The sequence below is a fragment of the Pseudomonas sp. genome (assembly GCF_049590575.1).
Lineage (GTDB): Bacteria > Pseudomonadota > Gammaproteobacteria > Pseudomonadales > Pseudomonadaceae > Aquipseudomonas.
On sequence record NZ_JBAWDE010000230.1, the window covers coordinates 1 to 54,992 of the forward strand.

The 54,992-nt window shown below is 60.4% G+C and carries 55 protein-coding genes (1 of these 55 running past the window's edge); 27 read left to right on the plus strand and 28 right to left on the minus strand.

Annotation, left to right across the window (positions count from 1 at the left end):
- The 3 genes from WBR57_RS15730 to WBR57_RS15740 all read right to left on the minus strand — a co-directional run.
- On the minus strand, positions 1-1,768 hold a 1,768-nt coding region (locus tag WBR57_RS15730), incomplete at its 3' end, for a DUF6531 domain-containing protein (protein WP_424084615.1).
- A gap of 198 nt (positions 1,769-1,966) precedes the next feature.
- Positions 1,967-3,448 (minus strand): methyl-accepting chemotaxis protein, encoded by a 1,482-nt coding sequence (locus tag WBR57_RS15735; protein WP_424084616.1) that lies wholly within the window; start codon positions 3,446-3,448, stop codon positions 1,967-1,969.
- A gap of 96 nt (positions 3,449-3,544) precedes the next feature.
- Positions 3,545-4,351: a TatD family hydrolase gene (locus WBR57_RS15740; RefSeq protein WP_424084617.1), complete on the minus strand. Its 807-nt coding sequence runs from the start codon at positions 4,349-4,351 to the stop codon at positions 3,545-3,547.
- Between the two features lie 236 nt (positions 4,352-4,587).
- On the opposite strand from WBR57_RS15740, the gene WBR57_RS15745 reads away from it, so the two are divergent.
- From WBR57_RS15745 to WBR57_RS15755, 3 genes are all read left to right on the plus strand, one after another.
- On the plus strand, positions 4,588-6,009 hold the full coding sequence (locus tag WBR57_RS15745; RefSeq protein ID WP_424084618.1) for a transglycosylase SLT domain-containing protein: 1,422 nt from the start codon (positions 4,588-4,590) through the stop codon (positions 6,007-6,009).
- A 103-nt stretch (positions 6,010-6,112) separates the two neighbouring features.
- Positions 6,113-6,547 (plus strand): DoxX family protein, encoded by a 435-nt coding sequence (locus WBR57_RS15750; protein ID WP_424084619.1) that lies wholly within the window; start codon positions 6,113-6,115, stop codon positions 6,545-6,547.
- Between the two features lie 263 nt (positions 6,548-6,810).
- Positions 6,811-7,119 (plus strand): class I SAM-dependent methyltransferase, encoded by a 309-nt coding sequence (locus WBR57_RS15755; RefSeq protein ID WP_424084620.1) that lies wholly within the window; start codon positions 6,811-6,813, stop codon positions 7,117-7,119.
- Positions 7,120-7,123: 4 nt separating this feature from the next.
- On the opposite strand, the gene WBR57_RS15760 is transcribed toward WBR57_RS15755, so the two are convergent.
- Genes WBR57_RS15760 through WBR57_RS15770 form a run of 3 tightly spaced genes read right to left on the minus strand, consistent with a single transcriptional unit; the run spans position 7,124 to position 10,520 of the window.
- The gene (locus WBR57_RS15760) at positions 7,124-8,857 is read right to left on the minus strand and encodes a Gldg family protein (RefSeq protein WP_424084621.1); all 1,734 of its coding nucleotides are present in this window, start codon (positions 8,855-8,857) and stop codon (positions 7,124-7,126) included.
- A 14-nt stretch (positions 8,858-8,871) separates the two neighbouring features.
- The gene (locus tag WBR57_RS15765) at positions 8,872-9,597 is read right to left on the minus strand and encodes an ABC transporter permease (protein ID WP_424084622.1); all 726 of its coding nucleotides are present in this window, start codon (positions 9,595-9,597) and stop codon (positions 8,872-8,874) included.
- Positions 9,594-10,520 carry an ABC transporter ATP-binding protein gene (locus WBR57_RS15770; protein WP_424084623.1) on the minus strand — a complete coding sequence of 309 codons (927 nt, stop codon included), beginning with the start codon at positions 10,518-10,520 and terminating at the stop codon, positions 9,594-9,596. The genes WBR57_RS15765 and WBR57_RS15770 overlap by 4 nt, the downstream gene beginning before the upstream one ends.
- A 185-nt stretch (positions 10,521-10,705) precedes the next feature.
- On the opposite strand from WBR57_RS15770, the gene WBR57_RS15775 reads away from it, so the two are divergent.
- Both WBR57_RS15775 and greB read left to right on the plus strand, forming a co-directional pair.
- On the plus strand, positions 10,706-11,707 hold the full coding sequence (locus tag WBR57_RS15775; RefSeq protein WP_424084624.1) for a hypothetical protein: 1,002 nt from the start codon (positions 10,706-10,708) through the stop codon (positions 11,705-11,707).
- Between the two features lie 113 nt (positions 11,708-11,820).
- Complete coding sequence (greB, locus tag WBR57_RS15780; RefSeq protein ID WP_424084625.1) at positions 11,821-12,294, plus strand: transcription elongation factor GreB; 474 nt, start codon at positions 11,821-11,823, stop codon at positions 12,292-12,294.
- 39 nt (positions 12,295-12,333) lie between these two features.
- Here the strand turns inward: greB and WBR57_RS15785 are convergent, their stop codons facing one another.
- Both WBR57_RS15785 and WBR57_RS15790 read right to left on the minus strand, forming a co-directional pair.
- On the minus strand, positions 12,334-14,844 hold the full coding sequence (locus WBR57_RS15785) for an ABC transporter permease (RefSeq protein WP_424084626.1): 2,511 nt from the start codon (positions 14,842-14,844) through the stop codon (positions 12,334-12,336).
- Complete coding sequence (locus WBR57_RS15790; RefSeq protein ID WP_122718983.1) at positions 14,844-15,527, minus strand: ABC transporter ATP-binding protein; 684 nt, start codon at positions 15,525-15,527, stop codon at positions 14,844-14,846. The genes WBR57_RS15785 and WBR57_RS15790 overlap by 1 nt, the downstream gene beginning before the upstream one ends.
- A 10-nt stretch (positions 15,528-15,537) precedes the next feature.
- Between WBR57_RS15790 and WBR57_RS15795 the strand changes: the two genes are divergently transcribed.
- The 3 genes from WBR57_RS15795 to WBR57_RS15805 all read left to right on the plus strand — a co-directional run bounded on the left by WBR57_RS15795 (position 15,538) and on the right by WBR57_RS15805 (position 17,550).
- The gene (locus tag WBR57_RS15795; protein WP_424084627.1) at positions 15,538-16,143 is read left to right on the plus strand and encodes an arylesterase; all 606 of its coding nucleotides are present in this window, start codon (positions 15,538-15,540) and stop codon (positions 16,141-16,143) included.
- Positions 16,144-16,201: 58 nt separating this feature from the next.
- Entirely contained in the window at positions 16,202-16,495 is a 294-nt protein-coding gene (locus tag WBR57_RS15800) for a hypothetical protein (RefSeq protein ID WP_025859175.1), read from the plus strand.
- 86 nt (positions 16,496-16,581) lie between these two features.
- Complete coding sequence (locus WBR57_RS15805) at positions 16,582-17,550, plus strand: L,D-transpeptidase family protein (protein ID WP_424084628.1); 969 nt, start codon at positions 16,582-16,584, stop codon at positions 17,548-17,550.
- 123 nt (positions 17,551-17,673) lie between these two features.
- Here WBR57_RS15805 and oprI read toward each other — a convergent pair whose 3' ends face one another.
- On the minus strand, positions 17,674-17,925 hold the full coding sequence (oprI, locus tag WBR57_RS15810) for an outer membrane lipoprotei OprI (protein WP_003172710.1): 252 nt from the start codon (positions 17,923-17,925) through the stop codon (positions 17,674-17,676).
- Positions 17,926-18,538: 613 nt separating this feature from the next.
- On the opposite strand from oprI, the gene WBR57_RS15815 reads away from it, so the two are divergent.
- Complete coding sequence (locus tag WBR57_RS15815; protein WP_003189869.1) at positions 18,539-18,820, plus strand: GNAT family N-acetyltransferase; 282 nt, start codon at positions 18,539-18,541, stop codon at positions 18,818-18,820.
- Positions 18,821-18,879: 59 nt separating this feature from the next.
- On the opposite strand, the gene WBR57_RS15820 is transcribed toward WBR57_RS15815, so the two are convergent.
- Complete coding sequence (locus tag WBR57_RS15820) at positions 18,880-19,956, minus strand: 3-deoxy-7-phosphoheptulonate synthase (protein WP_010211874.1); 1,077 nt, start codon at positions 19,954-19,956, stop codon at positions 18,880-18,882.
- A gap of 130 nt (positions 19,957-20,086) precedes the next feature.
- Positions 20,087-20,521 carry a PilZ domain-containing protein gene (locus tag WBR57_RS15825; RefSeq protein WP_424084629.1) on the minus strand — a complete coding sequence of 145 codons (435 nt, stop codon included), beginning with the start codon at positions 20,519-20,521 and terminating at the stop codon, positions 20,087-20,089.
- On the opposite strand from WBR57_RS15825, the gene WBR57_RS15830 reads away from it, so the two are divergent.
- From WBR57_RS15830 to cysB, 5 genes are all read left to right on the plus strand, one after another.
- Positions 20,520-20,906 carry a thioredoxin gene (locus tag WBR57_RS15830; RefSeq protein ID WP_424084630.1) on the plus strand — a complete coding sequence of 129 codons (387 nt, stop codon included), beginning with the start codon at positions 20,520-20,522 and terminating at the stop codon, positions 20,904-20,906. The genes WBR57_RS15825 and WBR57_RS15830 overlap by 2 nt on opposite strands.
- A complete protein-coding gene (locus tag WBR57_RS15835) occupies positions 20,903-21,856 on the plus strand; it encodes a putative 2-dehydropantoate 2-reductase (protein WP_424084631.1) in 954 nt (317 codons plus the stop codon). The genes WBR57_RS15830 and WBR57_RS15835 overlap by 4 nt, the downstream gene beginning before the upstream one ends.
- 15 nt (positions 21,857-21,871) lie before the next feature.
- On the plus strand, positions 21,872-22,777 hold the full coding sequence (locus WBR57_RS15840) for a 5'-nucleotidase (RefSeq protein WP_424084632.1): 906 nt from the start codon (positions 21,872-21,874) through the stop codon (positions 22,775-22,777).
- 70 nt (positions 22,778-22,847) lie between these two features.
- On the plus strand, positions 22,848-23,348 hold the full coding sequence (locus WBR57_RS15845; RefSeq protein WP_424084633.1) for a universal stress protein: 501 nt from the start codon (positions 22,848-22,850) through the stop codon (positions 23,346-23,348).
- 104 nt (positions 23,349-23,452) lie between these two features.
- Positions 23,453-24,427, plus strand: a complete 975-nt coding sequence (gene cysB / locus WBR57_RS15850; RefSeq protein ID WP_012722988.1) for an HTH-type transcriptional regulator CysB — start codon at positions 23,453-23,455, stop codon at positions 24,425-24,427.
- Between the two features lie 5 nt (positions 24,428-24,432).
- Here cysB and WBR57_RS15855 read toward each other — a convergent pair whose 3' ends face one another.
- Together WBR57_RS15855 and WBR57_RS15860 are read right to left on the minus strand one after the other, a co-directional pair.
- The gene (locus WBR57_RS15855; RefSeq protein ID WP_424084634.1) at positions 24,433-24,915 is read right to left on the minus strand and encodes a GreA/GreB family elongation factor; all 483 of its coding nucleotides are present in this window, start codon (positions 24,913-24,915) and stop codon (positions 24,433-24,435) included.
- Between the two features lie 12 nt (positions 24,916-24,927).
- Positions 24,928-25,296, minus strand: coding sequence for a hypothetical protein (locus WBR57_RS15860; protein ID WP_424084635.1), 369 nt, complete (start codon positions 25,294-25,296; stop codon positions 24,928-24,930).
- 132 nt (positions 25,297-25,428) lie between these two features.
- On the opposite strand from WBR57_RS15860, the gene earP reads away from it, so the two are divergent.
- Both earP and WBR57_RS15870 read left to right on the plus strand, forming a co-directional pair.
- Complete coding sequence (earP, locus tag WBR57_RS15865) at positions 25,429-26,562, plus strand: elongation factor P maturation arginine rhamnosyltransferase EarP (RefSeq protein WP_424084636.1); 1,134 nt, start codon at positions 25,429-25,431, stop codon at positions 26,560-26,562.
- Between the two features lie 49 nt (positions 26,563-26,611).
- A complete protein-coding gene (locus WBR57_RS15870) occupies positions 26,612-27,184 on the plus strand; it encodes an elongation factor P (protein WP_003172723.1) in 573 nt (190 codons plus the stop codon).
- Positions 27,185-27,262: 78 nt separating this feature from the next.
- Here WBR57_RS15870 and WBR57_RS15875 read toward each other — a convergent pair whose 3' ends face one another.
- The 4 genes from WBR57_RS15875 to WBR57_RS15890 form a co-directional block, all read right to left on the minus strand.
- Entirely contained in the window at positions 27,263-28,279 is a 1,017-nt protein-coding gene (locus tag WBR57_RS15875; RefSeq protein WP_424084637.1) for an alpha/beta hydrolase, read from the minus strand.
- Positions 28,280-28,307: 28 nt separating this feature from the next.
- On the minus strand, positions 28,308-28,727 hold the full coding sequence (locus tag WBR57_RS15880) for an organic hydroperoxide resistance protein (protein WP_424084638.1): 420 nt from the start codon (positions 28,725-28,727) through the stop codon (positions 28,308-28,310).
- A 253-nt stretch (positions 28,728-28,980) separates the two neighbouring features.
- Positions 28,981-29,433 carry a MarR family winged helix-turn-helix transcriptional regulator gene (locus WBR57_RS15885; protein ID WP_424084639.1) on the minus strand — a complete coding sequence of 151 codons (453 nt, stop codon included), beginning with the start codon at positions 29,431-29,433 and terminating at the stop codon, positions 28,981-28,983.
- Positions 29,434-29,514: 81 nt separating this feature from the next.
- Complete coding sequence (locus tag WBR57_RS15890; RefSeq protein WP_424084640.1) at positions 29,515-30,465, minus strand: LysR family transcriptional regulator; 951 nt, start codon at positions 30,463-30,465, stop codon at positions 29,515-29,517.
- A 108-nt stretch (positions 30,466-30,573) separates the two neighbouring features.
- On the opposite strand from WBR57_RS15890, the gene WBR57_RS15895 reads away from it, so the two are divergent.
- Positions 30,574-31,323: a sulfite exporter TauE/SafE family protein gene (locus WBR57_RS15895; protein ID WP_424084641.1), complete on the plus strand. Its 750-nt coding sequence runs from the start codon at positions 30,574-30,576 to the stop codon at positions 31,321-31,323.
- On the opposite strand, the gene WBR57_RS15900 is transcribed toward WBR57_RS15895, so the two are convergent.
- The gene (locus tag WBR57_RS15900) at positions 31,313-32,167 is read right to left on the minus strand and encodes a LysR family transcriptional regulator (RefSeq protein ID WP_424084666.1); all 855 of its coding nucleotides are present in this window, start codon (positions 32,165-32,167) and stop codon (positions 31,313-31,315) included. The two genes, WBR57_RS15895 and WBR57_RS15900, sit on opposite strands and share 11 nt — an antisense overlap.
- Positions 32,168-32,264: 97 nt before the next feature.
- On the opposite strand from WBR57_RS15900, the gene WBR57_RS15905 reads away from it, so the two are divergent.
- Together WBR57_RS15905 and WBR57_RS15910 are read left to right on the plus strand one after the other, a co-directional pair.
- Positions 32,265-32,471 carry a DUF1127 domain-containing protein gene (locus tag WBR57_RS15905; protein ID WP_424084642.1) on the plus strand — a complete coding sequence of 69 codons (207 nt, stop codon included), beginning with the start codon at positions 32,265-32,267 and terminating at the stop codon, positions 32,469-32,471.
- 45 nt (positions 32,472-32,516) lie between these two features.
- Positions 32,517-33,734, plus strand: a complete 1,218-nt coding sequence (locus WBR57_RS15910) for a winged helix-turn-helix domain-containing protein (protein WP_424084643.1) — start codon at positions 32,517-32,519, stop codon at positions 33,732-33,734.
- Between the two features lie 37 nt (positions 33,735-33,771).
- Here the strand turns inward: WBR57_RS15910 and WBR57_RS15915 are convergent, their stop codons facing one another.
- Positions 33,772-35,118 (minus strand): class II 3-deoxy-7-phosphoheptulonate synthase, encoded by a 1,347-nt coding sequence (locus WBR57_RS15915; protein ID WP_424084644.1) that lies wholly within the window; start codon positions 35,116-35,118, stop codon positions 33,772-33,774.
- A 124-nt stretch (positions 35,119-35,242) separates the two neighbouring features.
- On the opposite strand from WBR57_RS15915, the gene WBR57_RS15920 reads away from it, so the two are divergent.
- On the plus strand, positions 35,243-35,998 hold the full coding sequence (locus WBR57_RS15920) for a spermidine synthase (protein ID WP_424084645.1): 756 nt from the start codon (positions 35,243-35,245) through the stop codon (positions 35,996-35,998).
- Positions 35,999-36,114: 116 nt separating this feature from the next.
- Here the strand turns inward: WBR57_RS15920 and WBR57_RS15925 are convergent, their stop codons facing one another.
- The gene (locus tag WBR57_RS15925) at positions 36,115-36,906 is read right to left on the minus strand and encodes a crotonase/enoyl-CoA hydratase family protein (RefSeq protein ID WP_424084646.1); all 792 of its coding nucleotides are present in this window, start codon (positions 36,904-36,906) and stop codon (positions 36,115-36,117) included.
- A 424-nt stretch (positions 36,907-37,330) separates the two neighbouring features.
- Between WBR57_RS15925 and WBR57_RS15930 the strand changes: the two genes are divergently transcribed.
- A complete protein-coding gene (locus tag WBR57_RS15930) occupies positions 37,331-39,004 on the plus strand; it encodes a DEAD/DEAH box helicase (protein ID WP_027606997.1) in 1,674 nt (557 codons plus the stop codon).
- An 85-nt stretch (positions 39,005-39,089) separates the two neighbouring features.
- Here WBR57_RS15930 and WBR57_RS15935 read toward each other — a convergent pair whose 3' ends face one another.
- Positions 39,090-39,857: a DODA-type extradiol aromatic ring-opening family dioxygenase gene (locus WBR57_RS15935; RefSeq protein WP_424084647.1), complete on the minus strand. Its 768-nt coding sequence runs from the start codon at positions 39,855-39,857 to the stop codon at positions 39,090-39,092.
- A gap of 103 nt (positions 39,858-39,960) precedes the next feature.
- On the opposite strand from WBR57_RS15935, the gene WBR57_RS15940 reads away from it, so the two are divergent.
- The gene (locus WBR57_RS15940) at positions 39,961-40,617 is read left to right on the plus strand and encodes a thiopurine S-methyltransferase (protein ID WP_424084648.1); all 657 of its coding nucleotides are present in this window, start codon (positions 39,961-39,963) and stop codon (positions 40,615-40,617) included.
- Positions 40,618-40,692: 75 nt separating this feature from the next.
- Here WBR57_RS15940 and htpX read toward each other — a convergent pair whose 3' ends face one another.
- Together htpX and WBR57_RS15950 are read right to left on the minus strand one after the other, a co-directional pair.
- Positions 40,693-41,580, minus strand: coding sequence for a protease HtpX (htpX, locus tag WBR57_RS15945; RefSeq protein WP_071496291.1), 888 nt, complete (start codon positions 41,578-41,580; stop codon positions 40,693-40,695).
- 303 nt (positions 41,581-41,883) lie between these two features.
- Entirely contained in the window at positions 41,884-43,095 is a 1,212-nt protein-coding gene (locus WBR57_RS15950; RefSeq protein WP_016978462.1) for a pyridoxal phosphate-dependent aminotransferase, read from the minus strand.
- A gap of 202 nt (positions 43,096-43,297) precedes the next feature.
- On the opposite strand from WBR57_RS15950, the gene msrB reads away from it, so the two are divergent.
- From msrB to WBR57_RS15965, 3 genes are all read left to right on the plus strand, one after another.
- Complete coding sequence (gene msrB, locus WBR57_RS15955) at positions 43,298-43,690, plus strand: peptide-methionine (R)-S-oxide reductase MsrB (RefSeq protein WP_424084649.1); 393 nt, start codon at positions 43,298-43,300, stop codon at positions 43,688-43,690.
- Positions 43,691-43,830: 140 nt separating this feature from the next.
- On the plus strand, positions 43,831-44,316 hold the full coding sequence (locus WBR57_RS15960; RefSeq protein WP_424084650.1) for a glutathione peroxidase: 486 nt from the start codon (positions 43,831-43,833) through the stop codon (positions 44,314-44,316).
- Positions 44,313-44,777 carry a MarR family winged helix-turn-helix transcriptional regulator gene (locus tag WBR57_RS15965; protein WP_424084651.1) on the plus strand — a complete coding sequence of 155 codons (465 nt, stop codon included), beginning with the start codon at positions 44,313-44,315 and terminating at the stop codon, positions 44,775-44,777. Before WBR57_RS15960 ends, WBR57_RS15965 begins: the two co-directional genes overlap by 4 nt.
- Here WBR57_RS15965 and WBR57_RS15970 read toward each other — a convergent pair.
- The gene (locus tag WBR57_RS15970; RefSeq protein ID WP_424084652.1) at positions 44,758-47,067 is read right to left on the minus strand and encodes a response regulator; all 2,310 of its coding nucleotides are present in this window, start codon (positions 47,065-47,067) and stop codon (positions 44,758-44,760) included. The genes WBR57_RS15965 and WBR57_RS15970 overlap by 20 nt on opposite strands.
- Positions 47,068-47,230: 163 nt before the next feature.
- Here WBR57_RS15970 and WBR57_RS15975 point away from each other — a divergent pair, with 163 nt between their 5' ends.
- Together WBR57_RS15975 and WBR57_RS15980 are read left to right on the plus strand one after the other, a co-directional pair.
- A complete protein-coding gene (locus tag WBR57_RS15975; RefSeq protein WP_424084653.1) occupies positions 47,231-48,121 on the plus strand; it encodes an ATP-binding protein in 891 nt (296 codons plus the stop codon).
- On the plus strand, positions 48,118-48,600 hold the full coding sequence (locus tag WBR57_RS15980) for a GAF domain-containing protein (protein ID WP_424084654.1): 483 nt from the start codon (positions 48,118-48,120) through the stop codon (positions 48,598-48,600). The genes WBR57_RS15975 and WBR57_RS15980 overlap by 4 nt, the downstream gene beginning before the upstream one ends.
- 28 nt (positions 48,601-48,628) lie before the next feature.
- Here the strand turns inward: WBR57_RS15980 and WBR57_RS15985 are convergent, their stop codons facing one another.
- The 4 genes from WBR57_RS15985 to WBR57_RS16000 all read right to left on the minus strand — a co-directional run.
- The gene (locus WBR57_RS15985) at positions 48,629-52,270 is read right to left on the minus strand and encodes a transporter substrate-binding domain-containing protein (RefSeq protein WP_424084655.1); all 3,642 of its coding nucleotides are present in this window, start codon (positions 52,268-52,270) and stop codon (positions 48,629-48,631) included.
- 8 nt (positions 52,271-52,278) lie between these two features.
- Positions 52,279-52,905: a response regulator gene (locus WBR57_RS15990; RefSeq protein ID WP_424084656.1), complete on the minus strand. Its 627-nt coding sequence runs from the start codon at positions 52,903-52,905 to the stop codon at positions 52,279-52,281.
- Positions 52,906-53,160: 255 nt separating this feature from the next.
- On the minus strand, positions 53,161-53,556 hold the full coding sequence (locus WBR57_RS15995; protein WP_424084657.1) for a response regulator: 396 nt from the start codon (positions 53,554-53,556) through the stop codon (positions 53,161-53,163).
- Between the two features lie 171 nt (positions 53,557-53,727).
- Positions 53,728-54,992, minus strand: partial view of a deoxyguanosinetriphosphate triphosphohydrolase gene (locus tag WBR57_RS16000; RefSeq protein ID WP_122307806.1) — the 3' portion only. Its footprint extends 67 nt past the window's final position; the window shows 1,265 of its 1,332 coding nt (coding positions 68-1,332); the start codon falls outside the window, past its right edge; its stop codon occupies positions 53,728-53,730.

Consider the following 54,992-nt stretch of genomic DNA (forward strand, 5'->3'; position numbering starts at 1 on the left):
TCTGGTAGTCAACCGAAAGAATGCGGCCTGCTTCATAACGCAAGAACAGCGAACGCCCGACGCCGTTATCCAGCCGCTCGATCCGCCCGGAATAATCCCGGGAAATGCGCAACCGGTTGTCGTACGCGTCGCTGATGGCGGTCAGCACACCGTCGCGAAATTGGTAAAACCGTGACGCTTGAGCCAGCACCAACTCATCAGCCGACGAACCCAAGTAAATCGCCGCTTCAGCCAGGCTATTGGTGATCGCTGGTCGAGTGGAGGAGGGCATTGGAAACTGCGTCGACCGATTCTCATGATCCGTCCACACCACCGAGTCACCGCAAACCGACAACCGCTGCGCCAGCGAATGACTCCAGCCAAACCCCAAACCGCAATCCACTTCCACCGCACTGGTGCGATACAACCGGGTCCACTCAAACGGCAAAACCCCGTCCAACGTCCCGTCGGTCAGCGTCAGCAGTTCTTCACCGGTGACCATCGACACCGGACAGCCATTGGTGGCGGTCTTTTCCGCAGGCGCCGCCACTTCCCCATTCGGATTACGAGCAGAAGCAGGCGCATCGTCGACATGCTCCTGCCGAACCAACGCCGTCTTCTGGGATTTGTTCCGAACCGCCGGCACCGGGTTGGAAACCAGCTGATCCCCCACCTTCAACGGCACCGCAGGCACTGTCTTGACCGCCGTGGCCGGGCTGCCCAACAACAACGGTTTAGCCGCCTCGACATGCGTTTCTAACTTGGGCCCGACCAGCCGAGTGGCCAGCAATTCCAGCCAGCGCCGTGCATTGCCGGATTTGACATGACTCATCACCTGAGCGCCCAGTCGAAGCTGCACGCCCATGCCCCGTGTCGCCCAGATCAGAAACAGATTGATCAAGACCTCGCCGGTAATCTCACCCAGCAATTCATATAGGTCAGGCGGCGGTAGCATCCGTATCCAGGCGACCATCGCTGACAGATAGATAAACAGCAGCGGCTCATCACTGAGCACAAGGAGTCCTTGCGCGATAGCTTCATGACCCAGCTTCAGTAGCTGATCAAGCTCCGCTTCGGAGATGTACTGGAGCAGCTTTTCACTGTTGGCCTGGATGTCCGCCAGCAGGTCATACAACTGCGCAATGTTGTCCCACAGGTTGTAGAGCGCCTTGGCTATGCCGCTGGCGAACGCAACCCCTTGCAGCGCACTGCGCTCCAAAGGCGTGGCTTTGGCAAAGTCGCTCCACTGGGCTTTGAAGGTTTTGCTCCATTCATCACGCAGATCAGCTTCCAACCCTTCAACAACGGATTGATAGGACACATACAGCGCCTTGACGTGATTCTTGGAAACGTCGGGGTAAAAGGTGATTTTGTATTTCTGGTCGCGGGTGCACTCCTTGACTTCCAGAATGCCGCTGGGGCCGATGGTTTTATGAATGGGTGAACCCAACGGGCTGCCATCCGCTGCAATGGCTTGCAGCATCACCGGCGTATTGCCGATCGGTACGGACTGCGTGCTTTGAAAGATATGCGCCAAGGTGATCGAGCCCTGGGCCCGACACTCAGCTACCGCGCTACTGGGTGTTTTGGAGGAAACAGGTGCGACCAGCGCCACCTCGTTTCCCACCTTGAACACCTGCTCGACTTCCAGCGCCGACCCACTCCAGAAGCTTTCGGCCCATTCGTCAAAGGTGTTAAGGCAACCCCGGAAGTCTTGAAGTACGCCTTCAACGTCCGGCTTCTGGGCGTTCATGGGAGACAGGACAAACTTGCCTATGACCGGAATCAAGAGGCAGGCCCATGGCGCATTCGGTTAAACGAGAAGTACATCGGCGGTCCCTCGCACTGATTGGTCAGGCGAGTGACTTTGGATAGATTGCTCGGAAAAAGAAGTCGGCTTTATTCGCGACTGATGGTGGGAAAAATCGGCAAAGCCTCGGGTAAACCGAGGCTCGACTATAGGAAGAGGATTACAGGATGAAAGCTCCTACAGTTTCAACTGCCCAATCGCCTTGCTCAGTTCCCCGGCCAGCGTTGCCAGTTCATTACTGGTAGTCGCCGAGTCCACTGTCTGCTGTACGGTGTTCTCGGTCACATCACGAATGCTCACCACCGCGCGGTTCATCTCTTCGGCCACGTGGCTTTGCTGTTCGGCGGCGACGGCGATCTGGGTGTTGCTCTCACGCATCTGCGCCACGGCGCCGGTGATTTCGGCGAGTGCGGCGCCGGCTTCCTGGGCTTGTTGCACGCAGTCGTCGGCCTTGAACGAGCTTTCCTGCATGAAGTCCACGGCGTCGCGCGTGCCGGCTTGCAGGGCCGAGACCATGTGGGTGATTTCGTCGGTGGAGCTTTGCACGCGCTTGGCGAGGTTGCGCACTTCGTCGGCCACCACGGCAAACCCGCGGCCCATTTCCCCGGCGCGCGCGGCTTCGATGGCGGCGTTGAGGGCGAGCAGGTTGGTCTGTTCGGCGATGCTGTGGATCACACCGACCACGCCGTTGATTTTCTGGCTGTCTTCGGCGAGTTTCTGGATCATTTCGGCGGTCTGCTGCACACCGCTGGACAGCCCGGCAATCGAGCGTTGGACGCGGGTCACCACTTCCTGGCCGCTGCCGGCGAGGCTGTCGGCGGTCTGCGACAGGTCGCGCGTGGCACCGGCGTGTTGGGCGATATGGTGGACGGTCGCGGTCATTTCATTGATAGCGGTGGCGGCCTGGTCGGTTTCGCTTTGCTGGCCGAGCATGCCGTGCTGCACCTCGTTCATGCTGCTGGCCAGCCGCGCAGCGCCCTCGTCCAGTTGCCGGGCGGTGCGCGCCACGGTGTTGACCACGCGCTGATAGCCGGCCTGCATGGCATTGAACGCGCTGGCCATCTGGCCGACTTCGTCCTTGCAGGCCAGCGGTACGCGGGCCGACAGGTCGCCGGTTTTTTCCACGTGCAGCATCACGTCCTTGAGGGTGTTGAGCTGGCTGAGCAGAAAGCGGATCAACAGCTGCGAAGCGCCGAGCATCGCCAGCATCAGGATCGCGACTGCCACCGCGTAGTTGGCGAAACGCTGGCCAAACACTTGGCTCAGGCTGGGGGCGTGGGCGAGTACGGCGACGTATTGCCCATCATCACGAGCAATCACTTCGGCGCCCAGCAGTGGGTTTTCGCCGAACAGCGGCATGTGGTTGAGTTCGACCCAGCCGGTGGAGCGGCTCAGGGCTGACAGATCCTGGCCGGCCAGTTGTGGGACTTGGCCGCGAGCGAATGTCAGCCAGTGCTCACCTTTGGGCAGGGGCTGGTCTGCCGGCCATGCACCGAGCAGTCGCGCCTGCGCCTGCGCCGAGGCATGGGAGGCATCGCTACGCGCCTGTTGTTCGAGCTGCACGGCGTACAGCACCAACAGCAGCGTGGTAATGAAGGCAACCGCATTCACGGCCCAGAATTTGTATTTCAGCGAGATGTTGCTAAGCCAGGCACCCATGGAAGGTTTTCTCTGATAGCGGAAACAGCATTGGCAAGGTGCCATTATTGTGCCGCTACTCAGAAAGCCGGTTTTGACATGGGTCAATGCGCCGCATCAATCCACGGTCGGCAGTCCAAAAAAGCTGCGTGCAGCAGCGGTGCTGTGCGCGGCCAAGTCTTCTGCGGTTTCGTTGCGGTGCAGCGCCACTTCGCGCAGCACTTGCGGCAAATAGGCCGGTTCATTGCGGCCATTTTTCGGCTTGGGGCGCAAGGTGCGCGGCAACAGGTAGGGGGCATCGCTTTCCAGCATCAGACGGCCACGGGGAATTTCCCTGACCAGCGGATGGAGGTGTGTCCCACGGCGTTCATCACAGATCCAGCCGGTGATGCCGATATGCAGGTCGAGGTCCAGGTAGCTGAACAACGCCGGCTGTTCGCCGGTAAAGCAGTGCACCACGGCGGCGGTCAGGTGGTCTCGGTAATCCTTGAGGATCTCCAGCAGGCGCTGGTTGGCATCGCGCTCGTGCAGAAACACCGGGAGTTTCAGCTCGACGGCCAGGGCCAGGTGTTCTTCCAGGACCTTTTCCTGTTGCGGGCGAGGGGAGAAGTCGCGGTTGAAATCCAGCCCGCACTCACCCACGGCGCGCACTCGATTTTCGCTGAGCAAACCGCGCAGTCGCTGGGCACTGTCGCCGTTCCAGTCGCTGGCGGAATGGGGGTGAATGCCGGCGGTGCTGAACAGGCGTTGTCCGCTTTCATCGAATTTCAAGCAGAGCGCCAGGGCCTGCTCGCTGCCGTCGACGCTGGTGCCGGTGAGCACCAATTGTTGCACGCTCGCGGCGTAGGCGCGGTCGAGAACGGCCTGGTGCTTGTCGTCGAAACTGGGGTTGGTCAGGTTGACGCCGATATCAATGAGTTGCATGGTGCTATCTCCGCCTGCGGCCGGAAAGCATATCAGAGCTGTAGATTTATAAGAAAAACTAAGAACTACAACGAGTTATAGCTGTCTTTGAACGTCGCAAGTGACATTGTGGTTGGCCCGCGTGCTCTCCCTGTGCCACCGTTGCGCGCCTTGCCAGCGCTTAAAGCGCTCTGTTTCTGACCCCCACCGCCTCGTTTTTCGCGAAAGCGTTGGCCAGTATTCTTTCCGGAGAGCGGATGATCCGACCCTCGGCGTTGCTTATGTTGTGCCTGACGTTATTGCTGCCCATGGCAGCGGTCGCGCGTCTGGACGGGCCGCTGGAAGTGACCCGACCCGGCAAGGTCCGCGACCTGGCGGAGATTCGTTCCAGCCGGACCTTGCGCGTGCTGGTCAACCAGAGCCGCAACAGTTCCGGTGAAGTGCAAGGGCAGGCCATCGGCGTCGAATACCACCGCCTGCGCGCTTTCGAGCAGTACCTCAATGGCCATGCTCGTGATGGTCAGGAAATCAACCTCAAGATCATTCCCAAGGCCAAGGACCAACTGCTCGGCGCGCTGGCCCGTGGCGAAGGCGACCTGGTAGCCCCCGGTGAATTGCTGGATGTGAAGGCCGCGCACAAGATCAGTACCAGTGACCCGATTGCCAGCGATGTGCCGCTGTGGCTGGTGGGGGTGAAAGGCGAGCGGCGCTTTACCAAACTGGAGCAACTGTCCGGGCGCACCCTGGCGCTGACCACTGGCAGTGCGGCGGCGGATGCCATCAGCCAGGTCAACCAGAAGCTGGCACTGCACAAGCAGCCGCCGATCAAGGTGGAGTGGGTCGACCCGACCCTGGCCGTGGAGGATGTGCTGGAGATGGTGCAGGCGGGTATTTTTCACCTGACCATCGTCGAAAAGCCGATTGCCGAACGCTGGTCGAAGATCCTGCCCAAATTGCGCTTCGATAAGCAGGTGGTCATCAGCGAACCCGGCGACGAGTTCTGGTTTGTGCGCCAGGATGCCTCAATGCTGCGGGCCAGCATTGATCGTTTTCTCAAGAGTTATCGAACCCCGTCCGACCAGGATGTGGCGTTCCAGCGTATCTACCGTCGCCTTTACCAAGTGCGCAATCCATTGGCCCGAGTCGACCGTCAGCGCCTGGAGAAACTGCGCCCGGTCCTGCAAAAGCATGCCCGCGAGCAGGGCATGGACTGGCTGAACCTCGCGGCACTGGCCTACAAGGAGTCGGCGCTTGATCCCGGCGCGCGCAACAGCGGTGGCCCCACCGGCCTGATGCAGATCACCCCTTCGGCCGCGCAGAGGGTGGGGGTCAACAATATTGAGAACCTTGATAGCAATGTGCAGGCAGGCGCGCGTTACCTGGCGATGATTCGTCGCAAGTTTTTCTCCAGCCCCAAGCTCAACGAGCGCGAGCGCATGGCCTTTGTGCTGGCGGCTTACAACATGGGGCCGGAGCGCGTGCAAGGCATGCGCACCGAAGCAAAACGCCGCGGGCTCAACCCCAACCAGTGGTTCTTCCAGGTCGAACGCATTGCCATGGAGCAGGTTGGGATGGGTGGCGTCAGCTATGTTAATAGCGTGAACAAGTATTACTTGGCGTTTGATCGGGAGCGAGAGTCCCTGGAGCCTTCGATGCCAAAAGTAGCCTTACGCAAATAATCGGATTTGTAGATGTGTATTAGGCATTTTTTCGGCTTTTATCATTGCGTAATCCGATTAATATAGCGGCCAACCCACCCCTACTTTGAAAAGGATTATCACCATGAGCCCATTGATCACACGCGTCCTATCCACCCGCGCCGGTTATGGCCTGACCATTCTGCGCATTTTTGTCGGCATCATCTTCGCCGCCCATGGTTCGCAAAAACTCTTCGGCTGGTTCGGCGGTGGTGGTTTGGCGGGCACTGCGCAATGGATGGAGAGCATCGGTCTGGCCCCGGGCACCCTGATGGCACTGCTCTCAGGCGGCACTGAGTTCTTTGCCGGCCTGGCGCTGATCATCGGTTTGCTGGCACGTCCCGCCGCACTGGGGCTGACGATTATCTCGCTGGTGGCGATCTTCTCGGTGCATATCCATAACGGGCTATTCATGGCCAACAATGGTTATGAGTTCGCACTGGCCTTGCTGGGCGGTGCGCTGGCAGTACTGCTCGAAGGCGCCGGCAAACTGTCCGCCGACCGTGCCATCGCCAACTGATCCCTGCGCAAAACCCTTGAAAGGCCCGCCAGGTGCGGGCCTTTTCATTGCTCGCGATTCTTGACACCGCCCCACCGGCTTCTCTAGGATGCCGCTCATGCGCCGATTTAAACAGCTAATTGCGGGGCGCCACCGGGACTCGATGCAGCCCCGACAGAAGCACGCTTATCGCAAGATGAAGCAGGCTTCGAAATTCCGCTAAAGCGCTGGTTCGGTGTTGCCTCTCACCTGCCCGCAGACTTTTGAGGCAGAGACACGACACGATGAATGCACTACGCCCCCTGATACACCTGGCCCCGATCACTGCGGACCTCACTCAGCGCAATCCGAAAATCCTTCTGGGCGGTAAACACCAGCCGACGCTTTTGCGTTACCTGGATGGCTGGCCGCGTCGTACCGGTCGGCCCTCAGCGTTCCTGATCCAGTTTGTCGAAGACGGCGATTCCCTCGCGCGTTTTGCCAATAACAGCTTTGACCTGGCGGTTATCCAGGCCCCCAATTCCCGCGATGCGGCTGACGTGATCCGCCAACTTACCCGAATTGCCCGGCAAGGGCTGATTGCCAGGCGTTGAACGCTTAATGAACCAGGCGTGCTGCCAGCAACCGACGCCGGCGATGGCCGAGGAAGATCAGCCAGGCTGCGAGGCATAACGCCAGCGGTATGGCAAAGGTCGCGGCCAGCTTAAGCGCCAGCTCCAGGCGATTCACCTGCGCGTACGCTTCGGCATGCAAGGCATGCAATTCCATGGGTAAGCGCAGGCGCTCTTTGTTGAGTGCTTGCAGTTGGGTCGTGGGGTCTACGCTCTGGCTGCCGAGTGGGGTTGTCGCTGGATTCAGCTGTTGCCATTCCATTTCCGTGCGCAACAGGCGTCGTTCGAGTTCGCTGGCTTTCACAAGATATGACTGATGCGCAGCTTCACGCATGCGCTCCAGAAGCGCCGGTGGCCCCTCAAACTTGGCGCGCGGTCGAATACTGGCAAGTGCATTGGCCGCCGACAGGTTATCCAGGGTGTTCAAGATAAACAGTGAGTTGCCGTCTGGCTTCGGGCCGCTGAGTTTATCCGAGAGCAAGTCGGTGTCGGCGACCACGACAGCCTGTATCTGCGCCGCTTTTTGCAGGCCTGGGGGCTGGCCCTTCATGCCATCGGGAAATGTCGAATAACCCGGCCCCTCGATACGCGCGGCAATCACGGAGCGTTTTCCCGGCATCGGGGTTTTGTCATCCAATGAGTCGAGCGTGCTCAAGTCAGCAAAGCGTTCGGTATTCAGCAACTCGGACTGCTCGGAACTCTGCAGGAGCGGGATAAAGCTGGTGCGACTTTTATTGAGACGTGAGAGGGCGCCGCTGGTTGATACCGTCACCGTGTCCAGGTTCCAACTGCTGACATCATTGGGGTTCATCGCCTGCCGTGGCAGCTTCAATCGCGCGGGATGGTCTCTGCTGCCGGGCGTTGCCCAGGACGCGTAGCGCGGGTCGACCAGAAATTTGTCCGCCGTCATCTGGATGCCCCAGGCCGCAAGAAGGTCGTCCAGCCTGGAATTGGCCGGCGGCGTATTTGCGCTTTGCTCGCTGAGCGGGTCGATAAACATCAAGAGTTTTCCGCCCTTCAATACAAATTGTTCAACCCCATACAGGGTTGACTCAGACAGCGCGCGTGGGTGCACGACCATCAGTGCCTCGATGTGTTCCGGTATGCGCTCGGTAGTCGATTCCAGGTTCACCAGATTGAAGTGCTGTTGCAGCTCCCTCAGCAACCGCCCCCCAGATTCCTTCAACGCCAACCCCGACAGCAGCCCGATAACGGGACGTTCGGGGTGTTGCAATTTATAGATCAGGTGGCTGATTTCGTACTCAAGCAACGGCTCTCGCTCCAGGCTGAACGATTCGATGCGTTGTGCACCTTGGCCCGCACGCGTGCCGATAAGGCCAAGAAACCCTTGCTTGTCGTCCAGGCCGAACAACCCGGCTTTGTAGGAGTCTTCTGAAAAGGGAGTCGGCTCGATAAGGTGTAAATTAATCATCCCCTTAGATGCTTTTTCGTACTCCTTGAGCAAATCCTCTATGCGCTTGCCATATCGCTGCAGGGCATAGCTTCTTTTCGAATTGTCCGTCGCATTGAAATAATATAAGTCGATGGGACTTTCAAGTGACGCGAGCAATGGGCGGACGGGCGCAGATAAAGTATGAGTTTTTTGGAGGGTATAGTCCCAGCGGATATCCGGAAGTTTGTTTACCCACACCAGGTTGAACGCCAGCAGAAGTAACAGTATGACAGTGAGGGTCATACCGGTGAGCAGAGCGGAGCGCATTGAGATTTCCCTTCTCAGCTATGTTTGTAGTTGAGGGTGACAGTCGTGGCTACGAGAAAGGCGAAAATGATACTAGTGAAATAAAGCAGATCACGCAGGGTGAACTTTCCATCATCGATAGCACTGAATCTTGAGAAAGGGCTGAGGGTCGCCATGCTGTCGATTAACCAGATAGGTCTCTGGTGTTCGAGCGCTTCCAACAACGACGAAAGACCACTGGCTATCAGCAGTAGACCTACCGTCAGGATGACGATCAGAGTCCGCTGACGCACCAGTGTGAAAATGAAACAACCCGCCGACAAGTAACTGCCTGCCAGTAGCCAGCTCGCGAGTATTTGCGAGGCTATGACCTGGTTGTCTGCGTTGCCCAGGTAGTTGGCGACGATCACCAAGGGAAACATCAGCATCAGGGCCATGCCTGCCACGGCCCAGGCGGCTAGAAACTTGCCGATTACCCATTCGGACGTGGTGATGGGCAGTGTTTTCATTAAGTCGAGAAAACCTGCATTGGACTCGTCAGACCAGAGTTGCGTGGCCAGCGCCGGAATTAGCAGGAAGTAGAGCCAAGGGTGAAACTGGAAGAAAATCTGCAAATTGCCGCTGTCGTATTCCGGCCACGGGCTCATGTGCAGGCCTAATGCCACGGAGAGCACTAAAAAAAGGGCAATGCTCAGGTAGGTGCCCGGTGTGCAGGCAAAACTGGCAAGTTGACGCTTGAATATGACAGGCAGCAGTTTCACAGGGGGGCCTCTCGGCTCATATGACGAACCACGTCGTTCAGTCGACCGGGCTCCAGGTTCAGTGAGTTGATTTTCCAGCGGCGATTGGCAATAAGTGTATTGATGTGTGCGTAGATCGCGTGCCCCGGCATGGCCAATACAGTCACCGTACCCGGCGCGTGCCGATGTTCTTCGATGCCCGCCACACCAGGCAGTACGGCAAGGGCGAGCAGGTCCAGGGGAGTCTCGGCGCTGAGGGTAACTGCCTGGAAATGGCGGGAGTCGCGTTGCAGTTCGGGCAGCGGAGTGTCCGCCACCAGGCGGCCGCCGGCGATAACCAGTGCGCGCGTACAGAGTTCTGACAATTCATCGCAGTGGCGGGAGGCGATGATCACCGTCATTTCTTCGGTCAATGACCTGACAAGCGACTTGAACCGGTGTTTCTGTTCAAGTGAAAACCCCTCGGTGGGTTCATCCAGTAACAACACGGCCGGGCTATGCAGGATGGCTTGGGCAATCGAGACTCTGCGCTTGAGGGCCGCATTGAGCGTGTTAAGCGGGATGTTGAGTACCGGCCACAACTCCAGTCGCGTGACGGCTTCTTCCACTCGCGTACGTTTTTCGTTGCCGTGGAATCCACGAATGGCGGCGATGAAGTTAAGGAACTCTTTAACCGACAGCGAGGGATGATCGAGGTCGCCGTCAACTTGATAGCCAACCAGCTTTCGCGTTCTTAGTGCCTGGGTTTGAGTATTCAAACCTTCAATAGTTATGTGGCCGCTGGAAGGGTGCGTGGAACCCGCTATCATATTAAGTACGGCCGTTTTAACGGTACGGTCTTCGCCAAAAAGTCCCAGGCATTCCTTTCTATTGGCGATAAAAGAAAAGCTGTTGATGATGTTTTTCTTGTCCAGGTACTTTGTCAGATTTTGTACTTCGATCATGTTTTTACCGGACAATTCTGAATCACGTAGGGCGCCAGGTGAAAAAGAGTACGGGCAATAGTGCCTTTTGGGAACGGCGCTAGGCATTTCTCAGAAAGGTCCTACGTGCGTGTTGGGTGGGTCACTGAAACAATTGTGATGTGATTTCAACTTTCAAATCGTCTCCCTAATGAGGCCTGATTACCATGATGCTTCTACGTACCCTAGTTCTTGAACGCAACGGTCAGGATGCTCCGGTCAACGGTGCACTGCTGTGTGGGTTTGCTGTTGGCCAGATTGCCTCCAATTTTCTTGTTTATAGCCTGGACGAAGAGGTGGAGCCGGGCAGCTCCAGGGTCTATATCGCGGCCTTGCGCAAAAAAGCCGAGCGCTATTTTCTGGACGGTGTTGAATCCAAGGAAGACCTGCAAGTGGCAATGCATGTCTTTAAGCAAATCCTGACATTGGCAGCCTCGGGCAGTAAGACCGGCGGAGTGACTGAAGGTCAGGTTCCGTATCATTTTCTCGATTTGAAAGGCTGCAAGTTGCCGTCCGCCAGGCCCGATGATCATCACTCGATGATCATCAAAAAAGCGCTGGTGATGAAGGTGATCACCTTGGGCATGTCTGCTCCGGCGTTACCGGCAATCGAGAGTGCTTCATTGATCGTGCCGTCGATTCGTTTTTCGTCGCAGATGGCCGCCGTACCCAAGGGGGGAAGTGCCGTCGAACCTGTCCTGGAGGCAGTCCCCGAGCATCCTGTAGAAGAGCCGCGGCAGGCGCTGGTTGAAACGCCGGTGAGTAAAGTACAGCTCGCGCCCGTTGTCGCGCGTGAGCCAGAGGCGGTGGCACAGCCGCAGCAGCCACAGCCGCAGCCTGCGGCGCCAATGGACGACAGCACGTTGTTCGAAATGGACACCACGCTGACCAACCTTGCCCGCGTCGCTCAGGAACTGACCCAGAAAAAGCTGGCGGCAATCGAATCCGAGGCGCGGCTTGAGGAGTGGCAATCTCGATTGCAGCAGCAGCAAAGCCAGCTGGACGAGAAAGCCCTGGAGCTGGAGCAACGCACTGCTCAACTGCATGACCAATCGTTGGCAGTCAGCCAGAGAACCGAAGCGCTGAAGGTATTGACGTCGAAGATATCCGGCTTGCGCCAGAACTTGCGTGGTGCGCTGCTTGAGATGGATCAGGCACTGGATGGCTAGACTGGCCTGGCTACTTTCCCCGGTTCATTTATCATCAGTGCCAGCCGGTCGACGCCAGGGCATGATTGCCTGGCCTATCGGCACTTATGGACACTGCCCGGGGATGCAAGCGTTTGAGTACCAAGCTGATTACCAAAGAAGGTCATGAAGCGCTGAAGAAAGAGCTGGATTACCTGTGGCGAGAAAAGCGCCCGGATACCACGCGCAAAGTGACGTGGGCTGCTTCGCTGGGGGACCGCAGTGAAAACGCAGACTACCAGTACAACAAGAAACTGCTGCGAGAGATCGATCGCCGGGTTCGCTACCTGCGCAAGCGCCTGGAAGACATGCGTGTGGTGGAGTACATGCCGGAGCAGGAAGGCAAGGTGTTCTTCGGCGCCTGGGTCGATATCGAAAACGAGCAGGGCGAGACCAAGCGTTTTCGCATTGTCGGTTATGACGAGATTTATGATCGGATGGACTATATCTCCATCGATTCACCGATGGCCCGTGCGCTGTTGCGCAAGCAAGTCGACGATGAGGCCGTGGTGCAGACTCCCAGCGGTGAAGTCTGCTGGTGGATCACCGGCATCGAGTATGTGAAGTAAGCTGGCCCGCCCCTGAACAAGGCACGGGCCAGCTTGGCTTCAACCTTCGCGCAACACGGTCAGCGGGCTGGCGTTCAATGCGCGGCGTGTCCCGAACACCCCAGCCCCCCCGATCAGTACGGCACCGATCACTGGCAGCAACAGCAACCACGGGTGAGGTTGCCAGGCCAGGTCAAATGCATAGCGGTACAGCACCCAGGTCACCAGCTCTGTCCCCAGCGCCGCCAGCAACCCGCTGACCGCGCCGAGCAGGCCGAACTCGATACGTCTGGCCTTGACCAGCAGCTTGCGCTCGGCGCCCAGGGCGCGCAGCAGTGCACCTTGGCGGATACGCTCGTCGAGGGTGGCTTGCAGGCCTGAGAACAATACCGCCATGCCGGCTGCCAGCACGAACAGCAGCACGTATTCCACTGCCAGGGTCACTTGGGCGAGGATGCTGCGCAACTGCTCCAGCAATGCCTCGACCTGCAGGATGGTCACGGCCGGGAAAGCTCGCGACAGATCGACGATCTGCTGGTCGTGACCGGGGGCCAGGTAGAAGCTGGTCAGGTAGGTGGCAGGCAGGTCTTTCAAGGTGCCCGGCTGGAAAATCATGAAGAAGTTGGGCTGGAAGTTATCCCAGTTGATGGTCCGCAGGCTGGTGACCCGCGCTTCACGATTTTCCCCGCCCACCGTAAACACCAGATGGTCGTTGAGTTTGAGCTTGAGGCTTTCTGCAACCTTGGCCTCGACCGAAACCCCAGGAACTTCATCGGTCGGCTGCTGTGACCACCAGGCGCCCTCGGTCAGGGCATTGCCCGGTGGCAGGTCGGCGGCCCAGGTGAGGCTCAAGTCGCGTTGTACCGCGCGGTCGCCACTGGAGTCCTTGCTGACGATTTCCTGCACCGGTTCGCCGTTGATGCTGATCAGGCGACCTGGCACCACCGGATACAGCGGCGCCGACTGGGCCTGTAGTGCCAGCAGGCGTGCGCCAAAGGCGTCCTTGTCGGCCGGCAGGATATTCAGCGCAAAATAGTTGGGTGCATCCTTGGGCAGTTGGTTTTGCCAGGTGTCGAGCAACTCGCCACGTAGCAGGGCGATCAAGCCCATGGACAGCAGGATCAGGCCGAACGCCAGGGATTGGCCGGCTGCCGCCAGCGGATGGCGCAGCAGTTGCCCCAAGCCCAGGCGCCAGGGCAGCGAGGCGCGAGCCAACAACCGTCGCAGGCTTTGCAGCAGCAGCAGGAGCAGGCCGCCGAGGACCAGCGCCGCCACTACGCCACCGCCCAGCAAGGCGAAGGTCAGCACCAGGTCGAGGCTCAAGCGCCACATGATCAGGCCCAGCGCGAACAGCGCAGCCCCGTAGACCATCCAGGTGCTGGACGGGATGGGCAACAAGTCGCGACGCAGCACCCGCAGTGGCGGCACTCGGCCCAATGCGGCCAAGGGCGGCAAGGCAAAGCCGGCGAGGGCGACCAGCCCGGTGCCGATCCCGGCAATCGCCGGTAGCAGCCCGCCAGGCGGTACATCCGCCGGCAGCAGGTCATGCAGGAAGTAGAACAGGCCAAACTGCGCCAGCCAGCCGAGCAGGGCGCCGGTCAAGCTCGCCAGCAGGCCGAGTACGCTCAATTGCAGGCTGAACAGCAACATGGCTTCACGGCGTGACAACCCGAGGCAGCGCAGCAACGCACTGGCGTCGAAACGGCGCGTGGCAAAGCGGTTGGCAGACAGGGCCACGGCCACGCCAGCCAACAGCACCGCCACCAGACTGGCCATGTTCAGGTAGCGCTCGGCCTTGCCCAGGGCGCCGCCGATCTGCTGGTTGCCGTCCCTGGAGTCCTGCAAGCGCTGGTTGGCGGCGAGCCCCGGCTTGACCAGGTCACGGTAGGTTTGCAGCACCGTGCTGTCGGGCTGCCCACGCCACAGCTCGCGATAGCTGACGCGGCTGCCGGGCTGGACCACGCCGGTGGCGTCCAGGTCCGCGAGGTTGATCATCACCCTGGGCGTGAGGCTGTAGAAGTTGCCGGCGCGGTCGGGTTCGTAGGTCAGCACGCGAGCCAGGCGCAGAGTCTTCATGCCCACGTCGATGCTGTCGCCGACCTTGAGGTCGAGTGCCGTCAGCAGCCGTGCCTCTACCCAGGCTTCACCTGGCTTGGGGCCGCCGCCTGGGGTTTCATCGCCAAACGGGGCCGCTGCGCTTTTCAACTGGCCGCGCAGTGGGTACTGCTCGTTGACCGCCTTGATGCTGGAGAGCTGGATGCCGTTGTCGGTGGCAATGACGCTGGAAAACTCCACGACACGGGCGTGATCCAGGCCCAGTTCGGTCCCGGAGCGGATTTGTTCGGCGCGGGCCGGCGAGCTGCCCTCGAGCACCAGGTCAGCGCCGAGGAACTCGGTGGCGCGCAGCATCATGGCGCCATTGAGGCGTGCACCGAAGTAGCCGATGGCGGTACTGGCAGCCACAGCCACCAGCAGGGCGAAGAACAGCACGCGCAATTCGCCGGCGCGGGCGTCGCGCAGCAATTGACGCATGGCAAGGCTGAACAGGCGCAACAGCGGCAAACGTGCCATCAAGGCTCCAGGGGCGCGACCATCAGGCCGGCTTCAAGGCGGATCAGGCGTCGGCAACGGTGGGCCAGGCGCTCGTCGTGGGTGACCAGCACCAGGGTCGTGCCGCTCTCTTTATTGAGTTCGAACAGCAGGTCGCTGATGCGCTCGCCGGTGTGGCTGTCGAGGTTGCCGGTGGGCTCATCGGCAAACAGCACATCCGGCTCGGCGGCGAACGCGCGGGCAATCGCCACCCGCTGCTGCTCACCCCCGGAGAGCTGGCGCGGCGAGTGGGTCAGGCGCTGCCCCAGGCCGACACGCTCCAGCAGGTGCCTGGCGCGCTCGCGGGCGTCTTTGCGGCCGTCCAGTTCCAGCGGCAGCATGACGTTTTCCAGCGCGTTGAGGCTGTCGAGCAGTTGGAAGGATTGGAATACGAAGCCCACATGCTCGGCACGGATGCGCGCGCGCTGGTCCTCGTCGAGGCTGCTCAAGGCTTGGCCTGCGAGGGTAACTTCGCCACTGCTGGGCAGGTCGAGGCCGGCCAGCAGGCCGAGGAGGGTGGATTTGCCGGAACCGGAAGCGCCGACGATAGCCAGGCTATCGCCCTTGTTCAGTTCCAGGCTCAGTTCGTGCAGGATAGTCAGTTCACCTTCCGCGCTGGGAACCACTTTGCTAAGGTTCCGCGCGGTGAGAATGCTTGCGCCCATGGAGAATCCGATGCGAATGTGGTTTTTGAGTGCTGGCCTGGCCTTGATGTGCATGGCCCAGAACGCAGCGGCGGGTACAGTCCTGATCGTTGGCGATAGTATCAGTGCCGGTTTCGGCCTGGATACCCGCAAAGGGTGGGTCGCGTTGCTGGAGCAACGGCTCAAGAAGGAAGGTTTCGACGATAAAGTGGTGAATGCCTCCATCAGTGGCGACACCAGTGCCGGAGGCCTCGCGCGGCTGCCGGCGGCGCTTGCAGAGCATAAGCCGGACGTGGTGGTGATCGAGTTGGGTGGCAATGACGGCCTGCGCGGGCAGCCGCCTGCGCAATTGAAACAAAATCTTGCGTCGATGATTGACCAGTCCAAAGCCAAAGGCGCCAAGGTGTTGTTGCTGGGGATGCAGTTGCCGCCCAATTATGGCCCGCGCTACACCACCGCCTTTGCCGCGGTTTATGGCGAGTTGGCCAAAGACAAAAACGTCCCGTTGGTGCCGTTTTTCCTCGATGGCGTAGGTGGCCATCCAGACTTGATGCAGGCTGATCAACTGCACCCGGCGGTCGGTGCCCAGGGCAAGTTGCTGGAAAATGTCTGGCCGACGCTAAAACCGCTGCTATGACGCTTTTCTACCGGCAGGCTTTCGGCTAAGGTGGCGCCCCCCCGATTTGGAGCCCCTGATGTCGCGTCCTGCCTGGTCCCTGTTTAATTACCAACTGATCGAGCCGGACGAGCAGTTGGATCTGTTCGCCTGCCAGGAAGTGCGGGTGCATCTGGTGACACGTCAATTGGAACTGGGCGGCTCCATCGATCGCACGCTGTGCGGCACACTGTTGCCGGCGCAACCGCGCTGGTCGCGGGTCGATCGTTCGATTTTCCAGGACCAGCGCCTGTGCCCGCTGTGCCGGGCGATTCTTGAGTCGCAGAAGCGCGGCACACCGCCGATCTGGCCGGAGCTGCGTTTCGAGCTGTAGGTGTTTCCATACGCTTGCAGCTAGACGCACGCTTCACGTATACAATCGATTTTTACCTACCCGTCGTTCTGCGAAGGATTTTCCGGATGTTGTCGCGCCTTTCCGTCGTCACCTGCTGCCTGTCTCTCGCTGCACTCTGTGCGGCCGGTTCTGCGTCAGCCTTGCAGTTGCCCTTGCCACCACCGGGTGAAGACATCGTTGGCCAGGTCCAGGTGACCAAGGCCAAGTACGAAGACACCTTTGCCGACTTGGGCACCACCTATGACCTGGGTTATTCGGAGATGGTCGCGGCCAACCCGGGCGTCGATGCTTGGTTGCCGGGCGCGGGTACCGAGATCGTGCTGCCGACGCGTTTCATCCTGCCGCCGGGGCCCCGGGAAGGCATTGTGATCAACCTCGCGGAATACCGGCTCTACTACTACCCCAAGGGCCAGAGCGTGGTTTACACCTTCCCGCTGGGGATCGGTCGTGAGGGTTGGGGCTCGCCAATCGCGCACACCAGCATTATCGCCAAGACGCCGAACCCGACCTGGACCCCTCCAGCCTCGATCAAGGCTGAGCACGCCGCCAACGGCGACCCGTTGCCCAACGTGGTGCCGGCCGGCCCGGACAACCCCCTGGGTCCGTTCAAGTTCACCCTGGGCACGCCGGGTTACCTGATCCACGGTTCCAACATGAAGTTCGGTATCGGTACGCGTACCAGCCACGGCTGCTTCCGCATGTTCAACAACAATGTGCTGGAGATGGCCGGCATGGTGCCGGTGGGGACGTCGGTGCGCATCATCAACGATGCCTACAAGTTCGGCAGCAGCGGCGGCAAGGTGTACCTCGAGGCGCACACGCCGCTGAACGACGACGGCACGCCGTCGGTGGTCGACAAGCACACGGCGGTGATCAATGCCTTGCTCAAGCGTGAAGACCTGGCCAACCAGTTGCGGGTGAACTGGGATCAGGTGCGCGATGTGGTCGCGGCGGAAGATGGCCTGCCGACCGAAATCGGTGTGCCAGGCGCGGCACCGGTGGCTTCCAGCGCACCGATTGATCTGCAGCAGTAAGCCGGCGCAATTGGAAAACCCGCTGCGGCGGGTTTTTTATTGCCTGGGGTTCAGGGTCGAATCGCAGGCAATAAAAAAGCCGACCCAAGAATGGATCGGCTTGATAACAACCCCGAGGGATTATTACTTGCGGCTAGCTTTTTCAAGCATACGCAGGGCGCGCTCGTTAGCTTCGTCAGCAGTCTGTTGTGCTTTTTGAGCAGCAGCCAGCGCTTCATCGGCTTTACGGTAGGCTTCGTCTGCACGAGCCTGGGAGCGAGCTGCTGCGTCTTCAGTTGCAGTCAGACGAGCTTCGGTTTCTTTGGAGACGCTGCTGCAACCGGTAGCCAGAACTGCGGCCAGAGCCAGAGCAGAGAATTTCAGAACGTTGTTCATCGTGTTCCCCTTCAAGGACTTTCTATTAAATGGCTACTTGCCCAGAGTGAGCGGATAGCCGGCGTACATACTACTCATTACTTGTAGTAAGTAAACTGACGTAGCGCAAGAAGCAAAAAAAATTCTTGTGCCGAATCTGTTTTGGCTAATCTTCTGGAGGTTTGTATAAAAAGCCGTCCAGTTTTTTGCATTCCGGTGAAGATTGGATCCAGGCTGAAAGGGCCAGCCCGCATGCGTCAAGCCGGGTAAATAGATGAAAATTTATATATCGACCCCGACACTTTCGTACAGCCCGTCTTTACCGTGTCTGGCATCTTTTACTCATGTAGAGGTGACTTTAAGAGCGTCAGTTCGTCTCAAGGTTCAACTGCCGGCAATGTTCAGGCTATCGGTCACCGAGTGATCGAGGCCCTTTCTATATCCACCCGTGGCAGAGGATGACGAGTGCGCCTTGAGCAATGGCGGGATTGGCGCCTACTATTCCTTAGGTGCTGGTTGTGAGCACTAGAGGTTTTCTCGTTGTCGAACCCGGCACGGGGTGGCGTAGATGTTCCTTCGCCGGAAAAACATCGGTAAGGTAGGGGTCAGAATCCAAGACCCGCGAGGAGTAGTGATGAGCGAGGCGTTGTCCATCCACCATGACCAGGCTGGTCATCAGTTCGAGACCAATGTGGACGGTCATCGTGCCTATCTGACCTACATGGACCTCGGGAAGCAGACCCTGGATATCTATCGCACCTTCGTGCCCAACGCACTGCGAGGCCGTGGTATTGCGGCGGCATTGACCGAGGAAGCCTTGAAGTTCGCCGAAGAGGCTGGCTACACGGTGATCCCGTCCTGCTCTTACGTCGAACGCTACATGGAGCGCCACCAGCGCCATGCCGCGAAGCTCTGAACGAGCAGCCATAAAAAACGCCGGGTTTAGCCCGGCGTTTTTGTGTGCGCAGTCTTTGTTCAGGTGCGTTTGCGCTTGGGCAATACGTCCTTGAGCTTGGCGTGCATGCTGCGCAGGGTGTTTTCGGTGGCGGACCAGTCGATGCAGGCATCGGTGATCGACACGCCGTACTGCAAGTCGGCGAGGTCTTTTGGAATCGCCTGGCAGCCCCAGTTCAGGTGGCTCTCGACCATCAGGCCGATAATCGACTGGTTGCCTTCGAGGATCTGGTTGGCAACGTTTTCCATCACCAGCGGCTGCAGGGCCGGGTCCTTGTTGGAGTTGGCGTGGCTGCAGTCGACCATGATGTTCGGCTTGATCTTGGCTTTGTTCAGAGCCTGCTCGCACAGCGCAACGCTGACCGAATCATAGTTGGGCTTGCCGTTGCCGCCGCGCAACACCACGTGACCGTAGGCATTGCCCTTGGTGGTGACGATGGAGACGCCACCTTCCTGGTTGATACCCAGGAAGCGGTGCGGGCTGGAGACCGATTGCAGGGCGTTGATCGCCACCGTCAGGCCGCCGTCGGTGCCGTTCTTGAAACCCACGGCCGAGGACAGGCCGGACGCCATTTCGCGGTGGGTCTGGGATTCGGTGGTACGCGCGCCGATGGCCGACCAGCTGATCAGGTCCTGCAGGTACTGCGGGGAGATCGGGTCGAGGGCCTCGGTGGCGGTGGGCAGGCCCATTTCCGCCAGGTCCAGCAGCAACTGACGACCGATGTGCAAGCCGTCCTGGATCTTGAACGAGTCGTCCAGGTACGGGTCGTTGATCAAGCCTTTCCAGCCGACGGTGGTGCGCGGCTTTTCGAAATACACGCGCATCACCAGGTACAGGGTGTCGGACACTTCCGCCGCCAGCACCTTGAGGCGTTCGGCGTATTCGTGGGCAGCCTTGAGGTCGTGGATCGAGCAAGGCCCGATCACGACGAACAGGCGGTGGTCGGTGCCGTCGAGAATGTCACGGATGACTTCGCGACCCTTGGTGACGGTCTGCAAGGCAGCGTCGCTCAGGGGGATTTCGCGCTTGAGCTGATCGGGTGTGATCAGCGTCTCGTTGGATTCGACGTTAAGGTCATTGATCGGTAAATCAGCCATCGTGTTACTCGCCAGGGTCACGGGTGCCGGCCGCCAGCCATCCCCGTGCGGCGGGCACAGCATGATTTGAATACAGGGGGGAGGAACCTTAGCGCGTAACACGGGCCCGCCACAATGGGCAAAGCCCGGTTTAATCCCGTGCCGGGCGCACAAATGCGTCATGGGAGAACTCGCCGGCGTGGCGCGCCACCCACTCGCGGGCCAACGCCTCGAGTTGCGCGGGTGTCGGCTCGGCGTCTTCGTGCTGGCGGCAATAGCGTTCCATCCGGCATGCTTGCTCACCCATTCGGGCGCCGAACAGTGCATGCTCATCGGTAAACGAGATGCCGATGCGGTAGCCGTTTTCCAGCTTGCGGCACCACGCGACATAGCCTGGGTAGCGGGCGCTGGGACCCAGGGAGGGAATGTGCAGATCAACCGCCGTACCCCGGCGCCAGGCGCGCGGCCAGTGGCAGGCAATGCCGCCCAGGCCGATAGTGTGCAGGCGTTGGCGGGGCAGGGCGGGAGAGGGGCGTTGGATTAACTCGACAGCGACATCATCAGGGTGAGGTAAAAAACGACCCATGTACACGGACTCCGAGCACCGTCCAGTTGACGGCGGCAGCAGCAGTATAGTGAAGGAACTGGAATTGACCGACCTGGATATTGACCAGCAATTGCTGGGATTGCCAGGTATTTCGCTTGTGGTGTTTACCAGCGTAGGGTGTTCCAGTTGTCGGTGGGCACGCCAGCAACTGCCGGCTTGGCGGCTGCCGGTGGATCGCGTGTGCTGGGTGGATGCCGGGCACAACGGTGGGGCGGTCGAGCGCTACCAGATCTTTCATTTGCCGGCGTTGTTCGTGGTGTGCGAGGGTCAGTTCCTCGGGCAACTACAGGCACGTCTTGCACTTGCCGACCTTACCGACGCAATTAATCAAGCACTTACCCGCACTCCAGAGGACCTGCCATGACCGCAACATCGCCCCGCATCGGCATTATCGGCACCGGCGCCATCGGTGGTTTCTACGGCTTGATGCTGGCGCGCGCCGGGTTCGATGTGCACTTCCTGTTGCGCAGCGAATACGCCGCGGTCAGCGAGCATGGCTTGCATCTAAACAGCAGCGTGCATGGCAGTCTGCACCTGCATCCGGTACAGGCCTATGCACGCGCCGCCGATATGCCGCCGTGCGATTGGTTACTGGTGGGCACCAAATCCACCGGCAATGTGGAGCTGGCGCCGACCCTTGCCCAGGTCGCCGCGCCGGATGCCAAAGTGGTGCTGTTGCAAAACGGCCTCGATGTGGAAGACGACCTGCGTGCCCACCTGCCGGCTTCCCTGCATCTGCTGGGCGGGCTGTGTTATATCGGCGTGCACCGCTCCGCGCCTGGCGTGGTCGAGCATCAGGCCCTGGGCCGGGTCAATCTGGGCTACCACAGTGGCACCGCGGCCAACGATGAAACCCTTCAGAAAGCCATCGTCGAAGCCGGCGCCGCGCTGTTTCACAAGGCCGGCATCGAGTCCCAGGCCATGGCCAATGTGCATCAGGCCCGCTGGCATAAGCTGGTGTGGAACGTGCCCTACAACGGCCTCTCGGTTTTACTGGGCACTGGCACCACGGCGCTGATGGCTGACGAATCCAGCCGCGAACTGATCCACGCACTGATGGCCGAAGTGGTGCAGGGCGCCCACGCCTGTGGCCATGACATTGCTGCCAGCTACGCCGAGCAGATGTTCGCCATGACTGAAACCATGGACGACTACCTGCCGAGTATGTACCACGATCACGTGCACAAACGCCCGCTGGAACTGGCGGCGATCTACGCCCGGCCACTGGCCGCGGCCAAGGCGGCGGGTTGCGAGTTGCCACGCATGCGGGCGCTCTACCAGGCCTTGAGTTTTATTGATCGGCATAATCGCTGAGTCGGGGGACATCGCATGGCGAACGGATTGGGCGACAAACTGGTGCTGGCGATCTCTTCGCGGGCGCTCTTCGACCTGAGTGAAAGCCACAAGGTTTACCTGGCCGAAGGCGTCGAGACCTACCGCCAGTACCAGATCGAACACGAGGAGGAAATCCTCGAACCCGGCGACGCCTTCCCGCTGGTCAAGAAGCTGCTCAGCCTCAACGCCAGCCTGGGGCGCGCCCGCGTCGAGGTGGTGCTGGTGTCGCGCAACAGCGCCGACACGGGCTTGCGTGTGTTCAACTCGATCCAGCATTACGGCCTGGATATTTCCCGCGCGGCCTTCGTCGGTGGCCGCAGCCCTTACCCGTATCTGGCGGCGTTTGGCTGCCATCTGTTCTTGTCGACCCATGCGGAGGATGTGCGCAGTGCTCTCGATGCTGGCTTCGCGGCGGCGACGATTTTGTCCGGCGGCCCGAACCGCGCTTGCAGCGAAGAACTGCGCATTGCCTTTGACGGTGACGCGGTGCTGTTCTCCGATGAATCGGAGCGTGTGTATCAGGCCGGTGGGTTGGCTGCGTTCCAGGCCAGCGAGCGCGAATCGGCGCGTCAGCCTTTGCATGGGGGGCCGTTCAAGGGTTTCCTGGCGGCGCTGAACCTGTTGCAGCGCGAGTTTCCCGATGAGGCCTGCCCGATCCGCACTGCGCTGGTGACCGCGCGTTCGGCGCCGTCCCATGAGCGGGTGATTCGCACCTTGCGTGAATGGGATATCCGCCTGGACGAGTCACTGTTCCTCGGCGGCCTGGAAAAATCCGCGTTTCTGGAGGCGTTCGCCGCCGATGTGTTTTTCGATGACCAGGCCGGTCATTGCGAGAAAGCCAGGGACGTGGTGGCCACCGGGCATGTGCCCCATGGCATCAGTAACGAGGTGAAGATCTAAGTCAATCCAAGTCGCTTGGGCGCTGCTAAGCTGATTCAATCTCCGCCGCCCTGGCAGCCCAGGAGGTTCTATGATTCGTTCGATGCTGTACGCCACGGACCTTGGTCTGTATGCGCCTTATGTGATGCAACATGCGCTGGCGCTGGCGCGAACGTTCAAGGCCGACCTGTATGTGATTCATGCCGTCGAGCCGATCGGGCTGTTCGCCGAATCAGTGTTGCAGAGCTACCTTGATGAGCAGGCCTTGAGTGAGTGGCAGACCCAGGGCCTGACCACGGTGATGGCAACCATCGAGCAGCGCGTGCTGGACAGTTTTCGCGAGGAGTTGGGGGAAGGGGAGCAGGACCTTAAGTTGATTCGTTCGGTACGGGTGATTCAGGGGGACCCCTGCGAGGTGATACTCGACCAGTTGCGCAAACTCTCCGTAGACCTGTTGATCGTCGGCAGCCACAGCCATGCAGCGGCGGTTGCCACACCGCTTGGGCGCACCGCCGCTCGAGTGGTGCAGCTGTCTACGGTGCCGGTTTACCTGGTGCCTGCTGTACAGCGTCGACGCAATGATGACGTGTGATCGGTAGGAAAGGATAAAAAGTTCTAGATTTATCTGTCTAACCTTTAATATAGTTATATACCGTCGCTGATACCCGTGGCGTCTATCTGCTTTGAGGGACACATATGAAGCTTCAACAACTGCGCTACATCTGGGAAGTGGCGCACCACGACCTCAACGTTTCCGCTACCGCTCAAAGCCTCTACACCTCGCAACCCGGTATCAGCAAGCAGATCCGCCTGCTCGAAGACGAGCTGGGCGTTGAAGTGTTCGCGCGCAGCGGCAAGCACCTGACCCGGGTCACCCCCGCCGGTGAGCGCATCATCACCACCGCCGGCGAGATCCTGCGCAAAGTCGAAAGCATCAAGCAGATCGCCCAGGAATTCTCCAACGAGAAGAAGGGCACCCTGTCGATCGCCACCACCCACACCCAGGCGCGTTATGCCTTGCCGCCGGTGATCCGCGATTTCATCAAGCAGTACCCGGACGTCGCCCTGCACATGCACCAGGGGTCGCCGATGCAGATCGCCGAGATGGCGGCTGACGGTACCGTCGATTTCGCCATCGCCACCGAAGCCCTCGAGCTGTTCGGTGACCTGGTGATGATGCCGTGCTATCGCTGGAACCGTTGCGTCGTCGTGCCTCAGGGCCACCCGCTGGCCAAGCTGCCGAAGCTGACCCTCGAAGCCCTGGCCGAATACCCGATCGTGACCTACGTGTTCGGTTTCACCGGCCGCTCCAAGCTTGACGAAGCCTTCAGTCATCGCGGCCTCACGCCGAAAGTGGTGTTTACCGCCGCCGATGCCGACGTGATCAAGACCTACGTGCGCCTGGGCCTGGGCGTGGGTATCGTCGCCAAGATGGCGGTCGACACTGCCCTCGATAAAGACCTGGTGGTGCTGGATGCCAGCGAGTTGTTCGAGTCCAGCGTGACCAAGATCGGCTTCCGTCGTGGCACCTTCCTGCGGGGTTTCATGTGCGACTTCATCGAGAAGTTCGCGCCGCACCTGACCCGCGAAGTGATGGCCAAGGCCATCCAGTGCCACAACAAGCAGGAACTCGAAGAGCTGTTCGACGGCGTTGAACTGCCTGTTCACTGAGTGGTTTATCTGGCCTCGGTAACCGCAAACAGTTGCCGAGCGCCTGCCACCAGAATCTCTACCTCATCGCCTTCGAACTTGCCCAGCAGGCTTTTGCCCAAGGGCGAGCGCGGGGTGATGACGGTCACCGGTTGCCCCACCACCTCCACCTTCAGACCCGCCGCATCCGGCGCCAGGAACAGCCATTGCTGGCGACCGTTCTCGTCCTCCAGGCCCAGTAGCGCGCCGATTTCTATGCCGCGCTGGTCATCGTAGGCACGCAGCGCCATGTTCTGGCACAGCACCAGCGCCTGCTTGATTTCCTCGACACGTTTGGCTTGCCCGGCCGCGAGGTAGGACGCCTCCAGCCCCAGGGTGTCGTATTTGTTTTCGGCGATGTTTTCTTCGTGGGTCGCGGTTTCGTAGGCGGTCTGCGCGGCACGCTGGGCAATCTCGAGGTCGATACTGAGCTTCTCCAGCACCCGCTGGTGAACGGCGTGTTTATTCATGGCTGTGCTTGATCATTCGCAAAATTGCAGGACATTCGCCCGGCTCTTTTCATTCGGCGCGTTCTGGTCCTGCTGCAACCAGAACTGGCATTTGGGGTTGGACAGGTTACGTGCGTTGTTGCGCGCCTGGTCCAGGGTCTGCTGCTGCTCCTGCTTTTGCAGGTTCTGCTGGTACTGCTCGAACATACGGTTCGGCGGCTCCGGCGCGGCCGGCGCCGGTTTACCCAATTGCTGAACGGCCTGGGCAACCGGTGCCAGGTTTTGCGCGAACAGGTAGCGCGATGCCAGCCAGGTGCTCAGCACAATCGCGATAAACCCTAGCCACACACCCAGGGCGATGGCGAGCGTGAGCTTGGGCAGCGACAACGAACGGTCAGACATGATGGCCTCCTGGCGGGCATTTGCGGCGTGGCAGCGATTGTCGCACAGCCGCCATGCAGAATAATCGCGATCAAGCCTTCTGCATCACGGCATTTATGCGGACAATCGAGCCTTTGATCGTTGGAGCCCGGAATGAAAGCCCGCTGGGATATTTTTTGCAGTGTCGTCGACAACTACGGCGACATCGGCGTGACGTGGCGCCTGGCCCGGCAATTGGTGATGGAGCACGCTTGCGAAGTGCGTTTGTGGGTCGATGACCTGCGCGCCTTCGAGCGCATGTGCCCCGAGATCGATGTGCAGTTGAGCCAGCAATGGCAAGAGGGCGTCGACGTGCGCCATTGGCCGGCCGAATGGGCTGCGGCGCCGGCTGCCGATGTGGTCATCGCGGCCTTCGCCTGCCAGTTGCCGCCCGACTATATGGAAGCCATGGCGGCGCGCGAGCGCACGCCACTGTGGATGAACCTGGATTACCTGAGCGCCGAAGACTGGGTGGTGGGTTGCCACCGCTTGCCGTCGGTGAAGTTCAAGGGCGTGCAGAAGTACTTCTTTTTCCCCGGCTTCCGGCCAGGCACCGGTGGTCTGCTGCGCGAGGCGGGGTTGCTGGAACAGCGTCAGACGTTTCAGCAAGATGCAGATGCGCAGCGCCAATTCCTGCAAGGCCTGGGCGTATTTCCCGTAGAGGGCGCGCGGCTGATCTCGTTGTTTGCCTACGAAAACAGCGGCCTTGGCGGCTGGCTCGACGTATTGTCGACGGACGGGCACGCCACTCATCTATTGGTGCCGGAAGGGCGCATCCTCGGTGATGTGCAACGTTGGCTCGGCGTGGAAGGGCTGGCGGCGGGGGCCGTGCATCAGCGTGGCGTCTTGACCGTGCAGGTGTTGCCGTTCGTACGCCAGGAACAATATGACCGCATGCTATGGTGCTGCGACTTCAACGCGGTGCGCGGCGAAGACTCGTTCGTGCGCGCCCAATGGGCCGGGCGGCCATTGCTTTGGCACATCTATCGCCAGGACGAAGCTATCCATCTCGACAAACTCGACGCCTTCCTCGAGCTCTACACCGCCGCGCTGTCACCGCCCGCAAAGGTGGCGCTGGTTGCGCTATGGCAAGCCTGGAACACTGATGGCGATATGGCACATGCGTGGAAAATGCTCCTTGAGCATTGGCCAGAGGTGAGCGCGCATGCGCAGACGTGGTGTCTGGAACAAGGCTTGCAGGCTGATCTTGCGACGGCGCTGGTACAGTTTTATGAAAGTTGGATATGATACGCGACCTTGATTTTTGTAAATCCCATCCAAATTTCGGATATACGCAATGAAAACTGGTAAAGAACTGAAACCCGGTACAGTGATCCGTCTCGAAAACGACCCTTGGCTGGTTCAGAAAGCTGAGTTCACCAAGTCTGGTCGTAACAGCGCAATCATGAAGACCAAGCTGAAGAACCTGCTGACCGGTTACAAGACCGAGATCGTCTACAGCGCCGATGACAAACTGGACGACGTGATCCTCGACCGCAAAGAAGCGACCCTGTCCTTCATCAGCGGCGACACCTACACGTTCATGGACACCACTGACTACACCATGTACGAGCTGAACGCTGAAGATATCGAAGCCGTTCTGCCGTTCATCGAAGAAGGCATGGAAGACGTCTGCGAAGCTATTTTCTTCGAAGAGCGCCTGGTTTCCGTAGAGCTGCCGACCACCATCGTGCGTAAGGTTGCCTACACCGAAGGTTCCGCGCGCGGCGACACTTCGGGCAAGGTGATGAAGCCTGCCAAGCTGTCTAACGGTACCGAACTGCAAGTGGCCGATTTCATCGAAATCGACGACCTGATCGAGATCGACACCCGTGAAGGTGGTTCGTACAAAGGTCGCGCCAAGAAGTAATTCTGGCCCTGCCGATACGAAAAAAAGCCCGACCTTGAGTCGGGCTTTTTTGTGGGCGTCATCTTTACTTCACCGGGCTTACTTGAGGTGTTGCTTGAGCTCGTCCGACGCTTGCAGCAAGGCCGAACGTACCGCCGGCACCTGGCTGACCACATTAAGCAGGCCGTAGTCGTGGATCATACCGTTGTAGCGCACGGCGGTCACCGGTACTCCGGCCTGGTCCAACTTGCGTGCATAGGCTTCGCCTTCATCACGCAGCACGTCCGATCCGGCGGTCTGGATCAGCGCGGGTGGCAGCCCCTTGAGCTGATCAGTCGTGGCCCGCAGTGGCGAGGCATAGACCTCGGCGCGCTGGTTGGCGTCGGTGGTGTAGTTGTCCCAGAACCACTTCATCATGTTGCGGGTGAGGAAATGTCCTTCGGCATACTGGTTGTAGGAACCGGTGTCAAAGTTGGCGTCGGTCACCGGCCACAGCAACAGCTGGAACTTGATCGCCGGCGTGCCCTTGTCCTTGGCCATCAGGCTGACCACCGCCGCCATGTTGCCGCCGACACTGTTGCCCGCAACCGCCAGGCGCTTGCCGTCGACATTGATCTCTTTGCCGTGTTCGGCGACCCACTTCGTTGCGCCGTAGGCCTGGTTGATCGCCACCGGGTAATGCGCTTCCGGCGACGGTGTGTAATTGACGAACACCGCGACAGCCCCCGAACCCACCACCAAATCCCGCACCAGGCGTTCATGGGTCGGGTAATCCCCCAGCACCCAACCGCCGCCGTGGAAAAACATGAACACCGGCAATGTGCCCTTGACCCCGGCTGGCCGCACGATGGTCAGGCCCAGCGGCTGGCCATCGACCTGGATGGTCTTCTGGCTCACCTGCGCCTTGGGCAGGGTCAGCTTCACACCGGCCTGGGCGCCGGTCAGTACAGCGCGCGCGTCCTTCGGCGTCAGTTGTTCCATCGGTTTACCGGTGCCTGCGTTCAACACATCCAGGAAGGCCTGGGTGGTGTGTTCGACCTCACCGGTCGCCGCAAAGGCGTTGGTGATGGACAGGGCGAGCAGGGTGCTGGTGAGCGCTTTACCAATTGTGTTCATTTTTTTCTCCAGGGGCGGCCGAGGTCATTTAGACGGTTACGTGCAGGCGCACATCGACGTTGCCACGGGTGGCGTTGGAGTACGGGCAGACCTGGTGCGCGGCGTCGACCAGGCTTTGTGCATCGTCCTGGGCCAGGCCCGGCAGGCTGATGTGCAGGTCGATGTCCAAGCCGAAACCGCCAGGGATCTGGCCGATGCCGACGTGGGCAGTGATCGAAGCGTCATCCGGGGTTTTGCGTTTGGTCTGGCTGGCGACGAATTTCAGCGCACCGATAAAGCAGGCCGAGTAGCCGGCAGCGAACAGTTGTTCAGGGTTGGTGGCCTGGCCGCCGGCGCCGCCCAATTCCTTGGGTGTGGAGAGTTTTACGTCGAGGATGTTGTCGCTGGAAACAGCACGACCATCACGGCCGCCGGTGGCGGTGGCTACTGCGGTATAGAGCGTTTGCATGGTGTCGTCCTCTTGGTTTTATGCGCTAAATGTTTGCGCGCTAAGTAGTTGGTGAGGTGAATGTATAGCGCAAATGTTTAGCGCGCAAGATAATTTTACGAAAATGTTCTGTGTTTTGAATAATGGCGCGCCGCGGAACCCAATGTGGGAGCTGGCTTGCTCGCGAAAACGGTGTATCAGCCAATGAATTCTGTGACTGACACTGCGCCTTCGCGAGCAAGCCCGCTCCCACGTTTTTGCTGCTTTGGTGCTTTTAGATTGCGTTCTGCAGATGACTGCGCAGAGCAACCAAGTCAGCCTGCAACTTGCGTAATTGCTCGAGCTCAAGGCCGCTGGCGCCGAGGATGCACTGCGGAATGCCCATGGCTTTTTCCTGCAAGGCGCGGCCGGCGGCGGTCAATTCCACCACCACCACGCGCTCGTCTTCGCGGCTGCGCGTGCGGCTGAGCAGGCCTTCGGCTTCCAGGCGCTTGAGCAGCGGGGTGAGGGAGCCCGGATCGGTCAACAGGCGATTGCTGATTTCGCCGACGGTCAAACCATCCTCTTCCCACAGCACCATCATCGCCAGGTACTGCGGGTAGGTCAGGCCGAGGGCTTGCAGCAGAGGCTTGTAGACCTTGGTCATCAGCAGCGAGGTGGAATGCAGGGCGAAACACAGCTGGTTGTCCAGCAGCAGGGATTCGCACGGGTCAGGATTTTTGCTCATGGCGGTGCCTCGAAAAAAGCGTATCTGGCCTGGAATCTAGCGGGCAAACCTTTAATGCGCCAGATAATTCTGCCCAGGCGGTCAGACCAAGCCACTTTGCAGGGCCAGATCCCAGGGAGGGACCGGGCTGAATCGGGATTTCAAGTATTCCAGCAATAAGCGGCTGCGCGCGTTGGCCTGTTGCTCCAGGCGCAGCGCGTAAATCCCGGTGGTTTCCGGGCTGGGCAGGCCGCCTTCGCAGAACAGCGGCAACAGCTCGCCGCGCACCAGGTACTCACTGGCCAGCCAGGTCGGCAGGTGGGCAATCCCCAGCCCGGCGAGCGCGCCGGACAACAGTGCTTCGGCGTTGTTGGCGCTCATGCGGATGCGCTGCGGGCGATAGGTGGCGCGGCGCCCGTCCAGTTCGAAGCGCCAGGCGAACATCGGCGCCAGGCCGTCCCAGTCCAGCCCATCATGCTCGCTCAGTTCGCGAGGGTGGGTGGGCGTTCCGCGGCTTTTCAGGTACGCCGGGCTGGCGCAGGCGATACGCACGATGCTCGCCAGGGGCGTGGCGATCAGCCGGGTGTCGACGATATGCCCGGCACGCAGCACCAGGTCGACCTTGCCCAGGTGCGCGCCCTGCATATCGACAAAACTGTCGATCAAATGCAGGTGCACGTCCAGCCCAGGGTACACGTTGAGAAAGTCGGCGATCACCGGCGCCAAGTGGCGTCGGCCGAAGGCTGCCGGCGCGTCCACGCGAATCAGGCCTTCCGGCGCATGGCTCAGGGACACCGCCTCGGCCCGTGCCAATTGCAACTCGGTGACGATCCTGCGCGCCCGTTCGGCAAAGGCCAGGCCCGCGGGGGTCGGCACCACCGCGTGGGTGCTGCGCTGAAACAAGCGGCTGCCCACCGAGCTCTCCAGGCTGTCGATGCGCCGGGCCACCGCCGAAGGCGTCAGCGGATGACGCCGTGCGGCGGCAGAAAAGCTGCCGGTTTCCAGTACGTCGAGAAACAGGCCCAGTTGATCGGTCAGGGTATTCGGATTCATGGGCTAGCGCTTATGCAAGATTGGCACAGCCATTGTGCGTTGCTGTGCGTTTCCACGCCAGAGCCGACTGCGTAGCATGCAAGGCTTGGGATTGTGGAGTAACGAGCGGTGTTGGATTTAGCGATATACCTGGTATTGGGCGCAGCCCTCGGCACGGTGGGCGGCTTGTTCGGGATCGGCGGCGGGCTGATTGCCATCCCGGTGCTCGGCGTGTTGTTCGGCCTGGACCAGCAACTCGCCCAGGGCACGGCGCTGGTGATGGTGGTGCCGAATGTGATGCTGGCCCTGTGGCGCTACCACCAACGTAATCGCATTGAACTGCGGCATGCCTTGCCGCTGGGCGTGATGGGTTTCAGTTTTGCCTGGCTCGGTTCGATCTGGGCGGTGGGGCTGGACGCAGGCGCGATGCGCATCGGTTTTATCGCTTTCCTGCTGACGCTCTCGGCCTACAACCTGCTGCGCATGTTCACGCGCAATGCACCGCCGACTGCGCACATGCGTTATTCCTGGCCGTGGCTCGGTGTACTGGGCGCCGCCTCGGGCGCCATGGGCGGGTTGTTCGGCGTGGGGGGCGCGGTGGTTGCCACGCCGGTGCTGACCAGCCTGTTCGGCACCACCCAGGTGGTCGCCCAAGGCCTGTCCCTGGCCTTGGCGTTGCCCAGCACCGGCGTAACCCTGGTGACCTACGCCTGGCACCACGAGGTGGATTGGATGATCGGCGTGCCACTGGCGGTCGGCGGCCTGCTGAGCATCAGTTGGGGCGTGAAAGTTGCCCATGCGCTGCCGGAGCGCGTATTGCGCGGGCTGTTCTGCGGCTTTCTGGTGGTGTGCGCGGTGATGCTCACGTTTAAAGTCTGAAGCCCTCAAGGATGTAGTCCGCCAGGCACTCGGTGATAGGAGACGTCATCGCCGGGTTGCGCAGCAAGTGCAGGTTCATCGACGGCAACGGCGGGAACCCTTCATCGCTGCCCAGAATGCGCAAGTCGTCCGTCACCAGGCTTTCCATGCACACCATGACCGCCAGGCCGGCGTTGACCACCGCCTGAATCGCCGCCACGTTGGAGCTGTGATAAGCCAGGCGATAATCGCGCCCGGCCGCATCCAGCGCGGTGCGGGTCCACTGGGTGTACAGGCAGTCAGTGCCGGAAATCGCCAGTGGCAAAGACTCGTGTTCGTCCACGCAAAAGCACGGCGCCGCCGCCCACACCATGCGTTCGGTGCGCAACAGTTCGCCGATATCATTGCCCGGTTCGCGGCTGATCACGGTCAGCGCCAGGTCGCGGCGCTGCATCAGCACCGAGGACGACTCGCAGTGCATCTCGATCTGGATCAGCGGGTAGGCCTTGGAAAACTGTTTGAGGATCCCCGGCAGGAAGCGCATCACGTAATCATCCGGCGTGCCGATGCGCACCAGGCCCACCATGTGCGGTTCGCGCAGGGTGTTGAACACCTCGCTGTGCAGTTTCAAGATGCGCCGCGCATAACCCAGCAGCACCTGGCCCTCGGGCGTGAGCCGCACTTGGCGGCCGTCGCGCTCGAACAACTTGCGCTGCAGCACGTCTTCTTCGAGACGTTTCATCTGCATGCTCACTGCCGATTGGGTGCGGTTGACCGCCTCGCCTGCGCGGGTGAAACCGCCCTGGTCGGCAATGGCGACAAAGGTGCGCAGCACTTCGGTGTCGATGCTCGGATAGCCAGAAATTGATCAAACTCTGAGATGTATTGCATAAGAAACATTCGTTGGATTGATCATAAGCCTCGGGCACACACTTGCGCCATCCCCACTGGAGGGCGAGAAGATGAAAGGTCAAAGAGGCTTTGTGTTGCTGGCAAAACGTCCGTTTTCCGGGCTGTTTCAGCGGGTGGTCCGTTGGCAGGCGCTGCATGAGGAACGGCAGATGCTCGCGAGTTTGAGCGACGATGCGCTGAAAGATATCGGGCTCAATCGCGGCGACGTCGAGCAGGACCGTCACCTGCATTTCTGGCAAGACCCGCTGCGAAAATGAGCGTGGATGCAGTAGGGTGGTTGGCGAGCCCCTACGGAGAACCCCATGCCCGCCAACCTGTGTTTTTCACTCAAGCAAGCAAGGCGCATGGCGCTGGCAGCCCAGGGTTTTTCCGGGCGCCAGGCGCCTGCGTTGATCAAGGCCGCGCACCTCAATCGCTTGATTGAGCGCCTGGGGGTATTGCAGATCGATTCGGTCAACGCCGTGGTGCGTTCGCATTACCTGCCGTTATTTTCGCGCCTTGGCAGTTATTCTCCCGTGCTGCTCGAACAGGCTGCCTGGAGCCAGGGGCGACGGCGTTCGCTGTTTGAATACTGGGGCCATGAGGCCTCTTTGCTGCCCATGGCGTTGTACCCGCTGATGCGCTGGCGCATGGAGCGGGCGAAGTTGGGGCAGGGGATTTATGCGCAAATGGCGCGGTTCGGTCGCGAGCAGCAGGCCACCCTTCGGCGCGTGCTGCAAACCGTCGAGCAACAGGGCGCGCTGGGTGCAGGCAGCCTGTCGACGCGCGAGGAGCGCGCCGGCCCCTGGTGGGACTGGAGCGATGAAAAGCACGCACTCGAGTGGCTGTTTGCTGCGGGACTGGTCACCGTTGCCGGGCGACGTGGGTTTGAGCGTCTCTACGATTTGCCGGAACGGGTCATCCCCAGCGCTATCCTTCAAACCACTGTCACTGAGCCCGAGGCTCAGCGCGGCCTGCTGCTGCACAGCGCGACGGCATTGGGCGTTGCCACTGAAAAAGACCTGCGCGATTACTTCCGCCTGGACCCAGCCGACAGCCGCAGCCGTCTGGCGGAGTTGGTCGAGGACGGACAGTTGCAGGTGTGCCAGGTGCAAGGCTGGAAGCAACCGGCGTACTGCCTGCCCGAACCGAAAGTGCCGCGCAAGGTGCCGGCCAGTGCGTTGTTGTCACCGTTCGATTCGCTGGTCTGGGAACGCAGCCGCACCGAGCGGCTGTTCGATTTCCGTTACCGCCTGGAGATCTACACCCCGCAAGACAAGCGGGTGTATGGCTATTACGTGCTGCCGTTTTTGCACAACGAGCGCATCGCCGCACGCATCGACTTGCGCGCCGAACGCGCCAATGGGCGTCTGGCGGTGCATGCGGTGCACGAAGAAGAGCCTGGGCTGGATGACGAGGGGATGGCGGCATTGGCCGCAAACCTGCGGCAAATGGCCGACTGGCTGGGGCTGGAGCATGTCCAGCTCAATTGCCAGCGGCCGAGTGCCGACCGCTTAAGAGCGGCGATGTTATTGCAGTGAGCAGGACCGTTGTGGCAAGCCTGCTCGCCTGGGAGGGTCAGCGCTTGACCTGTTTCAGGGTCTCGGCAATCAGGAACGCCAGTTCCAGCGACTGATCGGCATTCATCCGAGGGTCGCAGTGGGTGTGGTAGCGGTCCGACAAGCCGTCTTCGGTGATCGGCCGTGCGCCGCCGATGCACTCGGTCACGTTCTGCCCGGTCATCTCGATATGAATCCCGCCGGCATAGCTGCCCTCGGCCTGGTGCACTTGGAAGAATTCCTTCACTTCGCCGAGGATCTGCGCAAAGTCGCGGGTCTTGTAGCCGCTGCTGGCCTTGATGGTGTTGCCATGCATCGGGTCGGAGCTCCACAGCACCTGCTTGCCCTCGCGCTGCACGGCGCGAATCAGGTGTGGCAGGTGGTCGCCGACCTTGCCGGCGCCCATGCGCGCGATCAGGTTCAGCCGGCCTGGGTCGTTGTCCGGGTTGAGGATGTCGATCAGGCGGATCAGGTCATCCGGGTTCATGCTCGGGCCGACCTTGACGCCGATCGGGTTGTTGACCCCGCGCAGGAACTCGACGTGGGCGCCGTCCAACTGACGGGTACGGTCGCCGATCCACAGCATGTGGGCCGAGCAGTCGTAGTAGTCGTTGGTCAGGCTGTCGCGGCGCACGAAGGCTTGCTCGTAGTTGAGCAACAGTGCTTCGTGGGCAGTGAAGAAGCTGGTTTCGCGCAACTGCGGCGAGCTGTCCATGCCACAGGCGCGCATGAACGCCAGGGTTTCGTCGATGCGGTCGGCCAACTGGCTGTATTTTTCGGCGAGGGCGGAGTTGGCGATAAAGTCCAGGTTCCACTTGTGCACCTGGTGCAGGTCGGCAAAACCGCCCTGGGCGAACGCGCGCAGCAGGTTTAGCGTGGCGGTCGACTGGTGATAGGACTGCAGCAGGCGGTCCGGGTCCGGCACGCGGCTTTTTTCGTCAAAGCCGATGCCATTGACGATATCGCCACGGTAGGCGGGCAGGGTGATGCCGTCGATGGTTTCATCGTTGGCCGAGCGCGGCTTGGCGAACTGGCCGGCCATGCGCCCGACTTTCACCACCGGGCAACCGGCGGCAAAGGTCATCACAATCGCCATCTGCAGCAGCACCTTGAAGGTGTCGCGGATTTTTGCGGCGGAGAACTCGGCGAAGCTTTCGGCACAGTCGCCGCCTTGCAACAGGAACGCGCGGCCCTGGGTCACTTCGGCAAACTGACGGCGCAACTCGCGGGCTTCCCCGGCAAACACCAGTGGCGGGTAGCTGGCCAGGTTCTGCTCCACTTGCAGCAAGTGCGCAGCGTCCGGGTACTGGGGTTGTTGCTGGATCGGCAGGGCGCGCCAGCTGTCGGGGCTCCAGGGTTGGCTCATCATGAACTCGATTGGCTGATTGACGGTCGGGCGCCAATGTTATCAGCAATTAGTGCGTGACCTGTTGCCGCCGCTTGGCCGACAATCGCGCCTTTGCCGTGCGGTAAACCTTTTAGGAGTAGTGATGACCGAGGAGCGTGTCGAGCGCCTGCTGGCCGAAGTCCATGATGATTTCGGCATGATCCGTGTGCTCGAAGTGGCCGATTACCGCTTTCTCGAGTTTGGCGATGCCATCGAGCAAAGCTGCGTGTTCACCGCCGACCCGAGTTGGCTGGAGTACGACTACACCCGCGCGATGCTGATCGGCGCGTTGTGCCATGCGCACCCGGAGAGCGCGCTGTTCCTCGGCCTGGGCGCCGGCACGCTGACCCAGGCATGCCTCAAGTTCCTGCCGCTGGAAGACGTCGAAGCCATCGAGCTGCGTCCCGACGTACCGCGGCTGGCCATCGAATACCTGGGGCTGGACGACGATCCGCGCCTGTACATCCGCATCGGCGATGCCCTGCAATTGCTCGACACGGCTGAGTCGGCCGACCTGATTTTTGTCGACCTGTACACCGATGTAGGCCCAGGCGTCGGGCACCTGGCGTGGACCTTTCTGGAAAACTGCCAGAAGAAACTCAATCCCGGTGGCTGGCTGGTGATCAACCAATGGGCCACCGACGACGGCAAGCCGCTGGGCGCTGCCTTGCTGCGCGGGTTGTATCACCGGCATTACTGGGAACTGCCGGTGAAGGAGGGCAATGTGATTTTGCTGGTGCCGTCGGAGCTGGATCAGGACCTTGACCTGGGAGCACTCTCGGCCCGCGCCGAAGCCCTGGCGCCGCGGTTGGGGTATTCGCTGCAAGCGCTGATCAAGGCGATTCGGCCGGCGACTTAGTTGCCTGAGGCGACGCCTTCGCGAGCAAGCCCGCTCCTACATGTTGAAATGCGTTCTCCCGGTGGGAGGGGGCTTGCCGCCGATGAGGCCATCACTGCCGACAGAAATCAGCCTGTTCAAATCCCCTTGAACACCCCCGGCCGCTTCTCAACCATGGCCCGCACGCCTTCCTTGGCGTCTTCGCTGTTGAGCAATTTCTCCACCATCGGCGGGAGTGCGGCGGCCGCCACGGTTTCACCTTCCATGCGCGCCAGGCGTGCCGACATCAGCGTGGCCTGCACCCCAAGCGGCGCCTGGCGCGCGATACGATTGGCCAGCTCGATGGCGCGCGGCAGCAGGTCTTCGCTGGCCATCACCTCCTGCACCAGGCCCAGACGCAGGGCATCGTGGGCGTCGAACTCATCGCCGGTGAGCAGCCAGCGCATCGCATTGCCCCAGCCGGCGACTTGATGAAAGCGCAAGGTCGCGCCGCCAAATGGAAAGATCCCACGTTGCACTTCCATCTGCGCAAAGCGCGTATTGCTCGCGCACAGGTTGATATCCGCCGCCAGCATCAACTCGATGCCGATGGTCAGGCAGTAGCCCTGGGCCGCAACAATCACTGGTTTATTAACCCTTGGACCGGCGAACACGCCCCAGGGATCGCAGCCGCCCAGCGGCGGTTTCCACCCGCCTGCCATTACGCCACTGACATTGGCCAGGTCCAGCCCGGCCGTGAAGTGGTCGCCGTGGGCAAACACCACGGCCACGCGCGCCTCGGTGTTTCGATCAAATTCGCCATATGCCAGGCTCAGCTCATTGAGCAAGTCGAGGTCGAACGCGTTGCGTTTGGCCACCCGGTCCAGACCCAACAGCAGGACATGGCCCTGGAGTTCACGGCTGACGCGGCTGCTGCTGTCTTGATTCATCGTGTGTGCCCTCGGGCGCAATGAAGGGGTTTCAGACCAAAGGGTCATGATAGGCAGGTGAACCGTTTAAGCTCTAAGTCCAGCAGGGCCGGGCCTTTGAAAAATAGACCCTGGCACGCCTCTGCGCAAAGGCTGTGACGCAGCGCGGTTTATCGGTGCTTTCCGATAAAAAAAGCTCCCTTTTTCAGCTATTTCCGGTATAGTGCGCGCCGGCCTTTAACCGGGCCGCGTTTAGGTAGCGCAATTCCCCGAAGTCAGCTTCGGCTGCACGTCCGCACAGCGGACTCTCCCTTGACGAATCTTTTTCATTCATTCGTTTTCGCAAATCCCCGCCGACAAAGCAGCCAGGGCGACTCTTGAGTCTCAACACGGCATGCGCAGCTTTGGAGCATGGGTCTTTGCGGATGCACTTAGAGGCAGACCCATGACCCAGGAAACCGGCGGCTTCGCCGCTTTTAATCTTAACCCGAACATTCTTGCTGCCGTCATTGCGACCGGCTACGAAGAACCTTCGGCGATTCAGCAGCAATCGATCCCGATCATCATGGCCGGCCAGGACATGATTGGCCAGGCGCAAACCGGTACCGGTAAAACCGCCGCGTTCGCCCTGCCTATCCTGCACTGCATCGATCCTGCCAAGCGCGAACCGCAAGCCCTGATCCTGGCGCCAACCCGTGAGTTGGCGCTGCAAGTAGCAACCGCTTTCGAAACCTACGCCAAGCAAATGCCAGGCGTTACTGTTGTGGCCGTTTACGGCGGCGCGCCGATGGGCCCGCAACTGAAAGCAATCCGTAACGGCGCACAGATCGTTGTCGCCACCCCGGGCCGTCTGTGCGACCACCTGCGTCGTGACGAGAAAGTCCTGTCGACCGTGAACCACCTGGTTCTCGACGAAGCTGACGAAATGTTGAAGCTGGGCTTCATGGATGACCTGGAAGTCATCTTCAAGGCACTGCCACCGACCCGTCAGACCGTACTGTTCTCGGCCACCCTGCCACAGTCGATCCGTGCCATTGCCGAACGCCACCTGCGCGATCCGCAACACGTGAAGATCCAGACCAAGACTCAGACCGTTACCGCGATCGAACAGGCTCACCTGTTGGTTCACGCTGACCAGAAGACCTCGGCTGTATTGAGCCTGCTGGAAGTTGAAGACTTCGACGCCCTGATCATGTTCGTGCGCACCAAGCAAGCGACCCTGGACCTGGCCAGTGCCCTGGAAGCCAAAGGCTACAAAGCCGCTGCGCTGAACGGTGACATCGCCCAGAACCAGCGTGAGCGCGTGATCGACTCCCTCAAGGATGGCCGCCTGGACATCGTTGTTGCGACCGACGTAGCGGCGCGTGGCCTCGACGTTCCACGTATCACCCACGTGTTCAACGTTGACATGCCTTACGATCCAGAGTCCTACGTTCACCGTATCGGCCGTACCGGCCGTGCCGGTCGCGAAGGTCGTGCACTGCTGCTGGTGACGCCACGTGAGCGCCGCATGCTGCAAGTGATCGAGCGTGTAACCGGTCAGAAAGTGGCTGAAGTCCGCCTGCCGGATGCCCAGGCCGTTCTCGATGCGCGCATCAAGAAACTGACCAACAGCCTGTCGCCGCTGGTAGCCGATGCTGAATCGACCCACGGCGACCTGCTGGACCGCCTGACCGCCGATATCGGTTGCACCCCGCGTGCCCTGGCTGCAGCCCTGCTGCGCAAAGCGACCAACGGTCAGGCCCTGACCCTGGCAGCCATCGAGAAGGAACGCCCACTGGTGCCGAACAACGCGCCACGCGGTGATCGTCCAGAGCGTACCGGCGACCGTCCAGACCGTGGTGATCGTGAGCGTCGCGCTCCGGTTCCATTGGCTGAAGGCCGTGCTCGTTGCCGTACCGCGCTGGGCGCGCGGGATGGTATCGCTGCCAAGAACCTGCTGGGCGCTATCCTCAACGAGGGTGGCCTGGCACGTGAAGCCATCGGTCGTATCCAGGTCCGTGACAGCTTCTCCCTGGTGGAGCTGCCGGAAGACGGTCTGGAAAAACTGTTGACCAAGCTGAAAGACACCCGCGTTGCCGGTAAGCAGCTGAAGCTGCGTCGCTACCGCGAAGATTGATCCGCCCTTGGGCTGATTGATCGCAGATAAAAAATCCCCGACTGGTTCGGGGATTTTTTTTGCCTGAATTCCTTGTGAATCGTTGTCAGCCGAAACGGTAGATGTCCATGCCCAGCGCGCCCATGGTGAAGCCCTGGTGCGCCACACTGAAGTCGCCACCGGCGCCCCTTGCAAAGAACAGCGGCAGCAGGTGTTCTTCGCTGGGATGGTTGCGCACGGCGTGTGGTGCCTGGCGGCGATAGTCGTGCAGCGCGCTTTCATCGTTGGCCGCCAGCTTGTCTACGATCCAGTCGCGGAAATCCCGCGCCCATGGCTCGATGCTCTCCGGCCCTGCGTGCCAGTCCAACTCACCCAGGTTATGGGTGATGCTGCCGGAGCCGATCAACAATACGCCTTGCTCGCGCAGGCTGGTCAGGGCGTGCCCAACGCGGGTCTGCAGGGCAGGGCCCATGCGGCTGGGCAGGGAGACTTGCACCACCGGGATGTCCGCCGCCGGGTACATCAGCGACAGCGGCACCCAAGTGCCATGGTCGAACGGGCGGCGCTCATCAATGCGAGCATCCAAGCCGTCGGCGCGGAGCAGTTCGACGATTTCGCCAGCAAGCCGCGGATTGCCTGGCGCCGGGTACTCCACGGCAAACAATTCACGGGGGAAGCCGCCAAAGTCATGCCAGGTTTCCGGCGCGGCACTGCCGCTGACCCGCAGTTCCTGGCTTTCCCAATGCGCCGACACCACCACAATCGCCTTTGGGCGCGGCAGGTCGGCGGCCAGTTGCGCGAGGGCAGGGCCGCTGGCGCCCGGTTGCAGGGCGAGCATGGGCGAACCGTGGGAGACAAACAGGCTGGGCAACATAAGTGGGTTCCTGAGCGTTAACATAAGCCCATCTTCAATCAGATCATTGATCTAAATCTAATATAAGTTTTAGCGCCTTTTGATCGAATTTTCGGGGTGATCCATGGAGCCTAAGTTTTGGCAGGAGCGCTGGGCGCTCAATCAGATCGGCTTTCACTTGCCTGAGGTTAATCCGTACCTGGTACGGCATTGGTCGCGCTTGGCCCTTGAGCAGGACGCCAAGGTACTGGTGCCGCTCTGTGGCAAGAGCCTGGACCTGATGTGGCTGGCAAGCCATGGGCTGCGGGTGATGGGCGTAGAACTGTCCGAGCAAGCAGTGGAGACGTTTTTCAGCGAGCAGAACCTGACTCCACGCATCACCCGGCGGGGTGGGTTCACGGTGTACCAGGCTGATCTGATCGAGGTATGGTGCGGCGATTTCTTCGCCCTGGACGCCGAGGCATTGGCTGATTGCACTGCGCTTTACGACCGTGCCGCACTGATCGCGTTGCCGCCGTTGATGCGTGCTCGGTACGCCGAGCAGTTGAACCGCTTGTTGCGTCCGGGTTGCCAAGGTTTGCTGATTACTCTTGATTACGACCAGACGCAAAAAGCCGGGCCACCCTTCGCGGTGATGAACGAGGAGGTGAGGGTGCTGTTCGGCTGCGACTGGACCCTAGAGGTGCTGGAAGAGCAAGACATTCTGGGCGACAGCTGGAAGTTTGTGCAGGATGGGGTTACGCGGCTTGAAGAGCGGGTTTATCGGCTGGTCAGGGGGTAAATCTGGCGACAAAAAAAGGGGCGACCAGATCGCCCCTTTTTCTATGTCACAACGTTCTGTTTCACAAGCCGGCTGTCAGCCCCGACGACGCAGCGCGTCAATCCGCTCTTCCAGCGGCGGGTGGCTCATGAACAGACGTGCCATGCCCTGCTTGATGCCGCCGTTGATACCAAAGGCGGTCAGGCTGTCCGGCATATGCACCGGCAGGCCCTGTTCGGAGCGCAGGTGTTGCAGCGCTGCAATCATTGCCCCGGTGCCGGCCAGGCGTGCGCCGGCTTCGTCTGCGCGGAATTCGCGTTTGCGCGAGAACCACATGGTGATCGCGCTGGCCAGGAAGCCCAGCACTACTTCTGCGAAGATCGTCGCCACGAAGTAGGCAATGCCGCGGCCTCCTTCGTTCTTGAAGATCACTTTGTCGACAAAGTTGCCGATGATCCGCGCAAAGAACATCACAAAGGTGTTCACCACGCCTTGTACCAGGGCCAGAGTGACCATGTCACCGTTGGCCACGTGGCCGATCTCGTGGGCCAGCACCGCTTTCACTTCATCGTAGGAGAAGCGTTCCAGCATGCCCTGGCTGACCGCAACGAGCGCGTCGTTCTTGTTCCAGCCGGTGGCAAAGGCGTTGGCTTCATAAGCCGGAAAGATCCCGACCTCTGGCATCTTGATACCAGCCTCACGAGACAATTCCTCGACGGTCTGCAACAACCATTGCTCGTGCCGGGTACGTGGCTGGGTGATGACCTGGGTGCTGGTGCTCATCTTCGCCATCCACTTGGAGATGAACAGCGAGAACAGCGAGCCGGCAAAACCAAAGACTGCACAGAAAACCAGCAGCTGATTGAGGTTCAGGTCAACCCCGTTGGCCGCCATGAACCCGTTGAAGCCAAAAAGGCTCAGGGTGATGCTGGCAATCAGCACGACCGCCAGGTTAGTGGCCAAGAACAGCAGAATGCGCATCATGGTTGTAGAGTTCTCCTCATGCTTAATATGTCGCGTACTGCGGGGTATATAAGGTGCGGCATGGGGTGATTCAACCGGGCGACTATTTCAAACTGTGTCCTACAGCATGAATGTAGAGCCTTGAAGGGATTTTCCGACTCGCAAGCAGGGGTTGAATCACTTCGCCGTTGCCTTCCAGCCCTGCAATTATAGGGTGCTGGTGAAAGGTCGAGCGCCCTCGCCGCAAAGAAGCTGGAGAGGGCAGAGAAGTGTTGCCAGATAATCGCTGTACGACCGAATGTCGGTCGTACAGCGCCAAAGCCGTTACTGGCGATAGGACTTGAGGAAGTTGCCGATACGACCAATGGCCATATCCAGGTCATCCACACGCGGCAATGTCACCACGCGGAAGTGATCCGGCCACGGCCAGTTGAACGCTGTGCCCTGGACCACCAGCAGTTTTTCCGACAGCAGCAGGTCGAGCACGAATTTTTCGTCATTGAGGATCGGGCAGACTTTGGGGTCGATCCGCGGGAACGCGTACAGCGCGCCCATGGGTTTCACGCAGCTCACGCCCGGAATCGCGTTGAGCAACTCCCAGGTTCGGTTGCGCTGTTCCAGCAGGCGACCCTGCGGCAACACCAGGTCGTTGATGCTCTGGTAGCCACCCAGGGCAGTCTGGATGGCGTGCTGGCTCGGCACGTTGGCGCACAGGCGCATGTTGGCCAGCATGTCGATGCCTTCGATATAGCTCTGGGCGTTGTGCTTGGGGCCGGAAATGGCGATCCAGCCGGAGCGGAAACCCGCCACGCGGTAGGATTTGGACAGGCCGTTGAAGGTCAGGCACAGCAGGTCCGGGGCCAGGGAGGCAGTGCACACGTGCACGGCGTCATCGTAGAGGATCTTGTCGTAGATCTCGTCGGAGAACACCACCAGGTTGTGCTGGCGCGCCAATTCGAGCATGCCCAGCAGCACTTCCTTGGAGTACACGGCGCCGGTGGGGTTGTTCGGGTTGATGATCACCAGGGCCTTGGTGTTCGGGGTGATCTTGGCCTTGATGTCGGCCAGGTCCGGGAACCAGTCGGCGCCCTCGTCACACAGGTAGTGCACCGGGTGGCCACCGGCCAGGGTCACGGCAGCGGTCCACAGCGGGTAGTCGGGCGCCGGCACCAGCACTTCGTCGCCGTTGTTGAGCAGGGCCTGCATGGACATCACGATCAGCTCGGACACGCCGTTGCCCAGGTAGATGTCTTCTATGCCGACACCTTCGACCTGCTTCTGCTGGTAGTACTGCATCACTGCTTTACGTGCGCTGAACAGGCCCTTGGAGTCGCTGTAGCCCTGTGCGGTCGGCAGGTTGCGGATCACGTCCTGGAGGATTTCGTCCGGCGCTTCGAAACCAAACGGCGCCGGGTTGCCAATGTTCAACTTGAGGATGCGATGGCCTTCCTCTTCCAGGCGTTTGGCGTGCTTGAGCACTGGGCCGCGAATGTCGTAGCAGACGTTGGCGAGCTTGTTCGATTTGCTGACCTGCATGGCGATGTGATCCTGAAAATGAACGATCCAGACGGTGTGGACACTACCGTACTGCGAAACCTGCGGGGCCCGCACCCATAAATACGTTTGAATGCCGGTAGCGCGGGTGCCAGACTGGCGTTTTGAAGAGGCGCAATCATACGTGCCGCCTGATCCATGGAAAAGACACAGATCAGGCTTTTTCAGTTGCCGAGGTGTACCGATGGATAAGTTGGAAAAAACCCTTGAAGAATGGCGCGAAATGCTCGACCCCGCGCAGTACCAGGTTTGTCGTCTCAAGGGCACCGAGCGGCCTTTCAGCGGCAAGTACAACGAAACCAAGACCGACGGCGTGTATCACTGCATCTGCTGCAATGAGCCGTTGTTCGATTCGACCACCAAGTTCGACTCCGGCTGCGGCTGGCCGAGCTTCTATGCGCCGATCGCTGACAACGCGACGGTCGAAATCCGTGACGTCAGCCACGGCATGATCCGCACTGAAGTCGTTTGCGCCAAGTGCGATGCGCACCTGGGGCACGTGTTCCCGGATGGGCCGCTGCCAACGGGCTTGCGCTACTGCATCAACTCGGTGTGCCTGGACCTGGTGCCGCGCTAGGCCTGGGAGCCAATTGGGGTGGGGGAGCTTGCTCCCTCGCCACAACGGTAATAGCTCGGCATTCGTCTGGCCAATTAAATTGCACGCAATTGAATTGCTCGCTATGGTTTCGGTACTCTTCCCTGCATAGAGGCACCGCCATGAGTGACAACCTGCTGAGCATCCCTTGCACCACCATCAAGGGTGAGCAAAAGACCTTGGCCGATTTCGCCGGCAAGGCCATCCTGGTAGTGAACACCGCCAGCAAGTGCGGCTTCACCCCTCAATACAAAGGCCTTGAGCAGCTCTGGCAGCAATACAAGGACCAGGGCCTGGTGGTATTGGGCTTTCCGTGCAACCAGTTCGGCAAGCAGGAGCCGGGTGACGAAGGCGCGATTTCCGAATTCTGCGAGCTGAATTACGGCGTCAGTTTCCCGCTGTTCAAAAAGATCGACGTGAACGGCACGCAGGCCCACCCGCTATTCGTGCAGTTGAAAAAACAGGCGCCGGGCCTGCTGGGTTCCAAGGGCATCAAGTGGAATTTCACCAAGTTCCTGATCGGTCGCGACGGCCAGTTGGTCAAGCGCTTTGCCCCCACCACCAAACCTCAAGACCTGGCCCAAGAGATCGAAGCGCTGCTCAAATGACCGACCTGCCCAGCGTTTCCCTGGCCCTGGACGATCAGCTGTGTTTCAAGCTGTATGCCGCGTCCCGCGCAGTTACCCGCGCGTATAAGCCGATGCTCGATCAACTGGGCCTCACCTATCCGCAATATGTGGCGATGCTGGTGTTGTGGGAATGGCACGACGTTGCCCCTGAGCAGCCCACGGTCAAAGCCTTGGGTGAGCGCCTGATGCTCGACTCGGGCACGCTGACGCCGCTGCTCAAACGCCTCGAGCAGCTCGCGTGGGTCAGGCGTCAGCGCAGTGCCAGGGATGAGCGCGAAGTGCACCTCAGCCTGACTGAGGCCGGCGTGCAGTTGCGCGACCAGACCCATAGCCTCAAGACCCGACTGTTATGCAGCAGCGGCATCGACCTGAACCAGGCCGACACCCTGCGCGATGGCCTCGACCAGTTGCTGCGCCAGGTCAGAGACTTGTCGTCTTAGGCACCCACAGGTCGAGCAGGCCGTTGAGCTCTTCGCGGCGAAACGGTTTGGCCAGGTAGTCATTCATGCCCGCAGCCCGGCAACGCTCGCGTTCTTCGGAGAGGGCGTTGGCGGTCAGCGCGACGATCGGCAGGTCAGGCCAGCGCCCACTGCGGCGAATCTGTCGGCTGGCTTCATAGCCATCCATCACTGGCATATTGCAGTCCATCAGCACCAAGTCGAAGTGTTGTTCTTCCAGACGCTTGAGCGCCTCGCCACCATGGGCGGCCACGATCACTTCGCAACCCAATTTGCTCAGCATGCCCTTGGCCACCAGTTGGTTGACCGGGTTGTCCTCCACCAGCAGGATGCGCGCCCGGTGTACGAGGGGCGCGGCATCCAACTGAATGGGGTCAAGGATACACTGGGACTCGCTGCGCAAATTGCGTTGCAGGATCTGGTACAGCGCGTTGCGGCTCAAGGGGCGTGCCTGTTGCTGCAGGGGCGCCAATGCGGCCACCTCTTCACTGGGCATGAAATTGCCATAGGCCGTCACCACCAGGATGGGCGCCGTGATGCCCGGCCGTATGCGGAACAGGCATTCCGGGCAGTCTGTGATCAGCAAATCCGGCGTCTGCCCGCTGAAGTCGTCATCCATGGTGAAACAGCGCGGCGTCAGCCCCCAATGGGGCAGCAGGGTGGTGAGCAGTTCCGTCAGGCCGCTGCCGGCATTCGTAATGGCGACCACTTCACCCACCAGCTGCGGCTGTTGCACCGCGGGTGAATGAATCGGCAGTGGCAGGTCGGCGCAAAACTGGCTGCCAAAGCCCACCTCTGAGCTGATGCTCAAGCGGCCATTCATTGCCTCGCACAGGTTGTGCGTCAACGCCAGGCCCAGGCCGGTGCCGCCAAACTGGCGGGTGATGCCGGCGCCGGCCTGGGTAAATGGCTGGAAAATCTTGACCTGAGCTTCCTGCGCAATGCCGATGCCGGTATCGCACACTTCAATCCGCACCCTGCCGTCGAGGGCCCGCAGGCGTACATCGACCCTGCCGAAGCGGGTGAATTTCAAGGCGTTGGACAGCAAGTTGCTGACGATCTGCCGCACACGCGTCGGGTCGCCGAGCACCTGGGCGGGAAACTGCGGGTCGATCAGGCAGGTCAGTTCGACGCTCGGTGCGGCGTTCTGCGACAGCAGGTTGGCGGTGTCTTCGACCAGTGAGCCGAGGTCGAAGGGGATTATCTCAAGCTCAAGCTGGCCGGCGTCGAACTTGGACAGGTCGAGGATATCGTTGAGCAGTTCTACCAGCACCTTGCCCGAATCATGGGCGATCGACAGTTGCTGGCGCTGCTCGGCGTTCAACGGGCTGTCCAGCGACAACGCGATCATCCCCAGCAAGCCGTTGAGCGGCGTGCGGATTTCGTGACTCATGTTCGCCAGGAACGCGGCCCGGGCCTGCGCCATGCCGACTGCCGTCATCTTCGCCGCTTCCAACTCTTGATTGGACTGGCTCAGCCGTTGGTTACTGGCCTTGAGCTCCAGGGTACGGGCGGAGACGATGTTTTCCAATTGGCCCAGATATTCGGTCAGCCGGTCCTCGGCGTGGCGGCGCTGCTGGATTTCGGTTTCCATGTTTTCGAACTGCTGGTTGGCGACATTCACCAGCACGCCGATTTCGTCATGTTCGTGACCGGGCGGGCAATCCAGGCGCGCCTGCCTGCGGGTGCTCAGTTCGCGAATGACGCGCACCAGCGGCTGGGTCAGCATCACGTAAAACAGCCCCAGCAGGATGCCGGTCAGCAGCAGGCTGCGCACAAACCCGTTGAGCAGGGTGATCTCAGCGCGGTGCAGGAAGCGGCTGCCGAAGGCATAGGTGTCCACATCCAGGCGTAGCACGCCGAGGGAGTCGTTGGGCATGTGGCTCAGGAGCAGCGGGTCTTCGAACTGGCGATTGGCACCAAACAGGAAATCGCTGATGGGGCGGTAGGTGCTTTCCTTGCGCGGCCGGGCGACATCGGCCAGTACCACACCGTTATTGTCGACCAGTTGCGCATGAATGATCGCAGGCGAGTGCAACAGCCCGAGGGCCAGTTCTTGGGCCAGTTCGGCGTCGATGTTGTAGGCGATGCGTGAGGCGGGGTTATGGCTGATTTCGATCAGTGAACGTATTTCACGGTTGATGGATGCGTCTTCACTGGCATAATCAATGCCGATTTGGATCAGGCTGAGCAAGGTTCCCAAGACGAAACCGACCAGCACAGTCAATCTGGCTTGTTTATAAGACAAGCGGTGGGTGAACTTGATATCCATCGAGTGTTGAACCACTTCACGTTTCCCTTCGCCCGGCAAGCATAGCTGAACATCCACAGGCTCTGGCCTGCCCGGCATGAATCGTTTTTTACGCGGCCTGGTGCGGTCCGCCGCAGGGTTGCCAATACGCCATCTTTTGCAAGAACTTGCCAGAGGAATAATCGTGGATTCTCGACTGAATGCGTTTCTTGAGCGGGCCGACGCAGTGCTCGCCCGCCTTGAACCCCTGTTGCCGGCGCCCCGCCAGTCCATCGACTGGAACCTGTGCCTGGCAGCCCGCTGGCAGCGCGAGGGCCGCAGTGGCTTCCTGCTGCCACTTGAAGTAAGCCTGGATATGCGCCTGTCCGACCTGATCGGCGTGGACAAGCAGCGCGAACAACTGGCTCGCAACACCCAACAATTCATCGATGGCCTGCCCGCCAACCATGCGCTGCTGTGGGGCTCGCGTGGCACCGGCAAATCGTCGATGGTGCGCGCTTTGCTGGCCGAACATGCCAAGGCCGGTTTGCGCCTGATCGAAATCGAACGTGACCACCTCGCCGACCTGCCGCGGGTGGTCGAGCAACTGCTCAAGCTGCCGCAGCGCTTTATCCTGTTCTGCGACGACCTGTCGTTCGAGGCGGGCGAGGGCGATTACCGTGTACTCAAGAGCGTGCTCGACGGCTCCCTGGAGCAGGCGCCGGAAAATGTGCTGCTGTATGCCACGTCCAACCGCCGCCACCTGGTGCCGGAAAACCAGAGCGACAACGATAACTGGAAACGCGTGGATGGCGAGCTGCACCCCAGTGAAGCGGTGGAAGACAAGATTGCCTTGTCCGACCGTTTTGGCTTGTGGCTGTCGTTCTACCCCTTCAGCCAGGAACACTTCCTGAATGTGGTGGCGCACTGGATCGGCGAGCTGGCAGACAAGGCCGGTTTGCAGTGGCAGCGCGATGAAGCACTCGACATCCTCGCCGTTCGCTGGGCCACCGGGCGTGGCAACCGCAACGGTCGCTGCGCGTATCAATTCGCCCGTTACTGGGTGGGCCTCAAATTGCTGGAGCGTCAACCATGATCGATCTACAACACGCCGGCACCGGCCTCGATGGCTACGCCATGCTCGGTGCGCAATTGGAATCGCTGCTGGCCGATGAGCGAGACTTCATCGCCAACAGCGCGCAGTTTTCCGCCTTTCTGTTCAGCCAGCTGGATGACTTGAACTGGGCCGGTTTTTACCTCAACCGCAATGAAGAGCTGGTGCTTGGCCCGTTCCAGGGGCAGATCGCGTGCGTGCGCATTCCGTTCGGCCGCGGGGTGTGCGGCGCGGCGGCACAGTCGCGGCAGACCCAGCGCGTCGAGGACGTGCATGCATTTCCCGGGCATATCGCCTGTGACAGTGCTTCCAACAGCGAGCTGGTGGTGCCGCTGGTCAAGAACGGCCAATTGGTCGGCGTACTTGACCTCGACAGCCCGTCGCTGGCCCGCTTTACCGAGCAGGACCAGGCGGGTATCGAACAGCTGGCGGCGATTTTCCTACGGTTGACCGACTGCTGATCAAAGGTGGGGGCGAGGCACCGCCCCCTCATTGGCGATCCATTTCTACAAGCTGCACCTGCAGCAACCTCTCCAGCTCCAGCATCAGCTTCTCCAGGGTTTTTACACCGGTTTCGATCAGCTCACGGGTATCGTCCCGCGCGCATGCCTGCTCGATGGTTTCACACTGCAGGGCGAGTGCATTGGCTTGCACGATGCGGGCGGCGCCCTTGATCTTGTGCGCCTGCTCGGTGATGTCCTGGGGCGAAGCCTGCGCCGCCATCAGCGCGAGCAGCTCCTGGCGATCGTTGCGACTGCTGGTCAATAGCTCCTCCAGCAGGCGCCGGCTCATCTGTGGGTCACCACCGGTCAGGGCCTCGAAGTTGCCGAGGTCCAAACTCAGGCGCGGGCTGGCCGGTTGCGGGCTGATTCCTGCCAGATGCCGCTCGAGTGCGGTCAGGCTGATAGGTTTGAACAGGCAGTCATCCATTCCCGCCTCTGCGCAGCGCAGTTTCTCTTCGGGCTGGGCGTTGGCGGTAAAGCCCAGCACCACGCAGGGCTTCAGTTGCTCGCGCTGCTCATATTCGCGGATCGAACGGCTCAGTTCATAGCCGTTCATGATGGGCATGTTGCAGTCGGCGATTACCAGATCGAATTGCCCTTGGCGCCATGCCTGGAAACCGCTGGAACCGTTGTGGGCGGCGGTGAACTGGTGGCCCAGGTAGCCAAGCTGCTGGCACATCAACAGACGGTTTGCCGGGTGATCATCCACCACCAGCACATTGAGCACGGTCGCGGTTGCGGGCGTCTCGGGCTTGAGTTCGTCGACCGGCAGCACAGACTGCAGCCGCGTCATCTTCAAGCTGACATGCACCTGGGTGCCCACCATGGGCACGCTGCTCAGGCTCAGTTGGCCACCCATCATGGCGCACAGGCTGCGGCAGATCACCAGGCCCAGGCCCGCGCCGCTCCTGGCCAGTTGGCCGGAGTTGTCAGCCTGGGCAAAGGGCTCGAACAGGCGCGTCTGGTCGTCCCGGCTGATGCCGATACCGGTGTCCTCCACCACCAGCTTCATTTCCACCTGCTGCAGCAGTTGGGTGGGCAATACTTCGACCTTGATTTTCACCTGGCCCTGCTCGGTGAACTTGATCGCATTACTGACCAGGTTGGACAGCACCTGCTTGAAGCGCAAGGGGTCGATGAGCACTTCGGTGTCGTCAAGGTCAGGCTTGAATTCCAGCAACAGGCTGAGGGTTTTCTGGCGTGCCAGGCCGTCGAACACACGCACCACCGACTCGATCACCTCTCGCAGGTTCACGCGTTCCGGCGCCAGGCTCAGGCGCCCGGACTCTATGCGCGCGATGTCGAGGATGTCGCCGATCAACTCCAGCAAATCCTTGGCCGAGTTGTAGGCCACTTCGATGGCGGGGCGGTCGAGGTGGCCCTGGTCGGCGCGTTTGAGGGTCAGTTCCAGCATGCCGATCACGGCGTTCATCGGCGTGCGGATTTCGTGGCTCATGGTGGCAAGGAACGTACTCTTGGCGCGATTGGCTTCGTCGGCGCGCTCCTTGGCCGAGCGCAACTCGTCGAGCAACTGGCGTCGCTCGCTGATGTCGATCCAGCCACCGATGATGCCCTGGACCTCGCCGACGGAGTCGCGGTACGGCAGGATCCAGTGGTAGATGGTGAGTTTTTGTCCGCGAATATGCAGGGTGCGGTCCAGGATCAATGGGTTGCCTTCGGCGACCACCCGCTGGTAGTCGGCGTGGCATTGCGCAGCCTCCGCCGAAAGGCCGGTGCTGATCTGCATCACGCTTTTGCCGATCACTTCTTCACGCTGCACGTCGAACGCCTGCAGGTAGCTGTCGTTGCAGGTTTGCAGCAGGCCGCGGCGATCACGCACGTAAATCGGGTGCGGAGTTTCATTGACCAGGGCGCGCATGAATTCGAACTGATCGTTGAGGGCACGCTCGGCCATTTTGCGGTGCTTGATCTGGCGACGCATGTAGGCGTTCCAACTCAGTGAAATCAACAGCAGCAGCCCGGTGCCGATGACGATGCGGGCGATCAGTTGGTGATAGTCGCGCCAGTAGCTGTCGGAGGCCGCCGTATAACCTCGCCATTGGCTGTTGATCACCCCCAGCTCATCCGGGGCGATGCTGAGCAGTGCCTTGTCGAGAATCGAGCTGAGTTCGGTTGCGCTGCGCGATGTCGCCAGCGAAAAGGCGGCGGGCGCCGTGCCAATGCTGGAGCTGATTTGTACCTTGTCCTGAAATATCGGCGAAGTCAGGTAATAGTTGGCGACCACCAGGGTATTCACCGCACCGTCCACCTGCCCCTGTAGCAGCAGTTCAGTTGACTTGAAGGTGTCACCCGTTTCCACCAGCTGGATCTTCGGGAAGTTCTCTTGCAGGAATTTCTTCAGCGGGTTGCCTTGCGTCACCGCCAGGCGCTTGCCCTGCATTTCCTCAAGGCCGGTGGGGGCCTGGGGCTCTTTGCGCGTCAACATTACATAGGAATTTTCCAGATAGGGACGACTGAAGCTCAACTGCGCTTCCCGTTCGGCACTGGGGGTGATCGCGGCAATGATGTCCGCGTTACCGGTCTCGACCTGCTTGATGATCGCGTTCACATCACGCCCGCGCTGGATCTCGAAACTCAACCCGGTGCGCAGGCGTATCAGTTCGAGCAAATCGGCGCTGATACCGCGAAAATTTCCCTCGGCGTCGAAAAACGTCAGCGGTGCAAAGGTCTCGTTCACGATCACCTTGACCACCGGGTGATCCTTGAGCCAGCGTTCTTCGCGAAGGGTCAGTTGCAACTTCTGGTCGGTCAGCAGGAAGTCGCTGCCGGCGCTCCAGCGCTTGGCGATCGTATCCCGTTCGCTGGCGGGTACAGCTCTCAGCACGCTATCGACGATGCTCAACAGCGTGTGCTGGTGCTCGGGCACCGCGAAGCTGAACCCATAGGCTTCATGTTTGCCGAAGTTCGCCATGCGGACGTTTTTCAGGTAGCCCTTGTTGATCATGTAAAGGGTGGAAATGGTATCGCCGAGAAACACGTCGGCCTGGTCAAAGGCCACCGCATTCAAGGCGTTTTGATAAGAGGGGTAGGCACGGATGATCGCCTTTGGGTACAGCTTCTCCACTTCACCCAAGGGCAGGTAGTGGTAGACCAGTGACAGGCGCATCCCGGCCAACCCATTGCTCAGGCTGCGTGTTTCGCCCTCGCGGGTGACCAGCACCGGTCGGTCCACCGCATAGGGTTCCGACAGGCTGAGGTTGAGGTTTGCCGCCTCGAAGCCGTTGGAGGAACCCAGCAAGTCGATCTCGCCTGTTTCAAGCGCGCGGATGGCGGCCTCGCGGGAGGCGTAGCGCAACACTTTGATCGGCAGGCCCAGCGTCTTGGCCAGGAGGCCGGCGTAGTCGGCGGTCAGTCCTTCGTAGTCACGCCCGCTGGAGGTGAGGTCAAAAGGTGGATAGTCAGGAAACGAGGTGCCGAGCACCAGTTCGCGTTTGTTCTGTAGCCACAGGCGTTGGGCCCTGCTCAGATGGGTTTCCATTTGTACGGCGCTTGCGCGGCTCAGTAAGTTGAAATATTCCGGGCTCGGTGGCGAGCTGGCGGGCGCGGTGGTGCTCAAGCACAAACCGGCACTGAATATAATCAGATAGTCCTTTATACATCTGGGCATCCGTTTTCTCACACTAGCGCGTTTCGTTTTGCCATCTCGATAAGTTCTACCAAGGACGTGGCTTGAAGTTTCTGCATCAGCCTCTTTTTATACGTACTTACTGTCTTGTTGCTCAGGAACATGCCTTTGGCGATTTCCTTGTTGGTACGGCCCTGTGCAAAAAGTTGCAATACCATCAATTCACGATCGTTGACCGCCTTGAACAGTTCCAGCTCTTTGGTATCCACGCCGTCTGTAGCGCTGCTGTTCAATGCCTGGCTGGGGAAATAGTTATAACCGGACAGCACGGCGCGGATGGCGCTCAGCAGTTCGCTCAGATCACCTTCCTTGCACACGTAGCCATCGGCACCCGAACGCATGCAGCGTGTGGCGAACAGCGTGGGGGATTGGGCCGTTAGAACCAGGGTCTTCATCGAGGTATTCATGGCGTTGAATCGGCACAGCACCTCGAGCCCGTCTAGTTTGGGTATGCTGATATCCAGGATGATCAGGTCCGGCAGGCATTCGCGGACCATTTGTATGGCGTCGCATCCGTTATCTGTTTCGCCGACTACTTCATAACCTTCGTGCTCCAGCAACATGCGGATGGCAAGTCTTATAACCGGGTGGTCATCAATAATAAAAACTGTGTTCATGATCACATTCCATGCAAGTGCAAATAAAGCGGGCACATTAGCTCAGAAGCTGAGGCCAGAGCATGAAGGCGAGGGGGCTCAGGTATAAAACAGGAAGATTCCTACAGTAAAAAAGGTGGAGTCTTACTAGTTGCCAAGGCGTCGTGAAACGAAGAGTTAAGGTTTGGCTGGCGTGCCAACCGAATCGCTATGCCAGGGATTTAACGGTGGTTATGCGGGTACTTTTCGACGGTTTATATGTTTGGAGTCCTACATTTATAACCAGCGTAACGCGTCGGTCAAACGCTCCAGCGCCTCTTTGTTCAACGGCTTTGACACGTATCCGAGCAACGGCAGGCCGCGTGCGATCGCACGGCTGTGCAGCGCCGAAAGCTCTGCCTCGGGAAGCCCGCTGAGCAGGATCGCGGCCTTGATAAAGCGTCGGCGACTGGCGATCTCGATCAGTTCAAGCCCTGGCAGGTCCGGCAGGCACTGGTCGCACAAAATGATATCGAAGGGGGCCTCGGCCTGCGCCATCAAATGCACTGCCTGTTCGGCGTTTTCCGCCGGGGTCAGCCGCTCGAAGCCGAAGCTTCTGAGCAGGCACTGGGTGGCGAGCAGTTGAAAGGGATGGTCCTCCACCAGCAGGATGCGAAGGGGGTTACTGGGCATAGGAGGCACACAGTGAGTCAAGCGTCGATAGGGGGCACAGCAGAGCAAGTCGGCAGCCTTGGCCGAAGCGTGCGCGATTATTCTCTGTGCCTCTGTGCGAATTCGATCAGGCCGCTCTGTTCCCATCGTAGGCAGATTCTGTTGAGTGAACAGGCGGCTGGACCAATCTGTTTATTGCGGGCTTGAACGCCCGGTCATCTCGCGGGCCATCTCGGTGGCGTAGCTGTCGGTCATGCCGGCGATGAAATCGATCATGCGCAGGAATGACGCGTGCAATGGCCACGCCGGGTTTGGTGCATTGTTGCCCAACAGGTCGAGGATGCGCCGGTTCTTGAAGGACGGCGTACGCCCACCATGTTGCTCGAGTGCCGCGCCGCAGAACGCATTCAACAGGATTTCCAGGGTGGTATAGGCGCCGATCTCATGCAGGGTCTTGCGCTTGTCCTGGAAGATCTTCTTGCGCGCCATGTCTTTGGCATCCAGGACGCAGCGTTTGGCAGGGCCGTGCATGTGTTCCACCAGGTCGCCGGGCAGGGTGCCGGCCAGCAGGGCATCTTGCTGTTCGACGAAGGCTCGCGCCGCGGCGTTGGTCAAATGCTCGATGGCCTTGCCGCGCAGGATCGCCAGCTTGCGTCGGCGCGAATCCTGGGAGCCCAGCTGCCGATAGGTCTGTGGCAGGTCGTCGCCCACCAGGTCGAGCAGCAGCGACTCGACCTCGGCGTATTCCAGCAACTCCATTTCCAGGCCGTCTTCCAGGTCGATCAGGGCGTAGCAGATATCGTCCGCCGCCTCCATCAGATACACCAACGGGTGGCGGGCCCAGCGCTGCTCTTCGAGTTGCGGCAGGCCGAGCTTGTGGGCGATCTGCTCGAGGATCGGCAGCTCGCTCTGGTAGCAGCCGAACTTATGTTTCTTGTAGCCCAGCGAATCCGCGTGGCGCGCGGTCCAGGGGTATTTGAGGTAAGTGCCGAGGGTCGCGTAGGTCAGGCGTGTACCGCCGTCGAACTGGTGGTATTCCAGCTGGGTCAGTACCCGGAAGCCTTGGGCATTGCCTTCGAAATTAAGGAAGTCGTTGCGTTCGGCCGAGCTCATGTCGTCCAGCCAGCCACGCCCCGCGGCCTGTTGGAACCAGTGGCGGATGGCGTCTTCGCCCGAATGCCCGAAGGGCGGGTTGCCGATGTCATGGGCCAGGCAGGCCGATTGCACCACCATGCCCAGGTCGCTCGGGTCGCACCAGTCGGGCAGGGCGCTGCGCAGGGTTTCACCGACGCGCATGCCGAGGGAACGACCGACGCAACTGACTTCCAGGGAATGGGTCAGGCGCGTGTGGATGTGGTCGTTGCTCGACACCGGGTGCACTTGGGTCTTGCGGCCCAGGCGGCGGAACGCACCGGAGAAGATAATGCGGTCGTGGTCTTTGTGAAACGGGCTGCGGC

Excerpts from the sequence above, each read along its gene's own strand:
- WBR57_RS15735 (WP_424084616.1), bottom strand. The coding sequence starts at position 3,448 with ATGGGTGCCTGGCTTAGCAACATCTCGCTGAAATACAAATTCTGGGCC.
- WBR57_RS15740 (WP_424084617.1), bottom strand. The coding sequence starts at position 4,351 with ATGCAACTCATTGATATCGGCGTCAACCTGACCAACCCCAGTTTCGAC.
- WBR57_RS15745 (WP_424084618.1), top strand. The coding sequence starts at position 4,588 with ATGATCCGACCCTCGGCGTTGCTTATGTTGTGCCTGACGTTATTGCTG.
- WBR57_RS15750 (WP_424084619.1), top strand. The coding sequence starts at position 6,113 with ATGAGCCCATTGATCACACGCGTCCTATCCACCCGCGCCGGTTATGGC.
- WBR57_RS15755 (WP_424084620.1), top strand. The coding sequence starts at position 6,811 with ATGAATGCACTACGCCCCCTGATACACCTGGCCCCGATCACTGCGGAC.
- WBR57_RS15760 (WP_424084621.1), bottom strand. The coding sequence starts at position 8,857 with ATGCGCTCCGCTCTGCTCACCGGTATGACCCTCACTGTCATACTGTTA.
- WBR57_RS15770 (WP_424084623.1), bottom strand. The coding sequence starts at position 10,520 with ATGATCGAAGTACAAAATCTGACAAAGTACCTGGACAAGAAAAACATC.
- WBR57_RS15775 (WP_424084624.1), top strand. The coding sequence starts at position 10,706 with ATGATGCTTCTACGTACCCTAGTTCTTGAACGCAACGGTCAGGATGCT.
- WBR57_RS15785 (WP_424084626.1), bottom strand. The coding sequence starts at position 14,844 with ATGGCACGTTTGCCGCTGTTGCGCCTGTTCAGCCTTGCCATGCGTCAA.
- WBR57_RS15790 (WP_122718983.1), bottom strand. The coding sequence starts at position 15,527 with ATGGGCGCAAGCATTCTCACCGCGCGGAACCTTAGCAAAGTGGTTCCC.
- WBR57_RS15795 (WP_424084627.1), top strand. The coding sequence starts at position 15,538 with ATGCGAATGTGGTTTTTGAGTGCTGGCCTGGCCTTGATGTGCATGGCC.
- WBR57_RS15800 (WP_025859175.1), top strand. The coding sequence starts at position 16,202 with ATGTCGCGTCCTGCCTGGTCCCTGTTTAATTACCAACTGATCGAGCCG.
- WBR57_RS15805 (WP_424084628.1), top strand. The coding sequence starts at position 16,582 with ATGTTGTCGCGCCTTTCCGTCGTCACCTGCTGCCTGTCTCTCGCTGCA.
- oprI (WP_003172710.1), bottom strand. The coding sequence starts at position 17,925 with ATGAACAACGTTCTGAAATTCTCTGCTCTGGCTCTGGCCGCAGTTCTG.
- WBR57_RS15815 (WP_003189869.1), top strand. The coding sequence starts at position 18,539 with ATGAGCGAGGCGTTGTCCATCCACCATGACCAGGCTGGTCATCAGTTC.
- WBR57_RS15820 (WP_010211874.1), bottom strand. The coding sequence starts at position 19,956 with ATGGCTGATTTACCGATCAATGACCTTAACGTCGAATCCAACGAGACG.
- WBR57_RS15830 (WP_424084630.1), top strand. The coding sequence starts at position 20,520 with ATGTACACGGACTCCGAGCACCGTCCAGTTGACGGCGGCAGCAGCAGT.
- WBR57_RS15825 (WP_424084629.1), bottom strand. The coding sequence starts at position 20,521 with ATGGGTCGTTTTTTACCTCACCCTGATGATGTCGCTGTCGAGTTAATC.
- WBR57_RS15835 (WP_424084631.1), top strand. The coding sequence starts at position 20,903 with ATGACCGCAACATCGCCCCGCATCGGCATTATCGGCACCGGCGCCATC.
- WBR57_RS15840 (WP_424084632.1), top strand. The coding sequence starts at position 21,872 with ATGGCGAACGGATTGGGCGACAAACTGGTGCTGGCGATCTCTTCGCGG.
- WBR57_RS15845 (WP_424084633.1), top strand. The coding sequence starts at position 22,848 with ATGATTCGTTCGATGCTGTACGCCACGGACCTTGGTCTGTATGCGCCT.
- cysB (WP_012722988.1), top strand. The coding sequence starts at position 23,453 with ATGAAGCTTCAACAACTGCGCTACATCTGGGAAGTGGCGCACCACGAC.
- WBR57_RS15855 (WP_424084634.1), bottom strand. The coding sequence starts at position 24,915 with ATGAATAAACACGCCGTTCACCAGCGGGTGCTGGAGAAGCTCAGTATC.
- WBR57_RS15860 (WP_424084635.1), bottom strand. The coding sequence starts at position 25,296 with ATGTCTGACCGTTCGTTGTCGCTGCCCAAGCTCACGCTCGCCATCGCC.
- earP (WP_424084636.1), top strand. The coding sequence starts at position 25,429 with ATGAAAGCCCGCTGGGATATTTTTTGCAGTGTCGTCGACAACTACGGC.
- WBR57_RS15870 (WP_003172723.1), top strand. The coding sequence starts at position 26,612 with ATGAAAACTGGTAAAGAACTGAAACCCGGTACAGTGATCCGTCTCGAA.
- WBR57_RS15875 (WP_424084637.1), bottom strand. The coding sequence starts at position 28,279 with ATGAACACAATTGGTAAAGCGCTCACCAGCACCCTGCTCGCCCTGTCC.
- WBR57_RS15880 (WP_424084638.1), bottom strand. The coding sequence starts at position 28,727 with ATGCAAACGCTCTATACCGCAGTAGCCACCGCCACCGGCGGCCGTGAT.
- WBR57_RS15885 (WP_424084639.1), bottom strand. The coding sequence starts at position 29,433 with ATGAGCAAAAATCCTGACCCGTGCGAATCCCTGCTGCTGGACAACCAG.
- WBR57_RS15890 (WP_424084640.1), bottom strand. The coding sequence starts at position 30,465 with ATGAATCCGAATACCCTGACCGATCAACTGGGCCTGTTTCTCGACGTA.
- WBR57_RS15905 (WP_424084642.1), top strand. The coding sequence starts at position 32,265 with ATGAAAGGTCAAAGAGGCTTTGTGTTGCTGGCAAAACGTCCGTTTTCC.
- WBR57_RS15910 (WP_424084643.1), top strand. The coding sequence starts at position 32,517 with ATGCCCGCCAACCTGTGTTTTTCACTCAAGCAAGCAAGGCGCATGGCG.
- WBR57_RS15915 (WP_424084644.1), bottom strand. The coding sequence starts at position 35,118 with ATGAGCCAACCCTGGAGCCCCGACAGCTGGCGCGCCCTGCCGATCCAG.
- WBR57_RS15920 (WP_424084645.1), top strand. The coding sequence starts at position 35,243 with ATGACCGAGGAGCGTGTCGAGCGCCTGCTGGCCGAAGTCCATGATGAT.
- WBR57_RS15925 (WP_424084646.1), bottom strand. The coding sequence starts at position 36,906 with ATGAATCAAGACAGCAGCAGCCGCGTCAGCCGTGAACTCCAGGGCCAT.
- WBR57_RS15930 (WP_027606997.1), top strand. The coding sequence starts at position 37,331 with ATGACCCAGGAAACCGGCGGCTTCGCCGCTTTTAATCTTAACCCGAAC.
- WBR57_RS15935 (WP_424084647.1), bottom strand. The coding sequence starts at position 39,857 with ATGTTGCCCAGCCTGTTTGTCTCCCACGGTTCGCCCATGCTCGCCCTG.
- WBR57_RS15940 (WP_424084648.1), top strand. The coding sequence starts at position 39,961 with ATGGAGCCTAAGTTTTGGCAGGAGCGCTGGGCGCTCAATCAGATCGGC.
- htpX (WP_071496291.1), bottom strand. The coding sequence starts at position 41,580 with ATGATGCGCATTCTGCTGTTCTTGGCCACTAACCTGGCGGTCGTGCTG.
- WBR57_RS15950 (WP_016978462.1), bottom strand. The coding sequence starts at position 43,095 with ATGCAGGTCAGCAAATCGAACAAGCTCGCCAACGTCTGCTACGACATT.
- msrB (WP_424084649.1), top strand. The coding sequence starts at position 43,298 with ATGGATAAGTTGGAAAAAACCCTTGAAGAATGGCGCGAAATGCTCGAC.
- WBR57_RS15960 (WP_424084650.1), top strand. The coding sequence starts at position 43,831 with ATGAGTGACAACCTGCTGAGCATCCCTTGCACCACCATCAAGGGTGAG.
- WBR57_RS15965 (WP_424084651.1), top strand. The coding sequence starts at position 44,313 with ATGACCGACCTGCCCAGCGTTTCCCTGGCCCTGGACGATCAGCTGTGT.
- WBR57_RS15970 (WP_424084652.1), bottom strand. The coding sequence starts at position 47,067 with ATGGATATCAAGTTCACCCACCGCTTGTCTTATAAACAAGCCAGATTG.
- WBR57_RS15980 (WP_424084654.1), top strand. The coding sequence starts at position 48,118 with ATGATCGATCTACAACACGCCGGCACCGGCCTCGATGGCTACGCCATG.
- WBR57_RS15985 (WP_424084655.1), bottom strand. The coding sequence starts at position 52,270 with ATGCCCAGATGTATAAAGGACTATCTGATTATATTCAGTGCCGGTTTG.
- WBR57_RS15990 (WP_424084656.1), bottom strand. The coding sequence starts at position 52,905 with ATGAACACAGTTTTTATTATTGATGACCACCCGGTTATAAGACTTGCC.
- WBR57_RS15995 (WP_424084657.1), bottom strand. The coding sequence starts at position 53,556 with ATGCCCAGTAACCCCCTTCGCATCCTGCTGGTGGAGGACCATCCCTTT.